The sequence below is a fragment of the Enterococcus sp. 5H genome, from assembly GCF_028128615.1.
In the GTDB taxonomy this organism is placed as follows: Bacteria; Bacillota; Bacilli; order Lactobacillales; family Enterococcaceae; genus Enterococcus_L.
In genome coordinates, this window is the sequence record NZ_AMDP01000005.1 from 1 (window position 1) to 57,671 (window position 57,671).

Annotated in this window: 54 protein-coding genes; 12 read left to right on the plus strand and 42 right to left on the minus strand. The window is 34.6% G+C overall.

Annotated features, from left to right (window positions below):
- Window positions 1-5 precede the first annotated feature (5 nt).
- From C240_RS02945 to rlmH, 11 genes are all read right to left on the minus strand, one after another.
- A complete protein-coding gene (locus tag C240_RS02945) occupies window positions 6-1,130 on the minus strand; it encodes a CHAP domain-containing protein (protein ID WP_271490745.1) in 1,125 nt (374 codons plus the stop codon).
- 669 nt (window positions 1,131-1,799) lie between these two features.
- Window positions 1,800-3,194, minus strand: coding sequence for a CHAP domain-containing protein (locus C240_RS02950; RefSeq protein ID WP_271490746.1), 1,395 nt, complete (start codon window positions 3,192-3,194; stop codon window positions 1,800-1,802).
- Window positions 3,195-3,504: 310 nt separating this feature from the next.
- Complete coding sequence (locus C240_RS02955) at window positions 3,505-3,804, minus strand: hypothetical protein (protein ID WP_271490747.1); 300 nt, start codon at window positions 3,802-3,804, stop codon at window positions 3,505-3,507.
- Complete coding sequence (locus tag C240_RS02960) at window positions 3,779-4,771, minus strand: DUF916 domain-containing protein (protein ID WP_271490748.1); 993 nt, start codon at window positions 4,769-4,771, stop codon at window positions 3,779-3,781. The genes C240_RS02955 and C240_RS02960 overlap by 26 nt, the downstream gene beginning before the upstream one ends.
- 79 nt (window positions 4,772-4,850) lie before the next feature.
- The gene (locus tag C240_RS02965) at window positions 4,851-6,308 is read right to left on the minus strand and encodes a DUF4822 domain-containing protein (protein ID WP_271490749.1); all 1,458 of its coding nucleotides are present in this window, start codon (window positions 6,306-6,308) and stop codon (window positions 4,851-4,853) included.
- Between the two features lie 281 nt (window positions 6,309-6,589).
- Window positions 6,590-7,402 carry a hypothetical protein gene (locus C240_RS02970; RefSeq protein ID WP_271490751.1) on the minus strand — a complete coding sequence of 271 codons (813 nt, stop codon included), beginning with the start codon at window positions 7,400-7,402 and terminating at the stop codon, window positions 6,590-6,592.
- The gene (locus tag C240_RS02975) at window positions 7,399-9,051 is read right to left on the minus strand and encodes a T7SS effector LXG polymorphic toxin (RefSeq protein WP_271490753.1); all 1,653 of its coding nucleotides are present in this window, start codon (window positions 9,049-9,051) and stop codon (window positions 7,399-7,401) included. The genes C240_RS02970 and C240_RS02975 overlap by 4 nt, the downstream gene beginning before the upstream one ends.
- Window positions 9,042-9,404, minus strand: a complete 363-nt coding sequence (locus tag C240_RS02980) for a hypothetical protein (RefSeq protein ID WP_271490755.1) — start codon at window positions 9,402-9,404, stop codon at window positions 9,042-9,044. The genes C240_RS02975 and C240_RS02980 overlap by 10 nt, the downstream gene beginning before the upstream one ends.
- A 10-nt stretch (window positions 9,405-9,414) precedes the next feature.
- Window positions 9,415-9,666, minus strand: coding sequence for a hypothetical protein (locus C240_RS02985; protein ID WP_271490757.1), 252 nt, complete (start codon window positions 9,664-9,666; stop codon window positions 9,415-9,417).
- A 295-nt stretch (window positions 9,667-9,961) separates the two neighbouring features.
- The gene (locus tag C240_RS02990) at window positions 9,962-10,525 is read right to left on the minus strand and encodes a hypothetical protein (protein WP_271490759.1); all 564 of its coding nucleotides are present in this window, start codon (window positions 10,523-10,525) and stop codon (window positions 9,962-9,964) included.
- Window positions 10,526-11,001: 476 nt separating this feature from the next.
- Complete coding sequence (rlmH, locus tag C240_RS02995) at window positions 11,002-11,481, minus strand: 23S rRNA (pseudouridine(1915)-N(3))-methyltransferase RlmH (RefSeq protein WP_271490762.1); 480 nt, start codon at window positions 11,479-11,481, stop codon at window positions 11,002-11,004.
- Between the two features lie 418 nt (window positions 11,482-11,899).
- Between rlmH and C240_RS03000 the strand changes: the two genes are divergently transcribed.
- Together C240_RS03000 and C240_RS03005 are read left to right on the plus strand one after the other, a co-directional pair.
- On the plus strand, window positions 11,900-13,201 hold the full coding sequence (locus C240_RS03000) for a S1C family serine protease (RefSeq protein WP_271490767.1): 1,302 nt from the start codon (window positions 11,900-11,902) through the stop codon (window positions 13,199-13,201).
- Window positions 13,202-13,465: 264 nt separating this feature from the next.
- Window positions 13,466-13,750, plus strand: a complete 285-nt coding sequence (locus tag C240_RS03005) for a hypothetical protein (protein ID WP_271490769.1) — start codon at window positions 13,466-13,468, stop codon at window positions 13,748-13,750.
- A 231-nt stretch (window positions 13,751-13,981) separates the two neighbouring features.
- Here the strand turns inward: C240_RS03005 and C240_RS03010 are convergent, their stop codons facing one another.
- Both C240_RS03010 and C240_RS03015 read right to left on the minus strand, forming a co-directional pair.
- Window positions 13,982-15,319 (minus strand): dihydrolipoyl dehydrogenase family protein, encoded by a 1,338-nt coding sequence (locus C240_RS03010; RefSeq protein WP_271490770.1) that lies wholly within the window; start codon window positions 15,317-15,319, stop codon window positions 13,982-13,984.
- Between the two features lie 45 nt (window positions 15,320-15,364).
- Window positions 15,365-16,474 (minus strand): YncE family protein, encoded by a 1,110-nt coding sequence (locus tag C240_RS03015; RefSeq protein WP_271490772.1) that lies wholly within the window; start codon window positions 16,472-16,474, stop codon window positions 15,365-15,367.
- A gap of 359 nt (window positions 16,475-16,833) precedes the next feature.
- On the opposite strand from C240_RS03015, the gene C240_RS03020 reads away from it, so the two are divergent.
- Window positions 16,834-18,009 carry an oxalate decarboxylase family bicupin gene (locus tag C240_RS03020; RefSeq protein WP_271490774.1) on the plus strand — a complete coding sequence of 392 codons (1,176 nt, stop codon included), beginning with the start codon at window positions 16,834-16,836 and terminating at the stop codon, window positions 18,007-18,009.
- A gap of 229 nt (window positions 18,010-18,238) precedes the next feature.
- Window positions 18,239-18,940, plus strand: coding sequence for a YoaK family protein (locus C240_RS03025; RefSeq protein WP_271490776.1), 702 nt, complete (start codon window positions 18,239-18,241; stop codon window positions 18,938-18,940).
- A gap of 61 nt (window positions 18,941-19,001) precedes the next feature.
- Here the strand turns inward: C240_RS03025 and ytpR are convergent, their stop codons facing one another.
- The 4 genes from ytpR to pepA form a co-directional block, all read right to left on the minus strand.
- On the minus strand, window positions 19,002-19,619 hold the full coding sequence (ytpR, locus tag C240_RS03030; RefSeq protein ID WP_271490778.1) for a YtpR family tRNA-binding protein: 618 nt from the start codon (window positions 19,617-19,619) through the stop codon (window positions 19,002-19,004).
- A gap of 122 nt (window positions 19,620-19,741) precedes the next feature.
- A complete protein-coding gene (locus tag C240_RS03035; RefSeq protein WP_271490780.1) occupies window positions 19,742-20,203 on the minus strand; it encodes a universal stress protein in 462 nt (153 codons plus the stop codon).
- 64 nt (window positions 20,204-20,267) lie between these two features.
- Window positions 20,268-20,582: a thioredoxin family protein gene (locus tag C240_RS03040; RefSeq protein ID WP_271490782.1), complete on the minus strand. Its 315-nt coding sequence runs from the start codon at window positions 20,580-20,582 to the stop codon at window positions 20,268-20,270.
- Between the two features lie 10 nt (window positions 20,583-20,592).
- Window positions 20,593-21,666 (minus strand): glutamyl aminopeptidase, encoded by a 1,074-nt coding sequence (gene pepA, locus C240_RS03045; protein ID WP_271490785.1) that lies wholly within the window; start codon window positions 21,664-21,666, stop codon window positions 20,593-20,595.
- 265 nt (window positions 21,667-21,931) lie between these two features.
- On the opposite strand from pepA, the gene C240_RS03050 reads away from it, so the two are divergent.
- The gene (locus C240_RS03050) at window positions 21,932-22,273 is read left to right on the plus strand and encodes a peptidase (RefSeq protein ID WP_271490788.1); all 342 of its coding nucleotides are present in this window, start codon (window positions 21,932-21,934) and stop codon (window positions 22,271-22,273) included.
- A 142-nt stretch (window positions 22,274-22,415) separates the two neighbouring features.
- Here the strand turns inward: C240_RS03050 and C240_RS03055 are convergent, their stop codons facing one another.
- The 6 genes from C240_RS03055 to C240_RS03080 form a co-directional block, all read right to left on the minus strand.
- Complete coding sequence (locus C240_RS03055; protein ID WP_271490791.1) at window positions 22,416-22,964, minus strand: TMEM175 family protein; 549 nt, start codon at window positions 22,962-22,964, stop codon at window positions 22,416-22,418.
- A gap of 277 nt (window positions 22,965-23,241) precedes the next feature.
- Complete coding sequence (gene trmB / locus C240_RS03060; RefSeq protein ID WP_271490794.1) at window positions 23,242-23,892, minus strand: tRNA (guanosine(46)-N7)-methyltransferase TrmB; 651 nt, start codon at window positions 23,890-23,892, stop codon at window positions 23,242-23,244.
- A 99-nt stretch (window positions 23,893-23,991) separates the two neighbouring features.
- Window positions 23,992-24,771 carry a phosphotransferase family protein gene (locus C240_RS03065; protein WP_271490796.1) on the minus strand — a complete coding sequence of 260 codons (780 nt, stop codon included), beginning with the start codon at window positions 24,769-24,771 and terminating at the stop codon, window positions 23,992-23,994.
- Between the two features lie 219 nt (window positions 24,772-24,990).
- Window positions 24,991-25,857 carry a D-amino-acid transaminase gene (gene dat / locus C240_RS03070; RefSeq protein WP_271490799.1) on the minus strand — a complete coding sequence of 289 codons (867 nt, stop codon included), beginning with the start codon at window positions 25,855-25,857 and terminating at the stop codon, window positions 24,991-24,993.
- A gap of 2 nt (window positions 25,858-25,859) precedes the next feature.
- Window positions 25,860-27,077, minus strand: coding sequence for an ABC transporter permease (locus C240_RS03075; protein WP_271490802.1), 1,218 nt, complete (start codon window positions 27,075-27,077; stop codon window positions 25,860-25,862).
- 1 nt (window position 27,078) lies between these two features.
- Entirely contained in the window at window positions 27,079-27,816 is a 738-nt protein-coding gene (locus tag C240_RS03080; protein ID WP_271490805.1) for an ABC transporter ATP-binding protein, read from the minus strand.
- A 135-nt stretch (window positions 27,817-27,951) separates the two neighbouring features.
- Between C240_RS03080 and C240_RS03085 the strand changes: the two genes are divergently transcribed.
- The 3 genes from C240_RS03085 to C240_RS03095 all read left to right on the plus strand — a co-directional run bounded on the left by C240_RS03085 (window position 27,952) and on the right by C240_RS03095 (window position 30,129).
- A complete protein-coding gene (locus C240_RS03085) occupies window positions 27,952-28,383 on the plus strand; it encodes an HIT family protein (protein WP_271490808.1) in 432 nt (143 codons plus the stop codon).
- Window positions 28,377-28,727 (plus strand): YtxH domain-containing protein, encoded by a 351-nt coding sequence (locus C240_RS03090; protein WP_271491010.1) that lies wholly within the window; start codon window positions 28,377-28,379, stop codon window positions 28,725-28,727. Before C240_RS03085 ends, C240_RS03090 begins: the two co-directional genes overlap by 7 nt.
- Window positions 28,728-29,097: 370 nt before the next feature.
- Window positions 29,098-30,129 carry a peptidylprolyl isomerase gene (locus C240_RS03095; protein WP_271490811.1) on the plus strand — a complete coding sequence of 344 codons (1,032 nt, stop codon included), beginning with the start codon at window positions 29,098-29,100 and terminating at the stop codon, window positions 30,127-30,129.
- Window positions 30,130-30,182: 53 nt separating this feature from the next.
- Here C240_RS03095 and C240_RS03100 read toward each other — a convergent pair whose 3' ends face one another.
- The 8 genes from C240_RS03100 to C240_RS03135 form a co-directional block, all read right to left on the minus strand.
- Complete coding sequence (locus C240_RS03100; protein WP_271490814.1) at window positions 30,183-30,644, minus strand: ASCH domain-containing protein; 462 nt, start codon at window positions 30,642-30,644, stop codon at window positions 30,183-30,185.
- A gap of 12 nt (window positions 30,645-30,656) precedes the next feature.
- Window positions 30,657-31,601 carry a 3'-5' exoribonuclease YhaM family protein gene (locus C240_RS03105; protein ID WP_271490819.1) on the minus strand — a complete coding sequence of 315 codons (945 nt, stop codon included), beginning with the start codon at window positions 31,599-31,601 and terminating at the stop codon, window positions 30,657-30,659.
- Window positions 31,598-34,300: an ATP-binding protein gene (locus tag C240_RS03110; RefSeq protein WP_271490821.1), complete on the minus strand. Its 2,703-nt coding sequence runs from the start codon at window positions 34,298-34,300 to the stop codon at window positions 31,598-31,600. Before C240_RS03110 ends, C240_RS03105 begins: the two co-directional genes overlap by 4 nt.
- Window positions 34,297-35,529 carry a metallophosphoesterase family protein gene (locus C240_RS03115; RefSeq protein ID WP_271490825.1) on the minus strand — a complete coding sequence of 411 codons (1,233 nt, stop codon included), beginning with the start codon at window positions 35,527-35,529 and terminating at the stop codon, window positions 34,297-34,299. Before C240_RS03115 ends, C240_RS03110 begins: the two co-directional genes overlap by 4 nt.
- A 164-nt stretch (window positions 35,530-35,693) precedes the next feature.
- Window positions 35,694-36,554 (minus strand): archaetidylserine decarboxylase, encoded by an 861-nt coding sequence (asd, locus tag C240_RS03120; RefSeq protein WP_271490826.1) that lies wholly within the window; start codon window positions 36,552-36,554, stop codon window positions 35,694-35,696.
- 20 nt (window positions 36,555-36,574) lie between these two features.
- Window positions 36,575-37,180 (minus strand): CDP-alcohol phosphatidyltransferase family protein, encoded by a 606-nt coding sequence (locus tag C240_RS03125; RefSeq protein WP_271490827.1) that lies wholly within the window; start codon window positions 37,178-37,180, stop codon window positions 36,575-36,577.
- 252 nt (window positions 37,181-37,432) lie between these two features.
- Window positions 37,433-37,774: a YlbF family regulator gene (locus C240_RS03130; protein WP_271490829.1), complete on the minus strand. Its 342-nt coding sequence runs from the start codon at window positions 37,772-37,774 to the stop codon at window positions 37,433-37,435.
- A 68-nt stretch (window positions 37,775-37,842) separates the two neighbouring features.
- The gene (locus C240_RS03135) at window positions 37,843-40,005 is read right to left on the minus strand and encodes a PBP1A family penicillin-binding protein (protein WP_271490831.1); all 2,163 of its coding nucleotides are present in this window, start codon (window positions 40,003-40,005) and stop codon (window positions 37,843-37,845) included.
- Window positions 40,006-40,330: 325 nt separating this feature from the next.
- Between C240_RS03135 and C240_RS03140 the strand changes: the two genes are divergently transcribed.
- Together C240_RS03140 and C240_RS03145 are read left to right on the plus strand one after the other, a co-directional pair.
- The gene (locus C240_RS03140; protein WP_271490834.1) at window positions 40,331-41,287 is read left to right on the plus strand and encodes an endo-beta-N-acetylglucosaminidase family protein; all 957 of its coding nucleotides are present in this window, start codon (window positions 40,331-40,333) and stop codon (window positions 41,285-41,287) included.
- Window positions 41,288-42,261: 974 nt separating this feature from the next.
- Window positions 42,262-43,125, plus strand: a complete 864-nt coding sequence (locus C240_RS03145; protein WP_271490837.1) for an RluA family pseudouridine synthase — start codon at window positions 42,262-42,264, stop codon at window positions 43,123-43,125.
- 59 nt (window positions 43,126-43,184) lie between these two features.
- On the opposite strand, the gene C240_RS03150 is transcribed toward C240_RS03145, so the two are convergent.
- The 3 genes from C240_RS03150 to C240_RS03160 form a co-directional block, all read right to left on the minus strand.
- Window positions 43,185-44,705 carry a phosphomannomutase/phosphoglucomutase gene (locus C240_RS03150; RefSeq protein ID WP_271490841.1) on the minus strand — a complete coding sequence of 507 codons (1,521 nt, stop codon included), beginning with the start codon at window positions 44,703-44,705 and terminating at the stop codon, window positions 43,185-43,187.
- A 42-nt stretch (window positions 44,706-44,747) separates the two neighbouring features.
- Window positions 44,748-45,203, minus strand: coding sequence for an arginine repressor (gene argR, locus C240_RS03155; RefSeq protein WP_271490844.1), 456 nt, complete (start codon window positions 45,201-45,203; stop codon window positions 44,748-44,750).
- Window positions 45,204-45,429: 226 nt separating this feature from the next.
- On the minus strand, window positions 45,430-45,633 hold the full coding sequence (locus C240_RS03160; protein ID WP_271490847.1) for a helix-turn-helix transcriptional regulator: 204 nt from the start codon (window positions 45,631-45,633) through the stop codon (window positions 45,430-45,432).
- Window positions 45,634-46,113: 480 nt separating this feature from the next.
- Here C240_RS03160 and C240_RS03165 point away from each other — a divergent pair, with 480 nt between their 5' ends.
- Entirely contained in the window at window positions 46,114-47,016 is a 903-nt protein-coding gene (locus C240_RS03165) for a helix-turn-helix domain-containing protein (protein ID WP_271490850.1), read from the plus strand.
- 330 nt (window positions 47,017-47,346) lie between these two features.
- Here the strand turns inward: C240_RS03165 and C240_RS03170 are convergent, their stop codons facing one another.
- From C240_RS03170 to pepV, 3 genes are all read right to left on the minus strand, one after another.
- A complete protein-coding gene (locus C240_RS03170) occupies window positions 47,347-48,864 on the minus strand; it encodes an ABC transporter permease/substrate-binding protein (protein ID WP_271490851.1) in 1,518 nt (505 codons plus the stop codon).
- Window positions 48,857-49,819 carry an ABC transporter ATP-binding protein gene (locus tag C240_RS03175; protein ID WP_271490853.1) on the minus strand — a complete coding sequence of 321 codons (963 nt, stop codon included), beginning with the start codon at window positions 49,817-49,819 and terminating at the stop codon, window positions 48,857-48,859. Before C240_RS03175 ends, C240_RS03170 begins: the two co-directional genes overlap by 8 nt.
- A gap of 166 nt (window positions 49,820-49,985) precedes the next feature.
- Window positions 49,986-51,401, minus strand: a complete 1,416-nt coding sequence (pepV, locus tag C240_RS03180; protein WP_271490855.1) for a dipeptidase PepV — start codon at window positions 51,399-51,401, stop codon at window positions 49,986-49,988.
- Window positions 51,402-51,560: 159 nt separating this feature from the next.
- On the opposite strand from pepV, the gene C240_RS03185 reads away from it, so the two are divergent.
- Entirely contained in the window at window positions 51,561-52,418 is an 858-nt protein-coding gene (locus C240_RS03185) for an NAD(P)H-hydrate dehydratase (RefSeq protein WP_271490857.1), read from the plus strand.
- Here the strand turns inward: C240_RS03185 and C240_RS03190 are convergent.
- The 5 genes from C240_RS03190 to C240_RS03210 all read right to left on the minus strand — a co-directional run bounded on the left by C240_RS03190 (window position 52,415) and on the right by C240_RS03210 (window position 57,440).
- Window positions 52,415-53,065 carry a TetR/AcrR family transcriptional regulator gene (locus C240_RS03190; RefSeq protein WP_271490860.1) on the minus strand — a complete coding sequence of 217 codons (651 nt, stop codon included), beginning with the start codon at window positions 53,063-53,065 and terminating at the stop codon, window positions 52,415-52,417. The genes C240_RS03185 and C240_RS03190 overlap by 4 nt on opposite strands.
- Entirely contained in the window at window positions 53,065-53,886 is an 822-nt protein-coding gene (locus tag C240_RS03195; RefSeq protein WP_271490862.1) for an ABC transporter permease subunit, read from the minus strand. Before C240_RS03195 ends, C240_RS03190 begins: the two co-directional genes overlap by 1 nt.
- The gene (locus C240_RS03200) at window positions 53,883-54,770 is read right to left on the minus strand and encodes an ABC transporter ATP-binding protein (protein WP_271490865.1); all 888 of its coding nucleotides are present in this window, start codon (window positions 54,768-54,770) and stop codon (window positions 53,883-53,885) included. The genes C240_RS03195 and C240_RS03200 overlap by 4 nt, the downstream gene beginning before the upstream one ends.
- Window positions 54,771-54,922: 152 nt before the next feature.
- A complete protein-coding gene (locus tag C240_RS03205; RefSeq protein WP_271490868.1) occupies window positions 54,923-55,645 on the minus strand; it encodes a pseudouridine synthase in 723 nt (240 codons plus the stop codon).
- A gap of 145 nt (window positions 55,646-55,790) precedes the next feature.
- Window positions 55,791-57,440, minus strand: coding sequence for a putative polysaccharide biosynthesis protein (locus C240_RS03210; RefSeq protein WP_271490871.1), 1,650 nt, complete (start codon window positions 57,438-57,440; stop codon window positions 55,791-55,793).
- Window positions 57,441-57,671 lie beyond the last annotated feature (231 nt).

Consider the following 57,671-nt stretch of genomic DNA (forward strand, 5'->3'; position numbering starts at 1 on the left):
CATCATTAAAAAGCACGATGATCAATCCAACCTAAGTTTGAGATATAGTAGTATCCACCTTTTTTACCGGTTGCTGTTACTTTTTTACCTATATGATCTTTAGTATTTCCTGACACTGGAACTCCTTGATACCATGGTAGTGGATTAATTTGATAACCACTATTTTTAATTGTTAATGCTTGATTAATTTTTTCTACTGTATCAAGTGCTTTATTATCAATCCAACCTTTTAAGTCTGGCGAATAGTAATATGGACCAGCTTGCTGAGTCAATTTAATTACTTTTCCCATATAATCTTTTGAATTCGCTACCTTTACGTAGCCAATCATTCCCCAAGGCAATGTATCAATTGAATATTTTTGGTCTTTATGCAACATTTTGTATTCTTGAATCTCACTAAAATTTCGCTCTTTTGCAATACTTGCAGCTTCCGCATTCAAATAGCCTTTCCATCCATTTGCCTCATCACACAAGGAGTAATATCTGGAACCATTCGAATGATTGTAATAGCCTTTAGCTATATAAGTTTCATTAAATAGTTTATCTGTAGTATCCTTTTTCACCCAGTCAAAACTGCTCCATAAATTGTAGCCTTTTTTGGTAATTGTCACATACTTGCCAAATGCTATATATGATCCTTGTGACGGTTTTTTTACTGGATTCTTCAAGTTATTTCCTGGTGCATGGAGAACACATTTGACTGATCGACTAACTGAAAGTCCTTTATAATTACTTCCATTGTGCGCATAGGTTACTCTACCATTTGCCGAAGCATTTTGTTCCACCGCGTAAATAATTCCTTTATCTACATCTGTGTAATCAACTACAGAAACATGTCCATACGGATTCCAATCATTACCATATTCAATAATTAAGTCTCCTGGGACAGGAATATATTTAGATCCGGGATTATACCGAATTAAACCAGGAGAGCCTTCTGGAATATATTGCGCTCCTCCATTTCCAGCTGCGTATACCCTTGGCCACCCCATTTTAGGATATAATCTTTGTTGCGGTAATTCGACACATTGATAAAATGTACCGTAATTACCTCCATTTGAATAAACAGGAACTCCTTTTCCTTGTAACCATTGATTTCCTGAAATTAAAACTGATCCTTCTACTGCCATTTTATTCACTCCTTTTCTTCTACCTTATTTTGTAAGACTCACTTCGAAGCTTTTAAAACACCACCAATTGATTACATTAAGTATAATTTATTTTACTGAGTTTAAACTTTTAAAAATCTCCCGAAATACTCCTTACTGTTTTTACTTTGAATTTTGGATCTCTTATTTAACAATAAAATAGTAATTAAGTTATAACTGTCCTAAAAACGATCCTTAAAAAGCCTCTTAAAAAACCTTTAGAGAAACATTAGTAAAAAATAATAGTCTTTTACCGAAATTTTAAATTTTCAACTAAAAACACATGTATTACTTATTTGGAAAAAAATCCTAAAACACAACGCTTACAAACAAAATGGAAAAGTTATCCAGCCTATTAGAATGTAAAGTTAAACTTTACGACTCAAAAATAAATATCCAAAATCTTAATGGAATACTCTTTTGGATTTCTAAAGAAAGGAAGCTATTATCTATTCAATTCTTCTAGTTTTGAAGAGTTAAAGCAGAGCCCAACTACTCTCTCATAAAACAAAATTGACAGGTATGAGTACGGTCCAATACCGTATTCATACCTGTCAATAGGAAACAATTTTTCGAATACACATCAAAAACTTGTTTTTAGTGTCCTACACTCGATTACACTTCTAAATTATCTTTATTTAAAAATTAATTCTATTTTGTAACTATAGATCCTATAGGTTCACTAGTAAATTTTCCATCTAGCTTAATTCGAATCGCTTGAATCGCTAGTTTCTGACCTGTTGTTCCAGCCATTTCACCATTTTTCACCCAAGACATCCAGCCTTTTTCTGATACATGCACTTGATAACAAATATCATAATATTTATCCAAACCATTGTTCAATTTCATTTTCACCGCTTGTAATGCTAGTTTCTGACCTGTTGTTCCACCCGAATTAGTTAACCAGCCTTTTTCTGAAACGTGAGCGTCAATTTGAACATTTTCTTTTTTGCCTTCTACAAAAACTTCCAGACACTGACTTTCAATACCTAGGCCTGTTGTTCCAGCCAGTTGACTGTCAGTAACGTAGCCTAACCAACCTTCTCCAGCTAGATGCATACGATATGATACACCTTCTGTTGCCGGTTTAGCCGTTCCTTGAACAATTGGTTTTCTTACTAATTTCATTTTAATTGCTTGAAGATGCTTTTTTTGTCCTGTGGTTCCAGCTGTTTGTCCATCTTTCACCCAGCTTAACCAGCCACTTTCATCAACATGGGCTTGATATTCTAACGTGTAATAATTCGCTGCTTCCCCTGTCAGGCGAGCTTGGATTGCTTCAACTGTTTTTGATTGACCAGTAGTTCCAGCCACTTGCCCGCTTTTTACCCACGGCATCCAGCCTGTACCAGATACATGAGCACGATATTCAACTGATCCATTGATTTGGCCATTTACAAATGTAATTTTCACGGCTTCAACCGGTAATTTAAAACCTGTTGATCCTGATAATGCCCCATCTTTCACATTATTCATCCAGCCAACTTTACTTACATGTGTTTCATAGTTAATTCCTTTTGAAACTGCTTGGGCTGGATTTTTTGATGGTAATTTTGGAGCCGTTGAAGGGTTTTTCAAATTATTCCCTGGAGCGTGTAGAATACATTTAACAGATCGGCTCGCCGAAAGACCTGTATAATTACTACCATTATAACTATATGTGACTCTACCACTTGTTGAAGCATTTTGTTCTACTGCATAAATGATTCCTGTATCTAAATCTGTGTAATCCACAACAGATACATGTCCATAAGCATTCCAACTATTACCATATTCAATAACTAAATCACCCGGTACTGGAATGTAATTAGAACCCGCATTGTGCCTAGTTAACCCCGGTGAACCTTCCGGAATATACTGTGCCCCGCCATTTCCTGCTGCAAAAACTCTCGGCCAACCCTTTTTAGGATATAGTCTTTGCTGCGGTAATTCCACACATTGATAGTATGTGCTGTAATTACCTCCATTTGAATAAACCGGAACTCCCTGTCCTTGTAACCATTGACTTTCTGAAACTAAAACTGATCCCTCTACTGCCATTTTCATTACCTCTACCTTCATTTGATGTATTCTCAATTATTCTGTTCGAAGCTTCTAAACATTTATTAATTGATTACTTAAAGTGTAGTTCATAATAAACGTTTCCTCCTTCTGAGTTTCCTTCGATATACTCCCAGTTTTTCTCGCTCCCGTATTTACTTTGAACAATAAAATTATAGATATTTCATACATCAATTTAGAAATTTACTTTGAATTTTTAGACTTTAGGGTGTCTCATAACCTTATTTAAATACAAAAAAACAACCATCGATGAGGATGATTGATCTTTTTTAACCGTATTTATTGAATGCCTATACTATCTATCAGCACTCGCTCGCAAAATTTTTAGCATATTATATACTTTCCTCGCCCAAAGAATAAGTAGCAACATTCCTAAGCACGCAAATAAACTATTTATTTGTTCATTTGTTTTCGGGAGTTGTTCTTGTTTCACATTGTCCTCTAGAATTACTGATGTATCGTCTTGAACGACTTCTACCGTTGCATCACTTACAAGTGATTCTCCATGAACTGTCTTCAAAAATAGATTACCTATCAAACCACAAGTACAAACAATAACAGCTAAATACTTAAGTTTTCTTCTTGTAAAAGACATATCCCGCTCCTCCTAAAACTACAATAGCGGCAAATATAGCTAACCACCAATGATTGCTTTCCGAAAGAATCTCTACTCCCCCATTCATCGATCGTTCTTCTGATGCAGAAATAGTAAAGTCACTTTCCCAAGATCTGTCGATCACATCTGATTTAGCTACTATTTTTAAAACATACTTTCCTGCTTTTAATTTAGCCTCTGTCAATGAAAGTTCTGGTGAAAATAAACTGTTCGGTGCTAGTTCAACCTCTTTCATTTCCTTATACCAAAGACTATCTGATGGTTTATCTTTTTTATAAATATTAAATGATAAGCTTATATTTCTAAGGATAACGGGATCAGGATTTTGAAACATCAAATCTAATGATTGCTTCGCTTTTTCTGAGTTAAAAGTCAGCCCTATATAGTTTAGTCTATGCTCTTTACTTTCTTCTGCTACTCTTATTTTTATTGGAATATTATAGGCAAAAGAATTATTCACACCTACTTCTGTGTTACTCGCTTCTTTCTCAGTAACATTAACCGCACCTAAAATCGTACCAAAAAAATCGGTTATATCATATTTCAAGTGTATTTTTACCGTAGCTGAGTTATTTGGTCCAATGGTGATTTCATTTTGTTCCAACTCTGCTATTTTTGAGATTCTATACTTTTGGCTATCGTCATATGTATGTTTTTTATCATAACTGATCGTTCCATCTTTCGTTGTCATCCCGTCGAGTAAAGATAACTGTACCGTTTTGGGTTCCGAAGATTCGTTAGCAATCACTACCTCTAATGTTTGATCCATCACTGCTGGAACACCTATATTAAAATAATCAACCGTATTTTCCAATTGGTTTTCTGGTATAACAGGGGTCACATAAAAACCAGAGTTATTGGCTAATCCTTTTGTAGGAAGAAAAAATAGAAAAGGTAAACATAAAATCAAACTAATGAGCCATTTACTACATCTATTTTTTTTCATTTTCTACACTCCTTTATATATAGTAAAGAGAAAAAGCAGCTTTCTAAAATTGAAACAGTGCTTTTTCTCTACTTTGTAACTACACTTTTGGTGTTAATGTCCAAGTAATATTTGCACCATAAACACCTGATTGCAGCAGATTCGTATCAGCTACAGTTAATTGGGGATTCAATGTAACTGCTTTTCTTTCGTTACTTCCCTGCTCATAACCAACGGTAAATGCCTGATGTTCTTCGTTGTCATTCATCGTTACATTAGCAGCCGTTTGAATGGAACTTTCTTGTGTTGACGGTGTTAACACTACACCTAATTGATTTAAAAGGAAGCCTTTATTACCAAATGGTCCGTCAGATAATTTGGTTCGTACATTCCATTCATTTTTTTCATCTGTTCCTGTACGCGTGTCAACAACACTGATTTTAGCTAAGCCAGCTTCTTTTTCGTCTACAAGTGTTTGTCTATCTTTTGTATTAATTTTTGAAAAAACAATACTTGCTTCAGTATTTGCATTCTCACTAAATTTAACTGTTCCGGAATTCATAATACTTTCAACTTCTACAACAGCGTTACTGTTTGTTAAGTCATCTTGATTGGGAACTTTAGCTGGTGGCTGTACAATTAATTCATCCTCGGGTACAAAGGTAAAATCTAACGGATATTCCCCTGTATATGGTTCATGTTCCACAGTAATTTTAATATCATTGCCTTGTGCATCTTTTCCATTTCTAGCATAAGTAAAGCGGTCATTATTTAATTCTGTTAATTCTAAAGTAGCTCCATAATTTGAACCAAGTGAAAGTAATGTTCTTTCTTTATTTCCATTAATAACATCATAATATCCATAGTCATTTCTTGCATTTCCTTGTACATCAAAAAATTCATATCTTCCAGATTTGCTTTCATAACGAGCTAAACCTAAATAGCCTCTATTATAGTCAGAAACATCATTACCGTTTTCATCAAAAGCTTTCGTTCCTTGCCATTTTGTTGTACTTAAAATTGTTCTTCCTGGTTGATCTTTGATAATCGTTCCTGTTTCTTTAGATAATACAGGCGGCTGTGAAGTAAAGGTCAATTCTCCGCTGTATGGAACATGCTCAACAAAAACATTACCTTGAGAGCCATCTTTTTGAACCCCAGTTCTGCGATAAGTAAACATGTTCTCATCTAGTCTTACCATATCTACCACAACACGATAGCCTAGTTCCGATAATAAGACTCTTTTTTTCCCATCTTGAGTGACAAAAAATACACCTTTATCTCCACGACTGACATTAGTTTGTTTATCAAAGAATTCATAGCGATTTGTCGCAGCATCATATTTTGCTCTACCGATAAATCCACTATTTTGGCTAGTTACATCATTGCCTTGTGCATCATAAACGAAAGTTCCTTCCCAATTAGTAGATCCTAAAACTTGATTTGGTTCATACTCTGCAGCAAATACAATGTTTCCACTAAATAGAAAAACAAACGTCAGTAGCAATGCTGTAAGTGAAAAAACATAAACCGAGTTTCTTTTCATTTCCTTCTTCATCTTGACACTCTCCATTTCTAATTTTTTTATATAACCTATTTATTTGCTGATACTATCAACGTTATATTCTATGTTACAGAAGAGAAATAAATAGACTATTAACGAAAAATAAACTTTTTATAAACTATATCTCTATATGAAGATTTTTTTGATATTAAATATTTTATTTCCTCCTTGAAATACAAAAATAGACCAACCATCGATTAAGACGGTTGATCTTTGTAGATATAATATATGGTTGTTTTTGAGTTGAATACAGATACATACTCCATTTAACAGTATTAATCACTATACCATTCTTTTTTTGTAAATTCGTATTCTTTTCTGAATTCTTCAGAATATTTTTTCAATATAAAACCGTCTACGACAATCTTCGAATTTAAAAGAAGTGTCGGAAGTAATGTAATTAAACATAACACGGATATACCTATAAACACAGAAACTACAGACAAAATATTTCCTACAACAGATCCATTTAGACCAGAAAGAAAATTATAGTTGTTATTGTGCAACCACCATTTATTAAATCTATAAAATTGCATAGCTGCAATTAGTATAGCTATAAAAATAATTAGTACTGATGAAAATATCTTCACAATTTTTATAATAGTTTTTTTAACCATCTGTTTATTTTCAGATAGGTATGTCTCTTGAATATTTTCAATCAATTTTATTTTTACGATATAAAGAGATAAGGAATAACCTACTATAATGTAAATCATAGATATGGCTCTGTTCAATAGAACACTATTCGAAATCTCTAAAGAACTTACATAAAAAATGAGTGCATTTTGGGTAAATAAGTATGTCACACTATTATAAGCCGCACTTTTAAAAAAATTAGGACTTTTAAAATAAAACAGTAAAATGTATATTACAATTAATGAAGATATAATAGGAAATACAAACCAGTTTATACTTGAAAATAGACTTATACTCCAAGAAATAGCTGCAAGTAAATAAACTTTTAATGTTTTAGATAATAGCTCTTTTTGAGGATCATTTATAGTTTGATATACTTTATGAAGTGTATTTTTTTTCACTGCATTAGAAAAAGATATTTTATCTATTAAATTATAAAAGTCTTTCATCATTTGTTCCTCCAGTTATCATATGGAGAATTATTAGGATTTATACCATTGTTATTTTGATTAGGAACATACTGGGTACCCGGATTAAAGTTAGAGCTCCCACTCTCAGGTTGTACCCCTGGGCGATAGTTCTTATCTGTTGGACTAGCTTCATGTTTTCCATACTTTTTATATTGTTCATCTAGCCACTTACGTTTCGCTTCTTCAGACCCTATACCTGGTGTTTTAATTTCATTTCCAGGTAAGTCAAAACCAAATATTTTGTCTGGCCAAACAGTTACATTGCCTTTAATTAAGGTATTTGCAGCGCCAGCAAGAGCTCCTGCTGGTCCACCGTACTCGGCTCCTTCTAATGGTCCAGCATTCCACATAAACGAATTAATTCCTCCGTATAGAGCCATGCTTTCATTCCCGTAAGCAGGACTCTTAGGATTTATATATTCATCATAAGCGTAAGCAGTAACCGTTAAAGTATCTCCGCCATACGAAAAGCTTTTTCTAATTATTGGGTGTGCCTTTATAAACTTTGATACTGCCTCCGTTTTTTTAAACAAAGTTAGGCCTACCTTAGAACCGGCGATAACTTTAGCACCTGCTGATGACTTAGATAAGACACTTGTCACATAACCAATAGGAGCTAATACATCCCATCCCTTATCGCTTAAGTATAACAAATTACCATACACTTTAGCTTGATTATCTAAAGACATCTTGCCTACATACAAACCAAATTCCGGACTATTTAGTATACTCTTAGCAATATTTTTAGGAAGTTGGTTCCAGCTTTCTTGTGCAATAAATATACCTAACGCAGCATCTTGAACCCCCTCTGGAAATTTATCTAATGCTGTAATAATATATCCAAATAGTCGGTCATTATTTTTGATTTTTTCGATTGCTGCTGCTGGATTTTTTGCAAATAAATCATTTAATTCTTTAATTGCCGTATTTTTTGCCTTATCTTCCATTTCACCGACTTTACCTGCATCTTTAAGTTTTGTAAACCAACTCTTATCGACTCCAGCAGGCAATGTATAACTTCCATCACTATTAACAATCGTTGCATTTAACACTACAACACTTTGTATAGCTAATTTCATATCACTCAAACTATTATCAAACAACCCATTCGTTTCGGTAGAGAATTGTTGCAATTTCTCTAATTTCTTTTCCAACTCACGAATGTCCTCTTGTAAATCATTTGACATTTTATTCAAGTTTCTTTGAAAATCAAACAACGAATCTAACACTTTTGCTACAGGGTTACTGCTTGATAATGCTTTCGCAATAGAAGCTGATACATCTACTGATGCCTTCATAGCTTTTTTCGTAGTGATTTGTTGATTCAAATTATCTTCATCCAAGTAACCTTCACTTGAAATAACTTGATCTGCTGATTGATATTTCTGAAACTCTTGTTCAATCGTATCAATAGCTGTCGTTACTCTTGCAATTATAGGAATGATTAGATCACTAAACAAACCTTTGCCTGCTGTGTAAGCTGCTCCTGATAATGTTTTACCATCTACAGCAGACACTACTTTTTGACTTCCAGATTTTAATTGATTAACAGCTTCTAATCCGCTTTTCAAATTACTAGTTAACGCTTGAATCAAGTTAGATGAATCAGAACTTGAATATTTTAATCCCAAGGAACTTCACTCCTTTTCTTATACAGAACTTCCGTTTCATCCTTGATAGATTTTGATTCTGCATTGTAATCATCTATAATTTGATATTCTGCTTCTCTTAATTGTTGTTGAAAAAAGTGTTCCTGCTCCTCATTATGTCTCTGCATAAGTCTATTTTCGTTACTTCCATTCCGAACACATTCTTCATTTAACATATTTAATTCTTGAAAACCTCTGTGTAGATTATCCTTTAGTTCAAAAATACATTCTTCAATTTTTCTTTTATCTCTAGTTAAATCATCTAGCGTACTTTCTTTTTCCATAATCAAACGGTTATATTTTAACCGTTCTTGATCATTTGTCGTATTATCCAATTTATTCTCCTTAGAACTTAATTTTACTATCTTCAATAGCAATCAACTCAGCAATTTTTGGAAATTTATTTCCTTGTTCTTTCACACACTCAATTAGATTAGCTAAATCTGGCAATAATTGATTATTTACTTCCATACCAGTCTCCATACTAGATACATTACTTTTTCCTAAAGAAACCTGTTGCCCTTTGTTTACTTCGACTGACTTAATACCAGATACCGCACCTGTAGCAGCTCCTATATCTGAAACTATATAACTCATAAAAGAATCGACCCCTTTTATTATTTTTCAATAAGTATAGTTTAACGGAATAAAGTGTAAAAATACAGGCTATTTAGTAAAAAAAATATAATAATGAATATTAGCATCAAAGTTTGTTTGAGCATAATAAAAAAAGACACTCAAACAAGTGTCTTTAAGCATGCCTTATCGACCGAATCACTAGAAATCAAAATGCATTGTAGCTACAAACTTATATCTTATACAAAAAAATAACTATTCCATTGATTATAATATCCCTAAAACAGAATATTTCCACTCTACATTCTATTGAGCCTTAATTATTATCCCCTCTAGAAACATATTTTTTTAGGTTCCCAACGATTTCTTTTTTTTCATTTTCTATGAGAGTAGCAATTTTACTAATATAAGCGAATCTCATCGTAAACTTAATTAGAAAGATATAAATAATTGAAAAAATCAACATAATAAATGCTCCATTTATTATGAATTTTGCTATCCCATTATCACTTAATTCTTTTGAGTCTCCTAAAAGACCCAATAATGTAAATATTTTCAATTTTAATTTTTCAGGAACAACATCTTTCTGAACTATTAATGAAACGTACATTATCCATGTTAAAAAAGGAATTAAAAATTTATAAATCATTATTTTTTCTTTCAATTTCTTATTAAGAGTAGGTTCGTTAGCTCCTTTTTTTGTTATAATATTTCCGCGTACCCAAAATTTAGTTTTTTTCTGAGCTGAGTTATATACTAAAATGTTTTTTATAAACTCATCTGACAATACAATTCCTGAGAGGCTCGTTATAATAGCGATACCTGTCCACCACTCCGACTTAAAAGCTCCTAAAAAGGCACAAAACAGTATTAATTTCATGAAAAAACCTTTTTTAAGTCTAGATAACAACTCCATTAAGCTTATATACCAACTCAAAATATATATTAACAATATGAGCTGAGATAAAATATTAGTTAGTTCTTCTTGATTAATGATTTTACCTAGACTCATCAATATCATCGTACAAGAAAATATAACTTGTATTAAGTGGGTAAAACTGAGTAAATAGATCCCTACTCTTTCTTTTCGTGTTATTTTATCAATATCAAAATCTTTATTTCCTCTCCAAGGTACTGAGTTATATACATATACCCATGCTATGGAAACAAATGAAACGATAAAAGCCTTTGAATACACTTCTATAGGTAAAACCTTACGAAAATAAAACTCAGCAACTCAACAATTCCTATATAAAGTAATGAATGTTCCGTGACACTCACAATTTTAAAGTAACTCCTCACTTTTTTCAGTATAGTCAATCTCCTTTATTTAGCTGTTATTTATTAAAAATCCCCCTATTTATGATACGGTTCCCCACGCATTATCCGAAATCCACGATAAACTTGCTCCACCAAAACCAATCTCATCAACTGATGTGGATAAGTCAATTTTCCAAATGACATTTGTTTTTGACTACGTTTAATCACAGCATCACTTAACCCTAACGATCCACCAATCACGAAAGTTAGCTGGCTTTTTCCATTAATCCCCAGTTGTTCAATCTCCTTAGAAAATTCTTCACTGCTATATTGTTTACCATTAATCGCCAAAACAAATACATATTCGTTATCCGAAATTTTCGCTAAAATCCGTTCGCCTTCTTTGCCTTTCACTTGGAACATTTCCGCTTCGCTTAAGTTTTCCGGTGCTTTTTCATCTGAAACTTCAATAATTTCAACTTTCGCATAACTTTGTAGGCGCTTAAGATATTCATTAATCCCTTGAACTAAATATTTCTCTTTCAGTTTTCCTACTGTAATAATCTTTATTTTCATAAGTGTCACATCACTTTCTCGTTTCTTCAATTGTACACAATTTTATCATGAATACTTTTTTGCTTCCACACAATTTCCCACAAAGTTATACACATATGCACAGAGTTATCCACAGAAAAACTGCTTATTATCCCTAATTTTACAGCTTTTTTAGATACAAACACATATTCCCATCATTTTATCCACATTATCCACATTTTGTGGATAACTTTTCAACAGTTATTATCCTCTATTTTCTCTTAGTTTTTCACACATTCTGTGTATAAGTTATTCTTAAAATTCTTTTTTCATTATTTATATCTGTTTTTCTCCTAAACTTGTTCATAAAAAATTCAAAGCTATTCGGTAGACTAAAGTTGTCTTGAAAGACTATACTAAATATAATAAATAATGATAGTTAAATTAGGAGGTTGCTTGTATGCAAAGAAAAGATGTTACGCCTGATTCAGATCAAAAGTCAAACGGGCTTATGAAAAAATTTGGTATCGGTATATTAGGTGGATTAGTTGGCGGTGCACTTGCTTTTGGCGGTGTTTACGCAATCACGGGATCTAATTCTTCTACTTCAAATTCACCGACAACAACAAATTCTGTTAAAAATAACAGTGGTGATACCAAAGTTACAAATGTAAACTTAGATGTGAATAGTGATGTAACAAAAGCTGTTGAAAAAGTACAAGATGCAGTGGTTTCAGTTATTAATCTTCAAAGTGCTAGTCAAACTAGTGATGCTAGTGGTTTTGGCGGATTATTCGGCGGTAATGAATCAGATAATTCAGAGTCTGACGGAAGTGATTTACAAGCTGCCAGCGAAGGTAGTGGGGTTATCTACAAGAAAGATGATAAAACTGCTTATGTAGTGACAAATAATCACGTAGTAGATCAAGCGAAAGGTTTAGAAGTTATCTTACATGATGGCACTAAAGTTGAAGGCGAATTAGTCGGAACAGATGCTTATACTGACTTAGCTGTGATCAAAATTTCTTCTGAAAAAGTTGATGCAGTTGCTGAATTTGGTAATTCTGACAACTTAAAAATCGGTGAGCCTGCTCTTGCTATTGGTTCCCCATTAGGTTCAGCTTATGCAAACTCTGTAACGCAAGGGATTATCTCTTCGGTAAACAGAAACATCCAAAATGAAAACAACGGTCAAACAATCAATATCAATGCAATCCAAACAGATGCAGCGATTAACCCAGGTAACTCTGGTGGCCCTTTAGTAAATATTGAAGGTCAAGTTATCGGAATCAACTCTGTTAAAATCGTTCAATCTGAAAGTCAAGTAAGCGTTGAAGGAATGGGCTTTGCCATTCCAAGTAATGACGTAGTAAATATTATCAACCAACTAGAAAAAGACGGAAAAGTAACTCGTCCAGCTTTAGGTATTACAATGGAAGACTTAACAAATATTTCAACTCAGCAAAGAAAAGAAATCTTGAAACTACCTGATACAGTTCAAATGGGTGTACTTATCCGCTCTGTTCAATCAGCAACTCCAGCAGATAAAGCAGGACTTGAACGATACGACGTTATCACAAAAATTGATGACGAAGATATCGAAACAGTCTCTGATTTACAAAGTGCCCTTTACAAGAAAAAAGTTGGCGATACTATGAAAGTTACTTTCTACCGTGATGGTAAGGAACAAAGTGTCAACGTTGATCTAACAATCGATCAAACAGCACTTAAATCCAATACTAACGAATCTACAAATCCATAGAATTCAAAAATGATAGAGTGTGGGACAATAGTCAGAAAAAAATCTGATTATTGCCCCACTTTTTTTATTTAAGGGTACACAACACACATACTTGATAGCCAGATTAAAGTGACAAAACTCAGCCAAAAAGGAGTGTACCTTAGTTTTCTATCAATCGAACGATTTTCCCACATTTTCTCGTTATAAACTTAAGCCTTTACATATGCAATAAACTGAATAGTGTTATAAAATGAAGACAGATAAAAATAGAAAGCAGGGGTTCATATGGCACATAAATTACGAGAAGAGTGGGAAAAATTTTTTGGAGAGAAACATGATATTGAAAAAGTTAAAAAAGCGAAACATGATGATAATGGTCATTTTGTAAATGACGATGGCGATCATACTGATGTTTTAGGGCAAGGATCAGTTGATGCTTTAAATGCAATGATGTATGCTGATTGGAATACATTTTTGAATAATAGTACTATCTTCACTGAGCTAGAAGAAGAAGAACAAAATCGTGTACGTACAAATGGTCCTAGCTATGCCGAGTACAATGGTGACTAATCTTTAAATTGAAATAGAGTTTTTGAGAGAGGTTGAGACAAAAGCGTTTAGCTCCGAGAAATAAGAAGGGATTCACGAAAATTGCTCTTCAAATTTTTGTGAATTTCGGCTTATTTCCGAAGGAGCTGCTTTTTTCTCGCCGTTTATTCGGTTCTAGTGAGTGAAACAAAACTGAGAGTTTTGTCCCACTCACCTCTCAGTTTGTCCCGTTCATTCCGTTTTTAGTGTTCATCAATGAAACGCTCTTAGAACGTCATTTGCTAATGAAGGATATGCAAAGATAATCTTTTTTAAATCTGATTTTTTCCATCCTGCATGCAGAGCCATTGTAAAATAGTTAATTAACATATCTGCTTGATTGCTCAAGCTTGTTACACCGACTATTCGATCATCACTATTTGCATAAATTACTTTTAAGATGGCTGTTTCATCATTCGTACGCTTGTACGCCAACCACGAAGTCATATCTATACTTTCAATTCGGTAAAGCTCTTGTTTGGTTTGTGCTTCAGCTATGCTCATGCCAGCTTGTGCTAACTTAGGTTGACTAAACGTTGACATTGCAGGAATCGGATAGTCAATAGATTTTAACCCGTCACCACTTAGATGTTCTACAAGATAATCAGCTTGATAAACAGCGTATGTTGCCAACTTAGGAACTGCTGTCTCGGTACAATCTCCGCAAGCATAAATATTAGCCAAATTTGTTGTTAAATATTCATCCACACTAATTCCATGATTGGAAAATTCCATCCCTAGTGCTTCTAAGTTTAAATCACTAATATTTGGTACTCTTCCAGCCACGCAATATACAACATCTGTTTCATAAGAGTCTCCAGTAGAAGTAGTTATCAAATAATTATCCCGATTTTTTTGTATAGACAATAATTGCTCGTCAAAATGATACTTAATTCCTCGCTTTGTGTTAAGCTCAATCAATTTTTTTACTAATTCTGAATCAAAATCAGCCAATGCGCGGTCATCATGTTGAAGAACTCTCACATTTACATCAAAAGCTTCAGCAATTGTCATAAAAGCAAAAGCAATAATTCCTGCCCCAACTATCGTGATATTTTTCGGTAATTCTGCTTGTGTTAAAAAATCAGCACTGTAATTAAAATGCTCGCTACCTTCAACTTGAAGTTTTCTACTTTTAGCTCCTGTTGCTAAAACAAATTTCTCCGCCTCATATATTGTTCCATTAACGTTAATATTATGTTCATCTATAAATTTTGCTGTTCCAACAATTGGATCAATTCCAGCTTTTTTTAAGGCCTCTTTATGATTATCAGATTGTACATCTTCCAGCGTATCAATATATTGCATAGCTTCTTGCCAATCTGGAAATAGTTCATTAACCGCAGCCTTTTCTGCTAAACGTTCTGTCGCTAATTTTAGTTCAGCAAATGTTACTAATTCTTTTTTTCTAGTACTTCCGTAATTTGCTACAATTCCGCCAAATTTGTCTTCTTCTACAACAGCTACTTTAAATCCTTTTTTATTTAAACCAAATGCAACGGTTAGTCCTCCTAACCCACTTCCTATAACAATAACATCATATTTTCCCATCAAGCTTGCTCCTCTCTGCTGTTCGTCAATTTCAACCGCTATACATCAAATAAGCTTTTTCAAATCTAAACTCAACACACGATCTACCCAAACTTTCTCAATATCCCGATATGGCTGCGCAGCCGATTCAAATATTGTATACAACTGATTACCCGCAGCAGTGATTTGTTCTGCGTGAGCAGGTAACTCAACCATTCTATCTACGTCGTGATCTAAAAATTCTTCTTTCTCTTTTTCATAATTAAAGATTAACAATTTAGAATTTTCAAAAGCCCCATATGATTGTGTTACTAAAAATTTGTCTTCATAAAATGTAATTCCTTGCAGTTCTCTAACAATAGTACCGCTCACTTCAGATTCGTCAGTATCAATTGTCGTATGAATTTTTTGCTCATTACTCAAATCTCCAGATAAATTTCCTTTTTCGTCAATTGGATATGTTTCCAAAACGCCTTCTTTTAGATCGTCAAAATAACCAATATAAATATTTTCATTTGCATAGGTAATAACGGAAGCTCTTTTTAATTGAGGCAACTCTACTCGCTGCGTATATTCAATTGGTTGAATGTTTGTGTTTAAATCATATTTTTCAAGTGAAGCCATTGGAAATGCAACGATTTCTGCTTTCTGATCATAGCGTGCACAGACCCAAATATTTTCTGCAATTGGATCATAGGTAATTCCGCCAACATGAGGATATCCCTGTAAAATAATCGTCTTAATATATTCATGCGTTTCTTTGTTAATCACGTAAACGACTGAATTATGTTCATGATCATGACAATAAGATGAAATCAATAAATAATCGCCTGCTACTGTCACCCCTTGTGGAGTCATTTCAGCACAATTAACTAAAGTATCTGATTGATCTGTTTCCAATGTTTCTGTACTGAGTAATCCAGGAATAGTGTACATTCCAAGTTCGTTATTTTGTTGTTGCGCTTCCACAGCAGAAGTGTAGAGTTTTGGGAATTCATAGATAGCATTTGCTTGGTCTTGAGTTGTTTGGTAAACAGCTGGATTTGTATTCGTTCGAATTTTTACCTCTTCCATACTGCTACTTGTCGTCAACTTAGAAGCACCATTCATCTCACTACATCCCATAAGTAAAAATGTACTTATTCCTAGCAAACATACCAGCTTTTTATAAACCATTTCAAACCTCCATTGAACCTATTCTTTTTTCCTAAATCACATTTATTTCAATTTAATAATATCATTTTTATTTAATTTTAGACCAAAAAGGAACTTTTATGTAGAGAAACATACATTTAATTTATAGCACATTATTCCTTTACCTTATATCAATAATACATGATTCAGCTGAATTAAGCTAAAAAACAAAAAATTATTTTATATCACTAGCTTCCCCCTTAAAATTGATAATTGAGCCTCTACATAAATATAAAAACAGTTATTTTATTCTTTTTTATATTTTTTTCGAATGTTTTATTTTTACTAAAATTTAAATTTCTGAGATACTATAGTTAATAAAACCAAAGGAGTGAATTGCTATGACAGAAGAAAAAAAGCTTGAGCCTTACAGACACACTGACGGAAAGGGTTGGATCGATCACGGGCCTAGAAATCTTAGTCGTGATAAAGAAAATCCGGATATTTTAGTTCCACCAGCTACCGATCATGGGACAATGGCAAACTTAAGATTTAGTTATTCTGATTCACATCAACGGTTAGAAGAAGGCGGTTGGACAAGAGAAATTACCAATCGTGATTTCCCTATTTCACAAGATGTTGCCGGTGTAGATATGAGCTTAGAACCTGGTGCCTATCGTGAAATGCATTGGCATAAAGAAGCTGAGTGGGGTCTGATGTTATATGGAAATGCCCGCGTAACTGGTATTGATGAGTACGGCCGTTCATTTATTGATGATATTAAAGCTGGTGATTTATGGAACTTTGAAGCAGGTGTTCCTCATTCAATTCAAGCATTAGATGAAGGCTGTGAATTTTTATTAGTCTTCAGTGAAGCTGATTTTTCTGAAAATAATACTTTCCTATTATCTGATTGGCTAGCACATACACCACCTGAAGTTGTTGCGGCAAACTTTAAGAAATCAGTAGAGGAAATTGATAGCTTCCCTGCTGAGGAAAAATACATTTTTAAAGCAAATATTCCTGGATCAATTGAAGAAGTTGAACGTCCAAATGTTAATGGTGACGTACCTTCACCATTTACCTTCCATATGGATACACTAAAACCGATTGAATCTGAAGCTGGTCGTGTTCGAATCGTCGATCAAAATCTCTTTCCTGTAGCTAAAACGATCTCAGCTGCCTTTGTAGAAGTGGAACCTGGCGGGATGCGTGAACTTCACTGGCATCCAAAAGCCGCTGAATGGCAATACTATATCCAAGGAAAAGCTCGGATGACGGTGTTTAATTCAGCTGGTGTTTCTAGAACCTTTGATTTCCAAGCAGGTGATGTGGGTGTTGTACCAATCGTAGCAGGTCACTATGTTCAAAATATTAGTGATGAGCCGTTAATTTTTGTGGAAGTCTTTAAACATGGCGAATATTCTGATATTTCGTTAAACAAATGGTTAGGTTCTTCCCCATCTCAAATGGTAGCAGATCATTTAAATGTGACGAAACAATTTGCAGAATCTTTACCAAATCCAGAGAAACCACAACCCGTTGTTTGGTTTAAAAAACCTGATACTGCTGAATAATTATTATTGATTATAGAATAAACGTGGATGAGGCAGAAGCACTAAACTTTGAGAAATAAGAAGAAATTCACAAAAATTGCCAAGAATCATCTATTCGCAACCTTCTTGATGATTCTTGGCACTTACTCGATATTCTTCACGATTCAAGACAATCTAATCGAAACGAAGTTTAGCTGCTGCTTCTGATCTCATTGTTTATTCTAGGAAACTGTTAAAGGAGATGAGCGAAATGGATTATTTTAAACACTCGAAATATCCCTTAATGGAAGCACCTTTTATAGCTTTTTTACTAGCTATTGCTGCTGGATCGATGGACGGTTATACCTTCTTTGCAGCTAAAGCTTTTAGTACAGTACAATCTGGGAATATTATTTTATTAGGCCAGACTTTAGCAACGAATAATATAGCAAAATTTACAACAGTCGCTTTAACCATTCTATGTTTTGGGCTAGGTTCAATTGCAACGGGAATCATTCAATTGAAGTTTGGTAAAGAACACAAGTCTTGGACATTTGCGATTTTAAGTGTAGAGGCTCTTATCTTATTCGCAGTTGGTTTTTCTTCAATCAACGCAGCGTTTGGTGCGGCTTATGTTTGTATGATTATTTCTTTTATCGCAGGTATGCAGGGCAACGCTTTTCATAAAATTGATGGTATGCTATACGGAAATGTTGCGGTAACTTTAGTTGTTCAGTTAGCATTTAACTATATCATCCAAGCCATATTTGGCAAAAAAGGCGCTGCGAAAGATAGCGTAATTTATTTTATCGTATTGCTTGGTTTTGCCATTGGCGGACTAATGGGCACATTCTTAACCATCCATATTGCTGAAAAATCATTATGGGTAACAGGTGGATTAATTTTATTAATTGGCATCATTGCCAAAGTTCAGAAAAAAGAAGACTCAATAGAAGCAATTGATCCAGTCTAATTCAATTATCAAAAAAATAAGAGCCAAAACAAAAGATTATTTTCGTTTTGGCTCTTATTTTTTATTTTCCTACTGCAAATTTTTCTCCTACAACTGCATCAAATGGTAATTCTAAAATTCCTTTTTTTGCTGGAGCATCGGGCAAACGTAGCTCACTCGCAGAACAGATCATTCCAAAACTTTCAACTCCGCGTAAAACACCAGGCCAAATCAATAAACCATCCGGCATCATTGCACCAGGTTTTGCGACTACAACTTTTTGTCCTGCTTTAATATTTGGTGCTCCACAAACAATTTGAAGAATTTCTCCGTTATCTACTTCTGTTTGAGTGATAGATAAATGATCTGAATCAGGATGTTTTTTACAAGACTTAACAAAGCCTACAACAATTTTAGGCACGGTATCCACAGCTAACGATTCAGCAAAACCTGCTTTTTTAAGTTCTTGATTTAATTTTTCGATTTGTTCACCAGTCAACTCAACTTGGCCAACACCTGTGATTTCTCCTAAAATGGTTGATGCGTCAAAAATATTCCAAGCGACAACTTCACCGCTGTCTGCAACAGTTACTCTTGCCACATCTCCTTTACGTTCCACACGATTTTCTTGACCTTTATCGTCCCCTACAATTACTAGTAAAACATCACCGACATGTTCTTTATTATAAGCAAAAATCAATTTTCTTCCTCCTAAAACTATGTTCTATCAGTTTATTCATGATTACTTTGTTTCATCTCAAAAAAAACAGGTGAAACAATCCGGTTAAGACTTGCTTCACCTATCTCATATCTAATCATTATTTATTTTTCTACGTTATCCGGATGTACAACTAACACATCACACGGAGCATGACGAATGATATAGCTGCTGACACTACCGACCATCAGACGTTCTACCGCATTTAAACCCGATTGACCTACCATGATTAAATCTACATCATATTTTTCAGGCAAATCTTTACACATAACTTCTTTAGCAGTCCCATAAGTCAAAACAGTTTCCACTTGGGTAAAACCTAGACTTTCAGCATGTTTTTTGCAATCCGCCAATAATTCTTTAGCATTTTCCGTTTCCTGATCTAGTAAATTATCATTTAAAGAAGAATAACCCATCATTTCATAGACTCTATTTTCAATAACGTGAGCCACAATTACACGACCATTATTTCTTTTGGCTACCGCAATGGCTTTTTCATAAGCTAAATTCCCTTGATCGCTACCATCTACACCAACTAATACATTTTTATAGGTTTGGTTTAACATAGCACTCATCTCCTGATTGATTTAATCTGACACTTGAACCGGTTACCGTATTAGATGCCCAAAATTAACGAACACTTTTCAAAAATGCAGTGATTTCTTCTTTGGTTTTGCGATCTTTATTAACTAAACGACCTAGTTCTTTGCCATGATCTGTTACGACAAAACTAGGAATACCAAAGATTGTCCATTGTGAAGCTAAATCTATGAACTTATCACGATCAACTTCAATAAATTTAAACTCTGGAAATTCCGCTTCAATTTCAGGCATGACAGGTTTGATAAAACGGCAATCACCGCACCAGTCAGCAGTGAAGAAGAACACACTTTTTTCCCCTTCAACATAACCAGCTAATTCTTCATAAGACGTTGGAATAATCATCTGATAGCACCTACTTTCCGTAAATGATAGTATTTACTGTTGTTTGGTCTAATCCTCTTAAAACTTGGATCAACATTTCGCGAGCTGCTTCAAAGTCTTTGATGTTAAACATTGTTTGATGTGTATGGATATAGCGTCCGCAAACGCCGATAACTGTACTTGGCACACCGTTATTAGTTGTATGAGCAGCGCCTGCATCCGTTCCGCCTTTCGAAACAAAATATTGATATGGAATATTATGTGTCGCCGCAATATCTAATAAATATTCACGCACACGCGGTAACGTAATCATCCCTGGATCATAAATTCGTAATAATGTTCCTTCGCCAAGATGACCAAATGTGCCTTTTTTCGTGTTAATGTCATCTGCTGCTGAACAGTCTACAGCAAAGAATAGATCTGGTTTAAATTTATGCACAGAAGGTTTTGACCCGCGTAGCCCAACTTCTTCTTGAACGTTCGCTCCAGCAATTAATGTATGACCTAATTTTTCATTTTGCAAAGCTTCCAGCGCTTCTAAAACTAATGTACAGCCGTAGCGGTTATCCCATGATTTACTGATGATATTTTTACCATTCGCTGTTTTAATCGTCTCAGCTTGAGGTACAATCGAATCTCCTGGACGTACGCCAAAACTTTCTGCTTCTTCTTTTGATTCAAAACCAGCATCAAATAACACATCTGTAACTTCTAATTGTTTTTGACCGCTCGTTCCACGTAATAAATGAGGCGGAACAGACGATGAAATACATGGATAATTACCTTTGCTAGTCTTTAATGTAAAACGCTGCGAAGAAACTACATACGGATTCCAGCCACCTAAAGGAACAACTTGGAATAACCCATTGTCCTTGATTTGAGTCAGCATAAATCCAACTTCATCCATATGAGCGGCAACCATTACACGAGGTGCCTCTTGAGCAGCTCTTTTCAACCCAAAGATACCGCCTAATCCATCATATTGAATTTCATCGACTAAAGGCTCCATATTTTTTTTCATATAGGCGCGAATATCATCTTCAAATCCGCTAGTTCCTTGTAGTTCAGTAAGTTCTTTAATACGTTGAAATGTTTTTTCTTCCATCGTTATATTATCTGCCAACAGTCCTGTCTAGTAAAAATACGAAATTCAATCATTTGATTCAGGATGCTCTCTTCTACTTAAAATAACACTTTTTTTAAATAAAAATGGCAGATACTCCTTTCATCTGATATCTTCTTTATTATAACGCAAATTTTTTTAAATGCCCACGTTTTTTGTTTTTCGATATTTTCGGACAATGTGTTAGAATAGAGGCAAGGCTGACGTAGTTTAGCAAACATTTGAAAGTATACGGAGGTTATTCCCCATGAATGAAGAAAACGAATTAAGCTATTTTAAAGGCGGTTTAGCAATAGGTGTGAGTTTAGGTATTTTAAGTGGTGTTGCATCAACGCTTTGGTATCAAAAAAAGCGCACACTTGATGCCGATTTAGTTTTAGAAAATGTCAAAGAAGCATTTTTAAAGGAAGGCCCTATCGAAGGCTCGTGGATTGAATTTGAGAAGAAACCATTAAGAAAGTTTGCGATTCATTCCAAAACATATCAAGGCGGTATTTCTCGTTTAGAAGACGGGATTATGGCACAATATGAATTTGTAGCAGATGCGATCACAGGCACCGTGATTGATGTTAAACGAATCAAAGATTAATAGTTGGAGACAAAAACACATCTGTTTTTGTCTCTTTTGTTTTTCTACACTCTCAATTTTTTCTGTCCATAACGTCTAAACTGTTGATTTTTTCTAGATTCTGACCGACGCTTTCCATCGAACTTTTCTGCAAAGTTTGTTTTTAAAACATAGCTAATGGTACACCAATAAAGAAAAACAATGTAATTTGCGGAACAAAAAAAGCGGTAATCATAAGTAAACAAATCGAAAAATAATAGACTAAATCACGTCGAACATACAATTTTTTTAATTCCCCAATTCTACCATCATTTTGCTCAATCAATGAACTGCCCGTCAAAAATAAACTGCTGAACATCCCATTAATAATCATTAACAACAAGCCAAACGCCAAGGCTGGAATTTTTTTATCTGCTGCTTCCATGGACCACTTCGTAAAAACAGGTATCAATACTAACGAAAACAGAAAACAACTATTTTTAAAAACAACTCTCTCGTTAATTTTTTCTATTTTCTCAAATAAATTACGATGATCGCTCCAATAACTAGCAACAATAAAAAAGCTAATGGCAAAGGTAAATAGGCTACCTACAAATTGATGATAATTACCGTTATGCGGGATTGGTATTTCCAAAGCTGCAATCGTAATCACTATGGCAATTACTGCATCACTAAATAATTCTATTCTTGTTTTAGCATTTGCTAAATTCATTTCTGCTTCTCTCCTTTAACTAAAAACAAATTCATCTGTTTGGTTAAGCTGTCGTTGCTTCTTACAAAAATCGTAAATTAAAAATAAACAAGCCAACATAAAAAACATCTCCTTTTCTTGTTTTATCACCATTTTCGTTCAGGTACCTTAAGAAAAACAATTATAAAGGTACCTGTTTTAATTGTCAATAAAAATATGAAGGTGCCTTAAAAAAGACCTAAGAAAATTTTTCTTAGGTCTTTCAAGTATTTACTACTGTCTATTTTATGCAAAATAGTTAATTCTTTTCACTTTGAAATCTAGCTTCCACACGATAAATCGGCTGACCTTTGGCGGAGAATTTTTCCTCATACTCTGTCATAATATTTCCTTCATAGTCACTGACATGGAGGTCCAGCCAAACTTGCTCTAAAATCATTCCATATTTTGAAAAGCTGCTTAATGAGTATTCGAATAGTCCACGATTATCGGTTTTAAAATGAATTTCTCCATTGGGTTTTAGAATAATTTCATCTGTTGCTAAAAATGTTTTAAAGGTTAAACGGCGCTTTTCATGGCGCGTTTTTGGCCAAGGATCAGAAAAGTTCAAATAAATTTGATCTACTTCGTTTTCTGCAAAATATTCTGTTAGTGCTTCACCATTCACATGTAATAATTGCAGATTAGGTAAATCTTCTTCCAATGCTTTTTCTAATGCAATAGATAAAACACTTAACTGCATATCAATACCAATATAATTAATTTCAGGATTAGCTTTAGCCATTCCTACAACAAATTGACCTTTACCTGATCCAATTTCAATATGAATCGGATGATCGTTTCCAAAACGTTCTGACCAACGCCCGCGCCATTTTTCCGGTGCATCAACAACTAACTCAGGATGTTTTTCTAGCAGTTCTTTTGCTCCTGGTCTTTTTCTCATTCGCATGTTCTGTTATTTCCTTTCACTTAAAACAAATTTTAAGAGGGTAGACAAAACATTCTTTGTTTTGCACTGCCCTCTATTTTTTTAATTGTGTTGAACTACTTAATAACCAAAAGCTTGCTTTAGCCTTAAAATTTCAGCATTCATTTCTCTTTTTTCGCCCGTTTGATAATGTCGGACAATTTCTTGCAGGAAATTATACAATGCATACCATTTAATTCTGGTCAACGCTTCATCACTAGGTCGCATACCATATGACAGTAACCACTTGTTCCAACTATTTCGCGGAACATAATGACCTAATAACATCCCTAAATCTAACGCTGGATCTGCTACCATTACTGAATCCCAGTCGACTAAATATAAATAATTATTAGACACAAGCCAATTGCGATGATTTACATCTCCATGGACAACCATATAATTAAGAATAGAGTAGTTAGGAATATTCTCTCTTAAGTACTGATACACTCTGGAAAGATACGTATTATTTTGAAGTTCACTTGGTAGCCTTGCTTCATAGGCATCCAGCATCATAGCAGGCGTTTGAATTTGACCGCCAATTTTTTCCAGCATTTTTTTTAGCATATGTGAATGATGAAGATGATACAATACATCCACAACATCATTTCTTTCACCAATTTCTTCTGCTCTAAGTACTTGACCATCAAGCCATTCTTGAGCAGTTAAGATGTCCCCTGTTACCGTCCGTTTAGTCCAAACCAACTTAGGGGCAATTCCTTCTTTAGATAAAGCTGCTAAAAGTGGAGAAGTATTTCTTTTAATAAATACTCTTTCAGTCGCACGTATACCCATGTAAGTCTGGCCAGTTGCGCCTTTTATTGGCTGCAAGCGCCATTCCTTATCCAACTGAAATACCATGGAAATTATCTCCTATCTTATCTAAATAAAAGCCTACCCAGCTTATACAAACATGACTAGAAAACAAGAAAAGATCTTTTGTACGCTATTGGTCACAAATAGATTCTACTTTTCTATAATGTCAGGTCTGCTAAACTAGAGAATTGCAACATTTACAGTACCTATCATTTTAGCTTCCATAGCGCTTCACGTCAAGCATCTCTCTTGTTCTTTTAGTATCTATTCCGGATTAGATTTCCCACAGTCAGCTACAACACTTGTGATATAGGCATCTAGTAGCTGTTTCGTAATTTTACCTGGTGTCCCGTCGCCTACTATAAAATCATTGATTTTCACGACCGGAACAATTTCAGTTAGCGAACCTGAAACAAAACATTCGTCTGCTGTAAACAATTCACCCTCAGAAACGGCTTCCTCTTTTACAGGTATTCCCAGTTCTTTTGCCAAAGTTAAAATCTTCATTTTAGTAATCCCCGGTAAGATCAGATTCCCATCTGGATGTGTATAAACAGTGCCATCTTTGACTACCCAAAAATTTGCAGCTGAGGCTTCTGTTACTTTATTATCACGCACGAGCACAGCATCATCAAAGCCTTGACGACGAGCGTCATCTAGCGCTAAAACATTTCCTAATAGACTTAATGACTTTATATCACAATGCAGCCAACGTGTATCTGGTACTACAGCTACAGTAATGCCTTCTTCCATCTTCTTTACAGGCCGTTCATAAGGAATAATATTTGCAGTTAAAACACCTTTAACTTTTGCTGGATCAGGTAACGCATGATTTCTCGGTGCATCAATTCCACGGGTAACTTGAAAATATAATTTTCCTTCTTTAATACCTTCTAGCTCAACCAAGCGTTTTAAGTTAGCAGTCAATGCTTCTCTCGTAAATGGTAACTGCATTCTAATTTTTTCAGCACCACTCCATAAACGCTCTAGATGTTCTTCCATCATATAAAGATGTCCATTATATACGCGAACAACTTCATACAAACCATCTCCGTACTGATAACCTCGATCTTCAATATCAATTTTTATTTCTTCACGTTCAACAATTTGATCATTCCATAAAATATGCATCATTAAGCCTCCATTTTTTTCAAACGATAAGGGACATAAAATTTAGCAAATAAAACTACTTCAATTAGTAACGCCCCGATGATTATTAGACTCTCTTTCACATCAGGCAAAGCAATCAACACAAAAATACTAAATAAAACAGCTGCTACAAATAATAAAATTGTGACTAATTTGCTGACCGCTTGCTTCTTTTGACTATTTGGTACAGGATATAGCCGTGTCATTACCATATAATCAAATTGTGTATAAATCGGAATCAACTGAAAGCCAATTAAATAGACAAACAGCACCGAAACACCCATAGAAATCCAAAATTCTTTAAGGAAAAATAAAATCACTCCGCCAACCAACACTAGTCGAATAAACAGACCACTATATTCAGAACCTCGTAAGAAACTACGCGCATAAAGATAAAGATAAGTATTTTGGCTAGTTTTCTTAATTTTAACCAAGACAGGATCAAGAACCTTCCGACGTTTCACACTGCTAGAAATCTCTGGAACGTCTGTAAACAAATGAATAAACTGATAAATCCGATGCATCCGGCTTTTTTCTTTTTGAATCATTTTTTCCCAATCTAGAGAAACAGCTTGCTCTTTCTTCTGTAGTACCAAATAAAAGCCTACAACTTGTACGAAAGCGCCTGCCAAACCAGCAACTGGAATGGTATATAGACTTAACGCTATGATTCCCAGACTTGATAATAGCCATAGAGTAAACCAAAGCGAATACTCTTTTGAAGAAATTTGATATAAATCATATTTTTGTACAAATAAGTGACTAATTTTCATCAGACCTAACATCACAATAAAATAGAAAAATGTTGAAAATTCCCAGCCTGTTGAAACAACCACCAAGGGCATCGACATGCCACCTATCAAAACTAATGCTACTAAAGGCAGCCAAATTGAATAACGTAGTGCACGATTCAAATAGGCTTTCATTTCCGGCTCTTTGGGTAAAATAAACACTTTATCTGCTTCTTCAGCCAAGGTAGCCAAACGACCAATCTGTAAAATCACTAACCAAAGAATTATCACGAGCGGTCGACCCCAGACAAAATTTTCCGGTAAGGTTTTTAATACTTGAGAATAGTAAAATCCTAGCCCACCTAACAAGAAAACACAGACTAAAATAAAGTGATCGTTAAATACATAACGCATATATTTCATCATTTTTTTCAGATGGCGTGCTAAACGAATGCCAAAAAATCCAGACATACTACCCCACCTTTTCTTCTTTAGTTAATGCAATGTAGATATCATCTAATGAAGAATCGGGTAAATTAAATTCTTTCCGTAATTCTTCCATAGAACCAACTGCTCTGACTTCACCTTCATGCAGCACGACAAAACGGTCACAATATCTTTCGGCAGTAGCTAAAATATGTGTAGACATCAAAATTGCTGCACCTTGATTACGCATTTCATCCATTAATTCTAATAACGCATGAATTGCTAAAGGATCTAAACCTAAAAATGGTTCATCAATAATATACAAACTTGGCTCAATCAAAAAGGCACACAACACCATCACTTTTTGTTTCATCCCTTTTGAAAAATTAGCAGGGAACCAGTCTAATTTATTTTCCAGACGAAATGTTTTTAAAAGAACTTCTGCTCTTTTAAAGGCTTCTTCAATCGGAATATCATATGCCATTGCAGTAATTTCAATATGCTCTCTTAAGGTTAACTCCTCATATAATGATGGTGTTTCAGGAATATAACCAATTTTTTTACGGTAACTTTCCGGTTGCTGCTTTAACATTTCATTATCAATCGTGATTTTTCCTTTTTGCGGGGTTAATAAGCCAATGATATTTTTGATTGTCGTACTTTTGCCTGCACCATTTAATCCAATCAGTCCCACCATTTCACCAGACTTCACTTCAAAATTAATATCTTTTAAAACAGGAATATGACCATAGCCGCCTGTTAAGTGCTCAATTACTAAACTCATTTTACTTCCTCCAACTTTTTTAATCGTGGGTCTATTATACCACGAACTTTTTGAAGGTTTCATGAACTTTTTCTCGCAATTAAAATTCAAGATGTGTTAAAGTAAAGGAAACAGTGTAAAGAAAGAAGGGACATCATGACAGATTGTATTTTTTGCAAAATTATCGATCAGGAAATTCCTAGTTATAAAGTGTATGAAGACGATAAAGTTTACGCATTTTTAGACATTACCCAAGTTACTAAAGGACATACTTTACTGGTTCCTAAAGAACATGTGACAGACATTTTTGAATATGATCCAGCTTTAGCCGGAGAAGTTTTCGCTCGTGTTCCTAAAGTTGCTCGTGCCTTAGAAAAAGCTTTTCCAGAAATGCAAGGACTAAATATTATCAATAACAATAAAGAACTAGCGTATCAATCCGTTTTCCACTCTCACGTTCATTTAATTCCTCGTTATGGTAAAACAGATGATTTCTCTATTCATTTTGGAAATAACCAAGAAGCTTATTCAGTAGAAGAAATGCAAGAAATTGCCGAAAAAATTGCAAAGCAGGTGGAACAATCATGAGTAAATTTTCTAAAGGTCTTTTATTTGGTTCAGTCGTAGGTGCTGTTGGCGGCTTACTTTTTGCTCCAAGAAGCGGTAGGGATACACGCCAAAAATTTGTTGATGAATTAGAAGATTGGTCTGATTTAAAAGAAGATTTCACTGAAAAACTAGATCAATTTAAAGAATCCGCAGCAGCTCTTCAAGAAGCTGCAGATATGTACATCGAGCCTTTTATTGACGGCATCAACCAAGATATTGAGAATTTTAAATTCCAAGCAGAACCAAGATTGGAACAAATCCAAGAACAAGTCGAAAAAATCCAGTCTGAACTACCAGAAATGCCGGAATATGATGAGCGCTAAAATAACCATCCTTAACCATTTGCTTTGAATTCAAACCGTTAAAAGGTGAAACTTAACTATTATATGTCTCACCTTTTAACTATTTAATATTGGAATAACCAACTTAATTTTCTTATTTAAGTAAAACTAAAGAAATTTTTTATCACCATTTTCCAATTCATTATTAATTTTTTTGCAATTACGAGCGAATATTTCTAAATAAATATTCTTAAACCAAGCCCTTATAGATTAAATTGTGTCCTAATTTTGAAAATTGTTTGAAACTATCAATTCATTATTTCTTTTATGAAGTATAGTGTGGTATAGTAATAACCGTGAGAATTAATTTCTACATAATAAAAAATAAAATAAACTTAGGAGTGCTTAAAGAATGAAGAAAAAACTAATTTTAGCTGCCGCAGGCATATTCAGCGTTTTTGCTTTAGCTGCTTGTTCAGGTGGTTCACAAGACATCGCATCAATGAAAGGCGGAACTATCACTGTTGACGATTTTTTCAACCAAGTAAAAACAAGCCAACAAAGCCAACAAGATGTTCGTAACATGATTATTTATAAAGTGTTTGAACAAAAATTCGGTAAAGATGTATCTGACAAAGATGTTCAAGCTAAATACGATGAAGCGAAACAAAATGCTTCTGACCAAGGTCAAAACTTAGAAGATCAATTAAAACAATACGGTTATACAGAAAAAAGCTATAAAGCAGCTATCAAACAACAATTAGCTGTTGAAGCTGGGATCGAATCACATATTAAAATCACTGACGAAGACTTGAAAACTGCATGGGCAACATTCCATCCAGAAGTTGAAGCTCAACTAATCCAAGTTGCTACTGAAGATGAAGCAAAAGAAATCAAAAAACAATTAGATGATGGCGGCGACTTTGCTAAAATCGCTAAAGAAAAATCAACAGATGCTGCAACTAAAGAAGATGGCGGTAAAATCAAATTTGATTCTCAATCAGAAACTGTTCCTGCACAAGTACAAGAAGCAGCTTTCAAATTGAAAGACGGTCAAGTTTCAGAACCAATCCAAGCAACTGATTCTACTGGTTACCAAACAACTTACTATATTGTAAAAATGGTTAAAAACCAAGACAAAGGTAACGACATGGAACCTTACAAAAAAGAACTTACAGAAATTGCTAAAAACAACAAAAAGAACGATCAAGAATTTGTAAACAAAGTAATCTCTGATGAATTAACTGCAGCAAATGTTAAAATCAAAGATGATGCATTCAAAGATGTATTAGCTGGTTTAATCCAAACTGAAGATTCAGCTAAATCAAGCGATTCTTCTGCAAAAGATGAAAAAGAATCTTCTTCAAAAGAAAAAGATACTAAATCAAGCGACTCATCAGAAACTGAAGATTCATCAAGTAAAACAGAAGAATCTTCTAAATAATAGCTAAAAAGTAGAGGTCATCTGACCTCTACTTTTTTATTTTAACTTCAATTTTAACCTCTAAAAACAACTTTAAATAATTCATATACGATCAGCATCTCTTCTGAAAAAGACAATTGGTGTTCAGCTAACTCTTGTTCAAAAAATGGTTGATGAACACTTCGCCAATAAGCTAATGTCCGATCTCCTTCACCTTCTAAATAAGCATGTACTTCTGATATATTGTTGTAAGGCAAAACATCAACAACTTTTGTACCAATAACGGCTTGCGCTTGGTTATTTCCATCAAGTATCACACTATATTGTCTAACTTTTGGCAACTTTTCCTGCTCTAACTCCAGATCATATAGTAAATGTAATGACGAAGTTCCAGTTTTTTCACCATTTAAGACATACGCTAACAACTCGTCAGCCATTTCAGGTGAATTACCAAAAGCCCAAACATCGTAATTATCGTGTGAAATATCAGCTTTTCTTTTAAACTCATTCCATAACTTTACTGCCGACTGATTCATTTTCACTACTCCTTAAATATCTTTAGGAACATAGAAACTCCGATTATCCATACCAAAAATCCGATCTGTATATTCACCAGGTTCAGTTTGGCGGATAGAACCCAACATCATTTGAATTGATGCATCAATATTATCAATTTGATGTAAAACCTCTGCTTCCATAATTCGCGGACGGACAGGCGAGCCATATTCTAACAAGCCGTGATGGGCTAAAACCATATGACGTAACACAATCACATCTTCATCATTTTCATCAATCTTTAAGGCAATACATGCTTTCGTAATTTCTTCATCCACTAAAACCAGATGACCAATTAAATTTCCTGCCAATGTATATTCTGTTGTCATCGCACCCGATAGTTCTTTAACCTTACCAAGATCGTGTAAAATAATTCCTGAATACAGTAGTGCAGTATTTAACTCGTTATATTCTTTACAAATCGCTTTTCCTAAACGAAGCATAGATACTGTGTGATATGCTAAACCATTTGCAAACGCATGATGATTTCTTTTAGCTGCTGGATAATCAAAAAATTCTTTTTGGTATTGCGTCAAAAGATAACGGACAATCCGCTGCCAGTGAGCATTCGTAATTTCAAAAACTGTCTGATTAATTTCTTCCACCATGTCTTCACGTTTTAAAGGCGCACGCTCCATATATAATGCTGGTTGACTTGGCTCTTCCGGGCGAGCTAAACGCATATGAATGATTTTAACTTGAGGATTTCCTTGGTAAACTTCTCTTTTACCATTTAAAAGAACTACATTTCCTGCTGTAAAACGACTAATTTCTTCTTCTGAAGCATCCCAATATTTCCCGTCAATCGTTCCAGAGGTATCCTGAAAAGTAAAAGCAATGAACTTTTTACCATTTTTCGCCATACGAATATCAGCATTTTTCACTAATAAGAATAATTCAAATGTTTCATCAATACTTAATTCACGGATTTTTTTCATACTTGTACTCCTTCTAATTCTATAATTGGCTGTTTTAGCTCTTTATAATAGCTTACCATTTCTTGGTCAGAAGAAAAACAAATGACTTGTTGTTTTTCAGAAAAAACAGCAAATAGTTGTGCTAGTTGTTTTTTTCTTTGACTATCGTAATGAAGCCAACCATCATCAATCATAATCGGGCATAAGTTACGCTGCGTTTGTAATGAAAGAAATGCAAAACGTACCGCCATAACAACCTGATCTCTAGTTCCTGTCGACAAATCATGCAATAAAAAGCGTTGTTGATCTTTGCGAATAACGACTAGTTGACCGTCTTGTAATTGAATTGAACGATAGGCTTGTTCTGTCAATAATTGAAAATATTCAGCTGCTTTTTGGACTAAATTAGGTAATTGTTTTTCTGATAATTCCGTCAATAAATCCATTAAAATCTGTCCTGCCAGCTGATGGCCTGACCAACTAATTGCAAGTTCATCAATCTCTGCTTTTAATATCGCTTGTGCTTGATAAAGTTCATCCAGCGTTCCATCAGCTAGCATTTGTTTTCGCTGATAACGTAATTTTTGTTCTTTATCCTGTAGGCGAACAATTTCTTCTTCTACTTGTTTGTTAGACTTAAATAATTCTTCTTGTCTTTCTCGTAATTGTTTGGGTTCATCTGCTTCATTATAGATTCCCGCTAGCATTGTTTGTAATTCTTGTTTACGTTTTTGACTTGCGGTCTCTTGTTGATAACTTTGAAGTTTTTCCGGAATCTCATTCACTGAACCTATTTGGAAGCGCAACATTAATGGACGTCCTTGATCGATGACTTGTTGTTGCTTTTCCTTTAGCTCTCGGATGGATTGACGGGTATACGCATCCGCTTGATACTCTTGGGTAAAACGAATTTTTTCCATTCGTTCGGCAAAATCACTAATGACATTTATTCTTTGCCCTAAGCCGCTGCCAGCAATTGGCAATCTGCCTGTAAAACGCTCTGTTCGTTCTGAAAATGCTGATACTCGTTTCTGGTCTTCTGTCAGCTGATGACCAAGTTCTTGATTAGTATTTCGCAAAATTAGATAGCGCGTAATTTCATCACGATGATTCAGCCAAAATTCGACTCGATCCATTTTACCTAGATGATTTTCTTTAACTTTCTGAGCAATAAAACGGGACGTATCATTTTCTGCTGTTTGAATTGCTTTAATTTCACCTTGAATTTTTACTAATTGATCGTTTAGATAGTCTAACTGGGATAATTTTTCTTGCCATTGTCGTTTCTCATTTTCAAATGTATCTTTTGGTTGATAAAAATGAGGGAGTAATCCAAACAACAACAATCCAATACTCAATACAACTACTCCATAGCGAATTGGTGAAGGCATAAAAAAACTTAATATGAAAATAATAACAGCTAAACCACAAATAAATGGTTTTACACCACTCTGTTTTTGACTGTGCTGCTTTTGAAACATCTCTTTGTTAATTGATTCGAAAGTACTTAAATTTTCTTCACGTGTTGCAATTTCTTCTTCTATCAATCGTAAATCGGTCTGCGTTGTTTGTAATTGAACCGTACGCTCTACCATTTCCGCTCTCATATCAGTTACTTCTTGCTCGTTAAACGGCAATTGCGGCGGCTGATCTGCATCCCAAGCCCATCTTTGTTCTAACGACTGTAATTCTTGCTGATTTTGCTCAAAAGATTGCGTCATCCATTTAATTTCAGATAATAGCTTATCTATTTCATAGCGTTGATTTAGAAGTTGCTGGATATGACTTTCTTGTTCTAAATAAAACTGGTAATCATCTGTTTCGTGCTCAGTCTCACTGCCGACTGCTAAACTTTGATTTAGACGAATCAATTCTTCGCTAAGAAAACGATACTGCTGATAAACAGATGATAATTCATCCTGCTCATGCTGATTGAGTACAGTCGTAGTTTGGAATTGTTCAATAGCCTTCAGTTCCTCGTACAACGGCAAGTTCATTACTTGTTTTTCTACTAATGACAGTTGTCTTTTGAACTCTTGAGAAGACTGACGCTTTTCGTTAATTAGTGCTTCTAATTCTATTAATTCAGTTATAAGCTGTTGAAAAGGCTGTTCCTGTAATTCTTTCTCATTAATTTGCTTTTGCAATTTTTGATACTCGTTTAATTTTTGATTCAAAGGTGGTTGGCTGCCTTTACCTTTGTATAAAGTTTGAGCAGTTTTAAAATAATTTTCTCTGCTTAATAATAATTGTTGGCTTCCAGATAAGCCTAAAGACAACAATGATGTTTGTAGCTCTTCTTCGGTTAATTTATCTAATTGACTTAACTGCTCTTGTTGAAACGTAAATACTGATTGAAATAGTTCTTTTGTTAATGGATGTAACATTTGTTCAAGTGTCGCCTCATCGCCAATTTGGTCGTTAAAATAAACTTTAGCTTGCCCTTTATTTTGCGTCTTAAATCGTTCAATCTGAACCTCTCCATAAATCGGATGTGAAAACCACAAGCGACCGCCGTACGCTGCTCCATTTTTCGGCTGATAATCTTTTTTTCTTTTTCCTTTGGCTGGAAAACCAAAAAACATTGCCTGAATAAATTGATAAAGGGTAGATTTACCTGCTTCATTGAAGCCAAATAATAGCTGATTTTTAGGAAGAAACTCGATTTTTCTTTGCTGCCACTTACCAAAACCTACAACTTCTACTGCAATGAGTTTCATGGCTGTCCCTCCTGAATAACAAAATCTTCATTGATTTTTTGATCGGCTTGCTCAATGCTTCGTTGACGCCATTCTTTATCGACTTGGATCACAGAAGAAAACAATGGATTTTGTATAAGTTCCTGCAAGGTATTGGTAAATATTTCCGATTGTAGATAGTTTTTCTCAAGCTGTCTTAATAATTCAGGATCAGCATCTATCAATACTTTTTTATCAAAATCATCCACTGAAATATCAACTTGAAACAAGAACAGTTCGTGATTACTTTTTCTTAATAACATTTCCTGAAGATAATGAAGCAACTCACCGCTTTCATAAGACCGCTTAAATTCCTCACCCAAATGACTCGTTTTCTCAAGATTGATCTCTTTTAAAACGATTTGATTAACAACTTTAACCTCAGCTAAAAGAGCCGTTGCCAAAAAAGTCAATGCATCTTGTAAATTTGTCGCTTCGGCTAATGAATAATCCGCATGCTGCCAAACAATTTCTGCCACAGATTCAAACCGGACTGTTGCATGTCCAGCTTCAACTGAAACTAGCGATACACCTTGAACTGTTCGTTCTTTTTTAGTATGTCCTTGCGGTGTGCCCGGGTAAACAATTAACGGATTCGCACTTACTACTTGCGGCTGATGAATGTGCCCTAAAGCCCAATAATCATAGCCTTTCGCTTTCATTTCACTAAGAGAAAACGGTGCGTAGTTTTGCTGTTCATTCACTGCTGTATCCCCATGATAAATACCAATATGAATATCGACTGTGGTATCTTTTACTGGAAAATCGGATAATTTGTTCTCATTAATCCAAGGATGTTCATAACTAAAGCTTGAGACAGCGACTTTTTCTTGATTTTTGGTCATAAAGTAATGCGTCTCTACTTGTTCACTCTGAAATAAAAAAATATTTTCAGGGAACTCAAACCAATAACGTTCAGCGACATAGTAATCATGGTTACCAAAAGTCATAATTACAGGAATATCCGCTTGTTCCAATCGCTTCATTTCGTCAATAAAATACGCTTGCGTACGAATGGATGTATGACTTTGATGAAAGGTATCTCCAGCAAAAATAACTACATCAACTTGATTTTTTATCGCTATATCAACAATCGCAGACACTGTATTTTGGTTTGCCTGCTGCATTTTTTCATATATCATTTCAGGTATTTTTTTTAAGCCTTCGAAAGACCGATCTAAATGTAAATCTGCTGTATGCAATACTTTCATTAAATCCCCCTCTTTCGTCCTAATTCATTTAGTTTATCATATCATTTTTTCTTGCTTTGGTCAGTAATAATATACGAAAATTTGTTCGCTTTTTATTTTTTTAAGGAAAATAAAAGCAAAGAAATAAAACCAAATGTTCAGAATTCTATTTCTTCACTAAAAAATTATTCACTTGCTATTTTCCCAAGCGCTTGACCAAACTTTACAATTGTCTCCTGCTTGTTTTCTGTATTTCTGGTAAGCTCTGAATCCAGCAGTACTGATCCTGCTTGAAATAATAGCAGTACCGTTGAACCACCAAATTCAAACCAGCCTTTTTTTTCAAACCGCTGACAATTACCCTCATATTTCAGATTCTTAATTTTCCCCACCATTAAAGCGCCCACTTCAATTTGAATTATTTTCCCAAAATTCTTGGTATCAATCACTGTTACTTCTCTAGAATTTCTAGAAAACACAGGCTCATTGTGAATTGCTATCGGCTGAACGGTATGAAAAATCCCGGAGATTTTCTGGTGGCTTAAAATTGTACCTTCGTCAATAAAATAATAGTGATGATAATCGTCAGGTGTTAAACGAAAAATAACAGCACTTCCATTTTGCCATTCTTTGGCAAGTCCTTCACTACCAAGTAACTCAGCCAGTGAATATTCTGATCTTTTTATTTGAAACACAGCCTTTTCATTAATTGGATATACTTTGACTTTACCATCACAAGGTGCAGTTAAAACAGTCGTATCTTCAAGTAATGGTCGTGCTTCAGGTTTGATTTCACGCTTAAAAAAATCATTGAAAGAGCTATATTTAACCAGCTCATATTCTGACATCTCTAGATTATTCTTCTTAATGAAAAAATTAATCCACACTTTTGACAGTGTACTATTTAAATAAACACCTGCCATTTTAGTAATCGGCGGCTGAATCAATCCTTTTAGTAAAAATCGACCAAATTTATTCTTGTATAAAAACCTCAGTGCTTTACTGCTTGTTTCTGATACTTTAATTGTTTTAAACCCTTCTTGCATAACTTACCCCTTTAGAAACATTAGTAAATAATCAAGGCAAAAAGCGCCCCAATAAATGACCCGAAAAATAATTTTCTTGGATCAATCTTTTTGATTTTTACTTTTGAAATAAATAAGAATCCAATAATCAATAACGCGGCTGGATAAACTAATAACATAGAAATATGAAATCGCGTTGCAATAAAAAATAACAGCGGAATTAAAGCAGAACTGCTAGTTACAGGCAACCCCTCATAATATTCACGCCGTCCGTTAGACTGCTCTTTTCTTTCTATCTCCGTCACATTATAATGCGCTAAACGAATCAACGCAGCTAATATGTAAAACACAAATAAGGGTAAATAAAAGCTTTGTGTTAAACCAAAAGCGTAACCTAAAACCGTTGGAAATAATCCAAAACTAATCAAATCAGCTAAAGAATCAATCTGAATCCCGTAATTCATCTCACTTTTTGTTCGTTTCTTAAGATTTGCTACAATACCATCAAACATATCACATATACCAGACAACATTAAACAAAAAACCGCCTCAACAATATGCTGAGTTAGTGCTAGGTACATACCAACAATAGAAAAAACTGCGTTTCCATAAGTTAATATCACCGTGTAATCATAAATACTAATCATACTTTTTGTTCCCCAATTCTTTTTTCATTTAATATTACTATATCATTAAATTACAAGTAGTTGGAGATTTTTTTAGAATTTTTCTCACTTTCATTTTAATAGAAATAGCTTTCAATTTATCAGAAAACATTATTAAAAAACTAGTCTATAGGCTTCCGTAATTTTAACAGGAAACAGTAAAAAAACCTTTAAAGATATATGATCGGAAATAAATCTAACCATTTTTCTCTAAAGGTTTACTAATTTAAAAGATTAATCTGCGTATAAATCGCGAATCGGAGTCATAATGATGCGGTTTAAATCATTTACAATCAAACTAAATGCTTGTTCTTTTTGCATTAATTGATTAATTACTTCTGCTGTTTGAACTTCAGTTGCTAACGCTTGAGCCTTTTCAGCATCTTCGTCAGAAAATTCTTCACCACGCATTTGTTTTTCTTGTAATTGTTGTTGGAAAGCTTGGAATTCTTTGAATAGCTTGTACGCTTCTTCATCTGCTTTTACTTCATCGTAAGCTTGTTCCAAAGCTTTAAATTCTGCAAGATCACGAATTTCACGTTCTACTTGGTTCGCTGTATCATAAATATTGCTCATTCAATTTCCCTCTTTTCTATTAATTCTTCTTTATGATTGTACCATTCTTTCACTGGTTTTCAAATTGATTATTCTCCTGTTAAACCACCAAAGAAATTTTTAAGTCCATCTTTTGTTTTTTCCCAGCCTTCTTTAATCGTTCCACCAATGTCTTTGGCTCCATCTTTCACTTGACCGCCAATGTCTTTAACCGTATCGGTCCATGCATCATCACTTTCAGATGACGGCACTTCATCAGCTGCCATAACTTCCCCGCCAGTAGCGTAAGCATCTGCAACAGAAAATGGTGTTTGAGCGGTATATTGTAAGATTCCTTGGGCTTGACTACTAAACACAGTTGAAGCATGTGCTGCGCTGGTCCCTTGCAGATAGTGGCTTTCACTTGTTTGTTCAAAACCTAGCCATGTAGCAATAACAACATCTGGTGTGTAGCCTACTACCCATTGGTCATTGGTTTTATTCGTATCAAAATTCGTTTCGGTTGTTCCTGTTTTCCCTGCCATCACATATCCTGCCGGATCAGCATTAATTCCGGTTCCTGAGCTAAACACACCCAAAAGCATACTGGTCATTTGATCGGCTGTATTTTTAGTGATAATCTGTTTTGTTTTCGAATTTGTATTATCGACAATCACCGCACCAGTTGAATCAACAATTTTCGTGATTAAATGTGCGTCAGCTTGAGTTCCCTCATTTGCAAAAGGACTGTAAGCATTAGCCATCGTCAACGGAGAAACTCCTGTTTTTAACCCACCTAAAGCTAGCCCATAATATTTATCTTCCGGCGCCAAGGGAATTCCGAATTTCTCTGTTTTTTCAAATCCTTTGTCTAAACCAATTTTATGCAATGTCCAAACGGCTGGTAAATTTAAACTTTCGGCTAAAGCTTGGTACATCGGAACTTCTCCGCTATACGTACGGCTGTAATTTTCAGCTGGATAATAATCTTGCGGGGTGTCTTCTAACATACTGTTCGGTTTCATACCGGATTCTAATGCTGGTGTATAAACAGAAATTGGTTTTAACGACGAACCCGGTGAACGCTTCGTTTGTGTCGCAAAATTAAAACCACGATATACATGCTCTCCACGACCACCAACAACCCCTTGAACTCCGCCTGTTTTCGGATCAAGTGCTACTGAACCACTTTGAACCATCGCACCATCTTCTGCATTTGGCGGAAATAGTGCATCATTATCATACGTATCCTGCATAATTTTTTGATAGTTTTGATCTAAAGCGGTATAAATTTTGTAACCTTTATTCAATAGATCTTCTTCTTTTAATCCATAGTTATTAACGGCTTCGTCAATTACAGCATCAAAGTAATACGGATATCGGTAGTCTGAATTCCCGTCAAAATAATTGTCAGCCAACATACTAACCATATCTACATTCGCTTGTGCATCAGCTTCGCCTTGTGACAGTTTCCCGTTATCCACCATTAGCTGCAAAACAGTGTTACGGCGATTTGTAGCATTTTCAGCATAATCAATTGGATTATAAATTCCCGGACCTTTTAGCATTCCTACCAAAGTAGCCGCTTGACCAACTGTTAATTCACTAGCACTCACACCAAAATATTTATGAGAAGCATCCTCCACACCCCAAACTCCGTTACCAAAGTAGGAATTATTCAGATACATTTCTAAAATTTGTTGTTTATCATACTTTTTCTCAATTTCAATTGCTAAAAATAATTCTCTAGCTTTACGAGTCATCGTCTGTTCTTGGGTCAAATAAGCATTCTTAGCTAACTGCTGGGTGATCGTACTACCGCCACCGCCGCCGCCAATTGTTCCTAAACTTAATTTCCCAATAACTGCTCGAAATAGACCTTTAATATCATAACCATGATGGGTTTCAAAATTTCGATCCTCCGTTGAAATCAATGCCTCTTTGACATACGGAGAAATTTGATCCATCGTAACAACGGTACCTTTTTGTCCAAAAAGTTTTCCCGCTTCATCGCCATTTTTATCGTAAATGACAGTAGATTCTTCCAGACCTTTTTTTAAGGCTCCAACATTGGCTGACTTTGCTAGTGTAAACAAATAAATACTGGTAATCAATACAACTACCAAGCCAAGTAATAGAATTATTTTATTAATTTGATATTTTTTCCAAATTCGTTTTCTCCATTGATGAAAACGACTCAAGTAGGGTTTGATCCAAGTCCAAAAACTTTTAAAACCCGATTTGATTTTTTCCATAATAGTTTTAGCGTCCATAGTACTCCCTCTTATATAAAAGTTTCTATGTCATTTTAACATAATTTAACCTTTTTTTTCATACGTCTTGAGCCTGAATAGTCCACTCAGGTATGTTTCGCCTATTTTACCATGCATTTATTTTAAATTTATGTAGAAAAGTTTAAGAATACTTCAAGAAATCGCCAATTAAAGCTTTTTGAATAAATTTGTTTAAGTAAAATATCATATTGGCTGCCCTTTGATTGGATGTTTTTTATACATAATGTTAAACTTATCCCGTAAGCGTATTATTGTTACGAATAAAAATGAAAACGCTCCAAAAAAATTAAAGAGGGAGAATTTTATGTTAAAAAAATCTTATTGCTTATTGGCTCTGGTTTTATGTATTCTTGGTTTAAGTGCATTACCGATTTCTTCATCTGCCGTATCAGTTAGTTCAGAAGAACCAATTATGATGGCTTATTATCGTACTTGGCGAGATGTCACTATGCCACATGATGCAAACTCTAATTTACCCGACGAAAATGTGACTGCGATGACAGATATTCCTGAGAACGTGGATATTGTTTCTGTTTTTCATTACGTAAATCCCGGCACAGATCAACAAAAATTTTGGGATACTTTAAAAGACAGCTACGTTCCAACTTTACATGCTAGAGGAACTCGTGTTATCCGGACAATTGATATCCGTGAATTATTAAACGTAACTCATGCCGGTACAAAACCCACTGAAGCGGAGTATGATGCATACGCACAAAAGCTGATAGCAACTTATCTCACACCTTGGAATTTAGATGGTCTAGATATCGATATGGAATCTACCCTTACTGCTAGTCAAGAAGAAATGGCAACGGGTGTTTTTAAATCACTTGCAAAAGATTTAGGCCCTAAATCTAACTCAGGAAAGCTGTTAATTTATGATACAAATAAAGATAATCATACATTATTTAAAAATGTTGCAGCTTACTGTGACTATTTATTTTTACAAGCATATGGTCGTTCTACTAGCTCTTTAGATCGTACTTGGGATACGTATAAACAGTCGATAATCACTAACCAATTTCTCCCAGGCATCTCTTTCCCTGAAGAACAAGACCGCAATATTTGGAACGACACCATTGAGCCTTATGAAACAAGCAGAGCCTATTCTTATGCTATGTGGAACCCTAAAGACGGGGCAAAAGGTGGAATGTTTGTCTATGCTATCGATCGAGACGGCAAACAATACGGCGATGACACAATTACTAAAACTAACTTCAGCTGGACTAAACGCTTAATCAATACGATGAAAGATAATTAAATCTACAATAATAAATTAATTTATTTAGATCTTAAACACTCTTTTAGAAAAAATTTACAGTTTTAAAAAAATTAAAACACAAAAAATTCATATTTGATTTGTATTATATATGTATACCAACAAACAACCCTAACAAAACACTTTTTCATTTTTAACTCCTTTCCCGCCCTTCCCCAAAGGGCGGGTATTTGCTGCGAATCACAGCGATTGTCATCAGAGCTGATGATGAGCAGTACTTGGCGAGCGTAGACGAGCGAAGTTTCCTTTTTAAGAACCTCCCGCCACTTCATCAAGAAGATATAAATAGCAAAGAGCTAAATCCTTAAGTAATGAATGATAGCGACTGGTTTCACCAGAGCAGGTGATGAACAATACTTGGCGAACGCAGCCGAGCGAAGTTTCCTTCTCAAATACCTCCCGCCACGTCATCAAGTAGACATAAATGGCAAAGAGCTAAATCCTTAAGTAATCAAAGATAGCGACTGGCTTCACCAGAGCAGCTGATAAACAATACTTGGCGAACGCAGTCGAGCGAAGTTTCCTTCTAGTAGTTCACCCATACTTTGCTACAACCTCATAAATTTCTAAGAGCTAAATACCTAAGAATTGATAGACTTTGGAAAAATTTATCAGAGTAGATAATGCCTAATAATTAGCAACTGCAGACAAACGAAGTTTCTTTTCTAGTAGTTTCCCCCACTTCGGTACAACTCATAAATTTCTAGAAGTCAAATCTTTAATAATTGAATCAATTCAGCTGACTTCAAAAAATAAATAGTACACAATACGAATAAAAACAATATTTTCTTTCCAACAAATTACTTCATCTCAGCAAATTTAAGCCAAACACTCTCTTCTCAAAACTAAATTTTATCTCATCCAATCTCATAATCCTTTGTTCCAGCATTGACGAATCGCTCTTTTTTGTTAAACTTAAATAAGTATCGTTACCCTACAATAAAGGTGGAAACAACATGGAATTATCCATCCAATTACCTCAAAATTTTAAAGAACAGTCTGTACGTGACTTACTTGAACAAGAATGGCTAGTTCCACGTAAAGTCAGACATTTTTTGCGTATCAGAAAAAACGTTTCTGTTAATGGTGAACCTGCTTTATTTCATTTTCTTGTAAAAGCTTGCGATCTTGTTACCTTAACGTTTGAACCAGAGGATTACCCAAGACCTGTTCAACTTCTTGGTGATCCAACTAAAGTAACTGTCCTTTTTGAAGATGAACATTTAATTATTTTGAATAAACCTGCCGGGATGAAGACTCACCCAAATCAACCAGATGAAAATAAGACTCTCTTGAATCATTTAGCTGCCTATTTAGCACCTAAGAATCAATTTCCGTATGTGGTTCATCGTTTAGATAAAGAAACAAGTGGAGCAATTTTATTTGCTAAAAATCCTTTTGTTTTACCAATTTTAGGACGACTATTGGAAACTAAACAAATTTTCCGACGCTATCAAGCTATTATTTCAGGTAATTTATCAAAAGAATCGTTAACAATTCGTAAAAAAATTGGACGAGATCGCCATGATCGTCGAAAACGTGTGATTGATGAGCGTAAAGGTGATATGGCAATTACACATGTACAAACTAATTCATATGATAAAGAAAAAAATCGAACTTCTATTTATTGCATTTTAGAAACAGGACGAACACATCAAATCCGAGTCCATCTTGAGAGTATTGGGCATCCAATTATTGGCGATCCTTTATATCATCAAAATCCTAAAGGACGATTGATGCTCCATGCCTATGAATTACACTTAGCACATCCCTTCACAGGAGAAATGATTGTCGCAACAGCTATTCCTGGGCTTTGGTAATAAATTAAATAAACATATTAAAACAGATATCAAAGCATCCGTTTTAATACGTTTATTTGTTATTTCTTAATCACATTGCGCAGCTTACTCAAATCTAATTGTGAGTAGCTTTCAAAAAAATCAGCTAATTTTTGCAGCACTTTTTGATTCATACCTGTTTCATCATTTTCAACTTGCAATACCAGCAACGGTTCGTGTAGACTCATACGCAATAAAAACCAGCCACTGCCATATTCTTCATAAACGTTTACCCGAACTCCTTCATGATTTTCCGAATCAATACTCATTCCTTTTGTATCATTAACAAAACTGGCTAACTCTTGAATGACTTGCTCTCCATAATGACGAACATCTTGTGCTAGTATTTCAAAACGCAATTCTTGGGTTTCCGCTGGTTGTTTTAATGAACTAATCAAATCACCAAGGCTCGTACCCTCAGATTTTAAACGTGGCAATAACATTAAAATTTTAGCAATAACATACGCGCCATCGTCCAAATAATAATTTTCTTTAAAAGCTGCATGTCCACTTGTTTCGATAGCTAATGGCGTTTCAATTCCTTCATGATTCAATTCGACCATTTTGTTGATAACATTCCGATAACCGGAAATATAACGAACTTGTTTACCGCCTTTTGCTTCAATGAAATCTTTCAAATGACTGGAAGTCGGTGAATTTGTAACAATGCTGCTACCTGGAAATTCTTCTAAGACAATTGTGGCTAAAACTGCAATTAAATTATTTCGATTGATTACTTCGCCGGATGCATCAACTACAGCAGAACGGTCAACATCCGTATCAAAAATCACACCTAAATCCGCTTTGTTTTTTAACACTGCTTGCTGAATACTTGCCATCGCTTCTTTATTATCTGGATTTGGAATGTGGTTAGGAAACATTCCGTCTGGCTCTAAAAATTGTGAACCTGTAGTATCAGCTCCAAGTTTACTTAATACTTTTTCAGCAAAAAATCCACCTGCGCCATTACCAGCGTCGACGACAATGTGAAAACCAGCTAAAGGTTCTGCCTCATTTGTTTTCATGCCGTTACGTATTTTTTCCGTTAAATCTGCTGAATAGTCATCTAGAATTGAAGTTTTCGTTACTGAACCTGTTTCGGTTAAAACAGATTGTTCTGTGTGTGCCAAAATGTAAGCAATATCCTCTTTTTCTGCTCCACCTGCTTTTGTAAATAGTTTCAAGCCATTAAAATAATAAGGGAGGTGACTGGCAGTAATCATAATCGCTGCGTCACAATCATATTGAGGAAATTGAGTTGCCATAAACATTGCTGGCGTTGTCGCTAAACCAAAATCTAATACATCAATTTTTTGCTTCAAGAAACTATCTATTAATGCTTGTTTTAAGCTATCAGCTGAAATACGGCTATCATGACCGATACCAATTTTCAACTCACCTGCTTGCTGTTTCTTTGCTAAACTTTTTTCATCACAAAGCCACTGAACGATTCCTACTGCAATTTTCTCAACTTGCTCTGATGTTAAATTGGCTTTCTTTTCTTCGTAATCTACCGCAATCCCTCGAATATCCGATCCGTTTTGTAACGCTTTCATATCCATGTAACCAAATCTCCCTTCGTTTTTATTGGCTATTTTTTAGTATTAGTTCATCATTGTTTCAAAGCGTTCAACAATCGCTTTGGCTTCTTCTTCAGAGCGTGCAATGATAATAATTGTATCTACTCCTGCAACAGTTCCCGCAATCTCATCATAATTCACTTCATCCAGAAAATTAGTAACCACATCTGCTGCACCCATATCTGTATGAACAATTACCATAAATTGCACTCGTTCCATCCGAATAACGGAATCCTTAACTGACTCTTTTAATTTTTCTTCACTACTAGAAGGCTGGTTTTGCGAAAATAATGCATATTTAACTTGACCATTTGACCCATGGGTTTTAACAATGCTCATCTCGCGTACATCTCTTGATACAGTTGCTTGAGTTGCTTTAACACCTGCTTGTTCAAGAAGTGCAATTAAGTCGTCTTGGGTTTCTATTTCGTTTTCAGTAATAAGTTGCTTAATCAAGCGTTGCCGATCTACTTTTTTCATGTGTCCACTTCCTGTTTTCAGTCATTTTCTTTATTATAGCGAAAGTCAGAAAAAAAAGCATTTCTTTTTGGTAAAAATTACTTTTTTATTAGAAAACCATATTTACTGCTACCCTAAGAAAATATATTTTCATAAAATAAAAAAACCACTATCCGTCCAATAAATGTGAACATAGTGGCCATTCGGTGATTTTATGATAACTACTCGCTAAACTAAAAATGACATCTTAGGGAAACACGCTATCTACTTGCTCATCTAGCAAACTAGCAATAGCAAAAGCTAACGACATAGACGGTTTATATTTTCCTTTTTCAATACTTTGGATTGTTTGGATCGAAACATTTACTTTACTTGCTAGTTCTTCTTGTGTAATTTTTTTATCAGTACGTTTTTCTGCTAAATTGTTACTAGCTTTTATGTTTTTTTTCACAGATTATTCCTTCTTTTTTTTTAAATTATGAAAAATACAAATCATTCCCGCTGATTAGTTAATTAATTTACAAAAATAAGTATACTAATTTAGTTTTAGTGTGTTATATTCATTACGTAGCGTTAAACTACAAAATTAAAAGTGGCTTTTACTTTTAATTATTACTGACTTCTAGCATAAGTAACTTACCAAAAGTTTTTATGAATGCTGGAAGTTCGTTTGATATTATGGAGTTGTGATATGGATATAAGTACCAACTAAGCTAAACAATGTAATAATAGACATTACTTTTACCTCCTAACATCTTATATTTTTAGTTCTTAAATAATAATTAAATAAGAACTACAGTTATAATTTTAGCAAACATCAAACTCTTTTTGAATAAATTATTATTCTAATTGTAAAAATCTCATAAATAAATTTTTATTTTTTTTTTACTGCTATTTTCATGTAAATATTGCATTGAAAGGAATGAAAACAATGAAAATTCACGAAACCTTGAGAGTTCTGAGAAAAAAAATTGGATTTACACAAAAAGAAATTTTGACTGACGTAGATCCTTCCGTTTATTCTAGAATTGAAAGTGGAAAACAAGAATTGAAAGTGACTGATTTAAAGAAGATAATGGATACTTTATCTCTTTCACCTAAAGAGGTCTTTTCAAATGCTCCTTGGGATGAAGAACAACATCACTATCGAACTCTTTTCTCATATTGTGCAGAACATTTGGAAGATAAAAATAAAAAAAAAGAACTACTTGATTATTACTTCGAACTCTCAGCGAAAAATAAAAATTTAAGAGAATTATCGAATTATTTTGCATTAAAAAACTTTTTTTCTCAAAAATGGGCCGAAATCAATCCCATCACTCCTGAAGAACTAGAAAACGTGTATCAAGTTTTAGCCCATAAAGAGTATTTTCAGCATTATGATTATATTATAATTAGAACGGCTGTACGATTTCTTGAAAAAGAAAAAACAGATTTACTTATAAAAAAAATTTTTTTATCTCCAAAAATCCAAGCTCCTCTGGTAAATGATTCATCATACTATATTCTTATCAACGCTGCTACAGCAAGAATTTATGAAAAAGATTATTATCTAGCTAGGAAATATATACAAATAGCGAAAAAACAAGATAAAAACCGAAAAAATCTAAATTATCGAATAAACTTAAAATATTTAGAAAATCTATTAGACTATTTAACTGTTGGAGATTATCAATATATGCAGCGTATTCAGGAATATATTCACTTAGTTAAGGATATAGGTGATATTGATTTAGCCCGACAGATTAGCACAGATATCAAAATTGTTCTAAACGATATCCCAAATACATTGGACAAAAACAGCCTACCTATTGTGCTAATTAAAGAATATTAAGCCTTCGTTAATTAAATAAGAAAAGTGAGTGAAGTAAAACTAAAGAGTCGTTTTAGCTTCACTCACTACATCTAAATAAACGATGAGAAAAAATCAACTACTACAATTTGTTACGATCACATTGTAGTAACTCACGAATAAAATCGTTAATCGATGCTGAACTGTACCAAGCGAAAAATGTGCGTTACCTCCTTTCCCCCCTAAGAATCAAAGGCTTCGGAAATAAGCCGAAATTGCTGTAGAACACAATAAGAACCGAGTTGATGTTGCACAGTACCTACTCGGTTCTCGGAGCTACACATTTTTGTTTTGGTCTCGCTTTTTTCTACATTATTTTCCTAACATTTTATGTTCAACTAAATAGTCATGAGCCACCGTTACTGGATCTTTTTGCTCAACATTTACTTGGTAGTTCATGTCACTCATTTCTTCTTCAGTGATTTTACCAACCAATGGTTCAAGCAACTCTTTTAATTCAGGATATTTTTCAAGTGTTTCTGCTTTTAGCAGTGGTGCTCCTTGATAAGGTGGAAATAGTTGCTTAGAATCTTCTAAAACGACTAAATCATATTGCTTTAGCTCACTATCAGTTGAATAAGCATCCACTACATTGACATCGCCATTATTAATCGCTTGATAGCGAAGCGATGGTTCCATTGACTTCACATCTAGGTTTAAGTTATAAAGTTTTTGTAAGCCTTTATAGCCATCTTCACGATCAATAAATTCTAGGGTAAAGCCAGCTTTCAATTGATTTTCAACTTTTTTTAGATCTTCAATTGTTTTTAAATTATTCTCTTCAGCAAATGATCGTTTTACTGCAACGGCATAGGTATTTTGATACAGCATCGGTTCTAAATAGTCCATGTTTTCTTGCGCTTTGATTTGATCCCTAGCAGCTTCATAGACCTCTCTCGGATCATTTGATGTGTTTTTATTGTCTTTGATAAATGTTTCAAGAACTGTTCCAGTAAATTCTGGATAGATATCAATTTCTCCTGATTTTAGTGCGTTAAATAAAAAGCTGGTTTTCCCAAAGTTCGACTTCAAATTGACATGAATATCGCTGTTGCTTTCAATCAGCTCTTTATACATATTAATCAAAATATCTGGTTCAGCACCTAATTTACCCGCAACAGTGATTTCTTTTTGCTCTGCTTCTTGATGTGTATAGACAAATGATCCAGCTAATAGAGCAAGTAAAACTAAAAATGCAGTTACAATCCTCTTCACTGTCGCTTTTTCTAACAAATGAATTCCATAGTTAAATAAAACTGCTAAAATAGCTGAAGAAATCGCCCCAATCAAGATCAGATAGACATTATTTCGGTCAATTCCTAGTAAAATAAATGTTCCTAAACCGCCTGCGCCAATCAAGGCAGCCAGTGTTGCTGTACCGATAATCATGACTGTCGCTGTCCGAATTCCTGAAATAATATATGGTAAAGCTAACTGTAGCTCAAACTTCACTAACTTCTCACCCTTGCTCATACCAAAAGCTTCTGCTGCTTCTTCTAAGGATGGATCGATTTCTGTTAAACCAGTATATGTGTTCTGCAGAATAGGAAATAGTGCATAAATCACTAGCGCCACAATTGCTGGCGGACTACCAATACCAATAATCGGGATTAGCAAACCTAGTAGTGCAAGAGACGGAATCGTTTGAAAAATCCCAGTAATTTGTAGAACCACTTCCGCTACTTTTTTATAATTCGTTAATAAAATCGCTAATGGAATAGCTAAAAGAATCGCAATCAACAATGAAAGTAAGGATAATTGGATATGTTCCACAATCGCTTGAATAAAGTCTTCTTTTCGTGCAACTAATGTTTCTATCAATTTATTCATCTGACTGACCACCTTTTTCCATCTTGGTCTCTAAAAACTGTAAAATTGAACGTTCGGTGATTTGTCCAAGGTATTTCTCATCATCAACTATCGTGATACTTGAACCTGAAACAAGCAAGCGAATTACTTCTGTAACTGATGTTTCTAAGGTTACAGTAGCTTCACTAGTCATTTGATTCTCTATTACAAAACCTAATTCAACCAGATCTTTTACTGTATAACTTGATAATGCCGGCTGTTCTTGCTGGAAAAATTGGGCCACAAATTCATTGGCTGGATTGCTGCGTATTTTTTCGGGTGTGTCTGTTTGAACAATTTTTCCATCTTTCATTACACAAATCCGGTCACCTAAAAGTAAGGCTTCATTCATATCATGTGTTACAAATACAACTGTACTTGCTAATTCTTTATGCAAATCCTTAATCAGCAGTTGTAACTGTCCACGAGAAATTGGATCTAATGCACTAAATGGTTCGTCCATTAAAATAATATCGGGTTTGGCTGCAATCGCTCGTAAAATACCGATTCGCTGCTGTTCTCCACCAGATAATTCAGCTGGTTTTCTCTGTAAATATTCTGCTGGAGGCAAGCTAACTTTTCGCAGTAATTCTTCCGTGCGTTCACGCCGTTTAGCTTTATCCCAGCGCTTCATTTCTGGAATCAACTCAATATTTTCAGCTACTGTTAAATTGGGAAACAGCGCAATTTGTTGAAGAACGTAACCAATCGTTAAGCGTAATTCTTTTAAATTGTAATCGATCAAACGTTTGTTATTGAAATAAATATCTCCATCTGTCGGCTCAATTAAGCGATTAATCATTTTTAAAGTTGTTGTTTTCCCGCTACCGCTCGGGCCCACCAATACAAAAAATTCGCCTTCTTCAATGGCTATATCGAAGTCTTCCAAAACTAATTGGTCATTATATTTTTTAGAAACTTTTTGGAAATTAATCATTTTAGTCACCTCGTTTTATTTATATTCATATCTTGTATATTCATGGTCAAATTTTAAATACGTCTATAAGTATACTTGATAATGTCATTTGTTTCTAACGACTTGATTTCATTGTACACAAAAAAACCTGACAACTGTCTGTCAGGTTTTAGTAAAAATAGTTATTTTATTTTGCCAAACGATAAATCGCATCTGCATAAATAGCCGTTGCACGGAATAGATCATCTAACGCCATAAATTCATTCGCTTGGTGCATTGTATCTGTATAACCTGGGAACATTGCACCATAAGCTACACCACGTTTTAATAAACGTCCGTAAGTTCCACCGCCGATAATTTGTTCATGTCCTTTTTGACCTGTATGATCTTCGTACACTTGCAGTAATGTTTCAACCAACGGATCATCAATTGGTACATAATGTGGTGCTTGGTTACGGTCACCTTGTGCGGCAGTTGCGTTTTCACCAACTGTTTTTTGCACTTTTGCTTGTAATTCTTCTGCTGATGTTCCTTTTGGATAACGGAAGTTTAAGGTCACTAAGCTGTTTTCTGGATTAGCAGGATCAAAGTCGACAATACCAGCATTCATTGTTAATTTGCCCATTTTTTCATCTTCAAATGCAGTTCCTAATTTTTCACCGTAGAAATCTTCGTGAACGAATTCTGCTAATGTATTGATGAAACTATATGCGCCTTCAGCAAAGCTGTAATTATTTAAGAAAGTCGCTAAAAATGTAGCTGCATTAATTCCTGATTGAGGGCTGGCACCGTGTGCACCTTTACCAACAACATGGAATGTAACTGTTTTGTCTGAAAGCTCTGCATGTCCTGAAATTTTTTGTTCTTCTTTAATAAATGTTTCAAATGATGCTGTTAGAGATGCTGCATCGTCTGCTGAAGCAGCTGTTACGATTGCCGTTGCAGTTCCAGGAACCATATTTTCACGTAAACCAGATTTAAAGCTAACTAATTGATAGTCCGTACCATTTCCACCTTTAAAAGTTAAGCGGATTGTCACATTTCCTTTTTCACCGTTGATGATTGGAAACTCTGCGTCTGGAGAAAAACCAAAGTCAGGAGCTTCTTCATGTTGGAAGTAATAATCCATATCGCCCCAGCCGCTTTCTTCGTCACTACCAACGACAAAACGAACTTTTTTAGATAATGGCAAACCTAAGTCTTTAATGATTTTTAAACCATAGTAAGCTGCCATACTTGGTCCTTTATCATCACTTGAACCACGAGCAAAGATTTTTCCATCTTTAATCACTGGTTCATAAGGATCTGTGTCCCAACCATCACCAGCAGGTACCACATCCATATGACCAAAAATACCGAGTGTTTCATCGCCTTCACCGTATTCAATATGTCCAGCATAATTATCTACGTTTTTTACAGTAAAGCCATCACGTTCGCCATATGCCAACATATGTTTTAATCCAGCAACTGGACCAGGTCCAAAAGGAGCATCTGCTGTTACTTTCGAATCATCACGTTCACTGTTGATACGTAATAAGCTTTGTAAATCTTCTAGTAGTGCATCTTTACGTGCTTCTACTTCTTTTTGCCAATCAATTGTCATTTTAGTCACTCCAATTCATTATTCTACCTTTTCATCATACCACTAACTAAGCTAAAAGAAAAAGGCAGGAACAACTTTTTTCTTTTAGATATTGATTCTTTTTTGCCGTTCTAAAGAAATCGATTTATACTAAAGTAAAACATTGAGGGAGATAAATTAATGAATAAACTGACAGAAGAAAATTTACGTGCTGTTATCCATCCGCGACCTCAACAATCTCATAAAGGAAGCTTTGGACGAGCTGTGTTGATTGGCGGAAATGAAACATATGGCGGTGCAATTATTATGAGTGCTGAAGCTGTCGTTAAATCTGGTGCTGGTTTGGTATCCGTTGTTACACCAGAAAAAAACCAAGTGGCTCTTCATGTGCGACTTCCTGAGGCAATGGTTTTAGATTGGGATAAACAAGAGCAGCTTTTAGATCTCCTTGAAACGGCAAATGTTATTTTAATCGGACCTGGTCTTGGTTTAGACGATGCCGCAAACAACCTTTTATCGACAGTATTAGCTCATCAAAAACAACAACAATGGTTAGTAATCGATGGTTCTGCAATCACTTTATTTGCTGATAAAAATCACTCATTAAAATTTCCAGAAACAGTTGTTTTTACGCCCCACCAAATGGAATGGCAACGACTAAGCGGTATCAATATTCCCGATCAAAATGAAATAGCTAACACAGCCGTTCAAAAAAAGTTAGGCGCGACGATTGTTTTAAAAAGTCATCGAACTGAAATTTATTCGGCGAAAACTTCATACCGTAATTCCCTAGGTACACCAGCAATGGCAACCGGTGGTATGGGAGATACTTTAGCTGGAATTATTACAGGGTTTCTTGCACAATTTCCAGAAAAAGAGGCAGCTATTTGCGCAGCAGTTTATCTGCATAGCTTAATCGGAGAAGACTTAGGAGCAGAGCGTTTCGTGGTGTTACCTACGGAAATCAGCCAACATCTAGCATTTTATATGAAAAAGTTTGAACAACTTTATAAAAAAACATCGGAAAGTCCATCTTAGCTTTCCGATGTTTTTTTCATTAAAAATCCGTTTTGTAAAATATTCATATAAATTTCAGCTCGTTCAGCTAAAAACTGCAGTTGTTTTATTTCAGTTATTTCTGGATGAGTATTCAAATAATACAAACTCTCTGTATAGATTTGATGAAATACTCCTGAAACTAATTGCACTACATCTTGTTCAGTGATGTCAGCTTTTATGGGTAATTGTTTAACAATATTTTGAAATAGTTTATTTGCTGATTCCATATTTTGTTCCAGATAAAGAGATAACTTCATTTGAATTTCTTTCGGTAGCGTTTCTTTTTCAGCATAAGCTGAAATTAAAAGATGGATATACTCTGGATATTTTTGTTCTAATTTTAGTTTATGCTGCGTGGAAACAACAACAACTTCGACTAAATCTGTATAATTTTTTAAAAATAAATCTTGAGACTGCTCGTTCAAAAAATCGATAACATGGCTGATTGTTTTTTCATATAATACTTGTTTCTTACCAAAATAATGGAAGATCAAACCTTTAGAAACTTCTGCTTCAACTGCAATTTTATCGGTACTGGCTTTTTGATAACCGCCAGCTGCAAATTGAACCAGAGCTGCCTGTAAAATTCGTTCATATTTTTCTTGATCGATATGGATCTCTTTCACTAAATTTTCAGATCCTTCCGTTGATAAACCAGATAAGTTCCACCTAAAAACAACACAATTCCACCGACTAAAACACTAACATTTCCTACTGACAAACCATTTTCAAGTATGTTGCTTGGAATCCCCATATGAGTTGGAGAAATATTTTTTGCCCAGCTAAATGAGCTATTTAAATCAGAAAACACTCCAACCAAGTAAAACCCAAACACAATCCCTAGTGAAACACTGGTACTTTGTTTACTCGATTTTAAGAAGGTAGAAATGAAAAAACCAAAAGCTAGGAAAAATAGCAATACTAAACTATCTTGAAGAAAAATTTTGCTAATTTCTTTTGTGATCGTCGCAACTGAATCACTTGATTGACGATAAATTAACGTTGAACCAAGCGAAACCCCAAATGAAACGAGCCAAAAAATAGCCAAGATAACCAAGTTTGCTCCAAGCTTACTCGTCACTAAACCTTTTCGAGTCACAGGCTGTGCATATAAAAACTCAATCGTACCATCTGTCTCTTCTTTAATCAAAGCCTGACTGCCCAGCATCATCGCATAGATGGAAGCTGCTAAAAACATATACTGAAAGAAATATGCAAAAAATCCCGTAGCTACTAAAAAGCTTGTTTGCCCCGCTACACTAATATTAAATGTCTTTAATAACGATGGTGATAACCCAGACATTTTAGCATCCAGCAAATCCTTCATCGCTGAGCTATGCATCTGAGGATAGACCGCACTAAAACCAAAAATGATGACCGCAAACAAAACCATCCAAATAATTAATCCTTTAATTAACGACTTACTTTCAATTTTAGCTGCAATCATTTGCCGTCTCCTCCTTCATACAATGCCATAAACTGATCTTCTAATTCAGGATTAGTAATCGTAAAGTCTTGAATAGATTTATCTGTTAACAAAGGTAAAATCTCATGGATATCCCCTTCATAAAACAAACGTGTCTCATTACCTTGATGTTTTAAAATAGCTGCACCGATCTTTTCAAATAGTGACAGCGGAATATGATCACCAATCAAGGTAATCACTTTTCCTAAAGATTTTTCTTTTGAAATATCCTCAATTGTTATGATCTTACCTTCTCTTATGAATGCTGCTCGCTGCGCATGTTGTTGGATTTCATTTAAATCATGACTCGATAAAAAAATTGTCATTCCATTTTTATTGTATTTTCGTAACTCTTCAAATAGTCGATGTTGCACAAGTGGGTCTAAACCATTAGTCGGTTCATCTAAAATCAATAGTTCAGGATTCGGTAAAATTCCAGCAATTATAGCGATTTTCTTTTTATTCCCAAGAGATAACTCAGACATTTTTTTCTGTGCATCAATATCAAATAATTCGATAAAATAATCAATTTGTTGTTTACTGTTTTTTATCTGATGAAACTCAGCTACGTATTTCAGTACATCAAGTGTTGTCATATTCGGATAAAAACGAACATCACTAGAGACATAGCCCGTCCGTTTACGAATTTCTTTCACATCTTTAATACTATCTAAACCAAGTAAAGTCGAACTCCCTTGATCCGGATAAATAAAATTCAGCATCGCTTTTATCGTTGTCGATTTCCCTGCACCGTTCGGACCAATAAAACCATAAATTTCCCCTTTTTCTACAGTTAAATCAACATGGTCAATCGCAGGTTTCTTTTTATACAGCTTGGTTAGCCCTTTGATCTCAATGGCTTTCATATCAATACTCCTCCTCATTGACTAGTTAGTCAATTGAAGTATACATCCCTTAGAATCTTTAGTCAAAAAAAGCACTTATAAATTAGTAAAAATAAAAAGACCGAACAAAACTGCTATTAGTTCTGTTCCGTCCGCTTAAAGGGAAACACTGCTTAATCTATTTTTTTTAACAAATCCAATTCTTCATTAGTTATCGCTCGGTAAGCGCCTAAAGGTAATTCTTCATCTAACCATAACGATCCCATACGTAGCCGTTTTAAGTAAATAACTTTCTTGTCTACCGCTTCAAACATCCGTTTTACTTGGTGGAATTTTCCTTCTTGAATAATTAAACGAATTTCTGAAATGCCTTCTGCTTCATCTATCTTATCAATCAATAATTCGCTAGGTTTCACTAATTCACCATTCGTCAGTGCAAATCCTTCAGCAAATTTCTCTTTGTCATTTGATCCAACCAATCCTTGAATTTTTGCGAAATATTCTTTATCTACATGTTTTTTTGGTGACAATAACTGATGAGCTAATTGTCCGTCGTTCGTTAATAATAATAGCCCTTCCGTATCTTTATCTAACCGACCAACAGGAAATAAATCTTCTCTAAAATCTTCGTCTTGCAATAAATCGATCACTGTTTGATCTCGTTTATCCTCCGTTGCAGAAATAACGCCTTGAGGTTTATGCAACATGTAGTAATAGAATTCTTGATAAACTAACGGTTCTCCAGCAAAGGAAATCATATCCTTGTTTTCATCCACTTGGGTTTTAGCATCTTTTACGATTATGTCATTCACCGTTACTAAACTTTTTTTCAACAATTGCTTTACTTCTTTGCGGCTGCCAACACCTGTTTCTGCCAGAAATTTATCTAAACGCATCAATCATTCCTCCTTGCATTATTGCTATGAAAAAAGTAAGGCTGTGACAATTTTCTAAAACCCACACAATGCATAAAACGCAATGTGCGGGTTTTCGTCCAATTGCTCAAGTCTAAGCGACTTTTGTCACAACCTATAAAAATATTTATTTAATTTTTAACTTACGACGTAATTTGACAACACCTTTACCTAATAACTTGTCTGCTAATCGTAATTTTAATGTGATATAACCATAAACTGCGCCACCAAAAGCTGCAACAATTAAAATAATCACAAATGATTGGAACTTACGTGTTGGATCTAGGAAAAAGTATAAAAACTCTCTCATCAAAATAGTCGCAATCATCATTACCATAGTAATCAAGAAAATCAGTAACCCACGGCGTAAAGTCAAACCAAAGTTAAATCGGCTAACTTTCTTAATTTTTCTCATAATCAAGAAGCAAGATAATGAAAAACCGATCATTGTAGCAATTAATGGTCCATAAACTTCAAAAAGACGTATAGCTGGATATTGAACAATTAATTTCAAAGCCAAGCCCAAGCCAAAATATTTAATCGCTGCTTTATTTTCATACATCCCCATCAACATCGTTGAAGAAAGCATGTACAGTCCCATAAACAAACCTGCGAAACAAGCTTGAATTAAAACAGAAACACCTAAAGCATCAGGCGCATAAAACATTGTATATAGCGGCTCTGCTAAAACAATCATACCAAATGTTGCTGGCAACATTACAAACATAAACAACTGTAGATTATTGCTGATTAATTTGGATAAATCACGATAATTTTTTAAAGTAATAGCTTCGGTAATCAATGGTAAGCCTGTCGCCGAAATCGATGTAGCTAAGGCGATTACTACCATGGTTAACTTATCTGGATTTGCATTAAAAATAGCAAATAGTGTGCGTAGTTGACTACCCGAATAAGTAGTAAAGGTATTCATAAAATTAGAAAATGTAAATTGATCGACCAATTTAAAAACAGTCACACCTGATCCCACAATGATAAACGGAATCGCTTCTTTGATTGTTTCAGTCAATAAATCTTTCGTTGATGCTTCATGTTGATTTGCACTGTGTGCTTCAAGATAATCGAACATTGGTTTTTGCTTACGAATATAGAAAAACAGCACGACAAAACTAGCCAGCATCCCAATAAAAGCAGCTAGTGTTGATTGTGTAACCGCATCAACATAGTCACCATTATAGACTTTCATGATAATAAACGCTGTTAACAACATATAGAACACACGAGCAACTTGTTCAACAATTTGTGATAAAGCGTACGGCATCATGTCTTGATTTCCTTGGAAATAACCACGAACTACACTCATACATGGGAAAATCAGAACCGCTAAACTTAATGAACGCATCGTCGGAATTAGATCTTCTCCCCCACCTGACCATTTTGCCAGCAACGGTGAAGCAAGATACATGACGACGGCAAAAACTACACCTAAAACCGCCATTAATTGAAGTGCTTTGTAGAAAAGCTGTCTACTAATTTTGTATTCATTTAATGAGTTGTAATACGATGTTTGTTTTGCAATAGCAGCAGGAATACCTGCTGTTGAAATTAATAAGAATAGCGCATATACAGTATAACCCATTGAAGATAAACTGTTTGCTTCATTGGCGTGTTCCCCCATCCATGCATACCATGGAATAATGTACACGGCTCCCAGCAAACGAGAAATTATATTACTAGCTGTCATCCATGCCGAGCCTTTAACCATCTTTTCTTGATTGGTCAAGATCGGTTGGTCAGCAGGATTTGGTTGATTTATCATTTAACTCCTCCAACTTTCTTCAAACATGCTTTCTTTATTTTAATTGTTAAATCAAGGATATGCAACGACTTTCTTGAATAAATTAACTTATTTATTCTTTTCGCTTAGATTATGTACAGAAATAACGATTTTGTTTTTTAAAAGTTTTATCAAGCAACTAATTTCTATATTTTAATTTTTTGTTTTTTACTTGAGATAAGTGGGAAATCTCCTATATTTTTTGCTAAAATC

Excerpts from the sequence above, each read along its gene's own strand:
- C240_RS02945 (WP_271490745.1), bottom strand. The coding sequence starts at position 1,130 with ATGGCAGTAGAAGGATCAGTTTTAATTTCAGGAAATCAATGGTTACAA.
- C240_RS02950 (WP_271490746.1), bottom strand. The coding sequence starts at position 3,194 with ATGAAAATGGCAGTAGAGGGATCAGTTTTAGTTTCAGAAAGTCAATGG.
- C240_RS02955 (WP_271490747.1), bottom strand. The coding sequence starts at position 3,804 with ATGTCTTTTACAAGAAGAAAACTTAAGTATTTAGCTGTTATTGTTTGT.
- C240_RS02960 (WP_271490748.1), bottom strand. The coding sequence starts at position 4,771 with ATGAAAAAAAATAGATGTAGTAAATGGCTCATTAGTTTGATTTTATGT.
- C240_RS02965 (WP_271490749.1), bottom strand. The coding sequence starts at position 6,308 with ATGAAGAAGGAAATGAAAAGAAACTCGGTTTATGTTTTTTCACTTACA.
- C240_RS02970 (WP_271490751.1), bottom strand. The coding sequence starts at position 7,402 with ATGATGAAAGACTTTTATAATTTAATAGATAAAATATCTTTTTCTAAT.
- C240_RS02985 (WP_271490757.1), bottom strand. The coding sequence starts at position 9,666 with ATGAGTTATATAGTTTCAGATATAGGAGCTGCTACAGGTGCGGTATCT.
- C240_RS02990 (WP_271490759.1), bottom strand. The coding sequence starts at position 10,525 with ATGAAATTAATACTGTTTTGTGCCTTTTTAGGAGCTTTTAAGTCGGAG.
- rlmH (WP_271490762.1), bottom strand. The coding sequence starts at position 11,481 with ATGAAAATAAAGATTATTACAGTAGGAAAACTGAAAGAGAAATATTTA.
- C240_RS03000 (WP_271490767.1), top strand. The coding sequence starts at position 11,900 with ATGCAAAGAAAAGATGTTACGCCTGATTCAGATCAAAAGTCAAACGGG.
- C240_RS03005 (WP_271490769.1), top strand. The coding sequence starts at position 13,466 with ATGGCACATAAATTACGAGAAGAGTGGGAAAAATTTTTTGGAGAGAAA.
- C240_RS03010 (WP_271490770.1), bottom strand. The coding sequence starts at position 15,319 with ATGGGAAAATATGATGTTATTGTTATAGGAAGTGGGTTAGGAGGACTA.
- C240_RS03015 (WP_271490772.1), bottom strand. The coding sequence starts at position 16,474 with ATGGTTTATAAAAAGCTGGTATGTTTGCTAGGAATAAGTACATTTTTA.
- C240_RS03020 (WP_271490774.1), top strand. The coding sequence starts at position 16,834 with ATGACAGAAGAAAAAAAGCTTGAGCCTTACAGACACACTGACGGAAAG.
- C240_RS03025 (WP_271490776.1), top strand. The coding sequence starts at position 18,239 with ATGGATTATTTTAAACACTCGAAATATCCCTTAATGGAAGCACCTTTT.
- C240_RS03035 (WP_271490780.1), bottom strand. The coding sequence starts at position 20,203 with ATGTTAAACCAAACCTATAAAAATGTATTAGTTGGTGTAGATGGTAGC.
- C240_RS03040 (WP_271490782.1), bottom strand. The coding sequence starts at position 20,582 with ATGATTATTCCAACGTCTTATGAAGAATTAGCTGGTTATGTTGAAGGG.
- pepA (WP_271490785.1), bottom strand. The coding sequence starts at position 21,666 with ATGGAAGAAAAAACATTTCAACGTATTAAAGAACTTACTGAACTACAA.
- C240_RS03050 (WP_271490788.1), top strand. The coding sequence starts at position 21,932 with ATGAATGAAGAAAACGAATTAAGCTATTTTAAAGGCGGTTTAGCAATA.
- C240_RS03055 (WP_271490791.1), bottom strand. The coding sequence starts at position 22,964 with ATGAATTTAGCAAATGCTAAAACAAGAATAGAATTATTTAGTGATGCA.
- trmB (WP_271490794.1), bottom strand. The coding sequence starts at position 23,892 with ATGCGAATGAGAAAAAGACCAGGAGCAAAAGAACTGCTAGAAAAACAT.
- C240_RS03065 (WP_271490796.1), bottom strand. The coding sequence starts at position 24,771 with ATGGTATTTCAGTTGGATAAGGAATGGCGCTTGCAGCCAATAAAAGGC.
- dat (WP_271490799.1), bottom strand. The coding sequence starts at position 25,857 with ATGCATATTTTATGGAATGATCAAATTGTTGAACGTGAAGAAATAAAA.
- C240_RS03075 (WP_271490802.1), bottom strand. The coding sequence starts at position 27,077 with ATGTCTGGATTTTTTGGCATTCGTTTAGCACGCCATCTGAAAAAAATG.
- C240_RS03080 (WP_271490805.1), bottom strand. The coding sequence starts at position 27,816 with ATGAGTTTAGTAATTGAGCACTTAACAGGCGGCTATGGTCATATTCCT.
- C240_RS03085 (WP_271490808.1), top strand. The coding sequence starts at position 27,952 with ATGACAGATTGTATTTTTTGCAAAATTATCGATCAGGAAATTCCTAGT.
- C240_RS03095 (WP_271490811.1), top strand. The coding sequence starts at position 29,098 with ATGAAGAAAAAACTAATTTTAGCTGCCGCAGGCATATTCAGCGTTTTT.
- C240_RS03100 (WP_271490814.1), bottom strand. The coding sequence starts at position 30,644 with ATGAATCAGTCGGCAGTAAAGTTATGGAATGAGTTTAAAAGAAAAGCT.
- C240_RS03105 (WP_271490819.1), bottom strand. The coding sequence starts at position 31,601 with ATGAAAAAAATCCGTGAATTAAGTATTGATGAAACATTTGAATTATTC.
- C240_RS03110 (WP_271490821.1), bottom strand. The coding sequence starts at position 34,300 with ATGAAACTCATTGCAGTAGAAGTTGTAGGTTTTGGTAAGTGGCAGCAA.
- C240_RS03115 (WP_271490825.1), bottom strand. The coding sequence starts at position 35,529 with ATGAAAGTATTGCATACAGCAGATTTACATTTAGATCGGTCTTTCGAA.
- asd (WP_271490826.1), bottom strand. The coding sequence starts at position 36,554 with ATGCAAGAAGGGTTTAAAACAATTAAAGTATCAGAAACAAGCAGTAAA.
- C240_RS03125 (WP_271490827.1), bottom strand. The coding sequence starts at position 37,180 with ATGATTAGTATTTATGATTACACGGTGATATTAACTTATGGAAACGCA.
- C240_RS03130 (WP_271490829.1), bottom strand. The coding sequence starts at position 37,774 with ATGAGCAATATTTATGATACAGCGAACCAAGTAGAACGTGAAATTCGT.
- C240_RS03135 (WP_271490831.1), bottom strand. The coding sequence starts at position 40,005 with ATGGACGCTAAAACTATTATGGAAAAAATCAAATCGGGTTTTAAAAGT.
- C240_RS03140 (WP_271490834.1), top strand. The coding sequence starts at position 40,331 with ATGTTAAAAAAATCTTATTGCTTATTGGCTCTGGTTTTATGTATTCTT.
- C240_RS03145 (WP_271490837.1), top strand. The coding sequence starts at position 42,262 with ATGGAATTATCCATCCAATTACCTCAAAATTTTAAAGAACAGTCTGTA.
- C240_RS03150 (WP_271490841.1), bottom strand. The coding sequence starts at position 44,705 with ATGGATATGAAAGCGTTACAAAACGGATCGGATATTCGAGGGATTGCG.
- argR (WP_271490844.1), bottom strand. The coding sequence starts at position 45,203 with ATGAAAAAAGTAGATCGGCAACGCTTGATTAAGCAACTTATTACTGAA.
- C240_RS03165 (WP_271490850.1), top strand. The coding sequence starts at position 46,114 with ATGAAAATTCACGAAACCTTGAGAGTTCTGAGAAAAAAAATTGGATTT.
- C240_RS03170 (WP_271490851.1), bottom strand. The coding sequence starts at position 48,864 with ATGAATAAATTGATAGAAACATTAGTTGCACGAAAAGAAGACTTTATT.
- C240_RS03175 (WP_271490853.1), bottom strand. The coding sequence starts at position 49,819 with ATGATTAATTTCCAAAAAGTTTCTAAAAAATATAATGACCAATTAGTT.
- pepV (WP_271490855.1), bottom strand. The coding sequence starts at position 51,401 with ATGACAATTGATTGGCAAAAAGAAGTAGAAGCACGTAAAGATGCACTA.
- C240_RS03185 (WP_271490857.1), top strand. The coding sequence starts at position 51,561 with ATGAATAAACTGACAGAAGAAAATTTACGTGCTGTTATCCATCCGCGA.
- C240_RS03195 (WP_271490862.1), bottom strand. The coding sequence starts at position 53,886 with ATGATTGCAGCTAAAATTGAAAGTAAGTCGTTAATTAAAGGATTAATT.
- C240_RS03200 (WP_271490865.1), bottom strand. The coding sequence starts at position 54,770 with ATGAAAGCCATTGAGATCAAAGGGCTAACCAAGCTGTATAAAAAGAAA.
- C240_RS03205 (WP_271490868.1), bottom strand. The coding sequence starts at position 55,645 with ATGCGTTTAGATAAATTTCTGGCAGAAACAGGTGTTGGCAGCCGCAAA.
- C240_RS03210 (WP_271490871.1), bottom strand. The coding sequence starts at position 57,440 with ATGATAAATCAACCAAATCCTGCTGACCAACCGATCTTGACCAATCAA.